44 protein-coding genes (1 of these 44 cut by a window edge) are annotated in these 45,386 nt (G+C 70.6%); 16 read left to right on the top strand and 28 right to left on the bottom strand.

Annotation, left to right across the window (positions count from 1 at the left end; all coding sequences use genetic code 11):
- Positions 1 to 57 precede the first annotated feature (57 nt).
- The 3 genes from ACFO3Q_RS14085 to ACFO3Q_RS14075 all read right to left on the bottom strand — a co-directional run bounded on the left by ACFO3Q_RS14085 (position 58) and on the right by ACFO3Q_RS14075 (position 1,962).
- Positions 58 to 1,011 (bottom strand): restriction endonuclease, encoded by a 954-nt coding sequence (locus ACFO3Q_RS14085; protein ID WP_377005372.1) that lies wholly within the window; start codon positions 1,009 to 1,011, stop codon positions 58 to 60.
- Positions 1,012 to 1,097: 86 nt separating this feature from the next.
- Positions 1,098 to 1,607, bottom strand: coding sequence for a phasin family protein (locus ACFO3Q_RS14080; protein WP_377005371.1), 510 nt, complete (start codon positions 1,605 to 1,607; stop codon positions 1,098 to 1,100).
- 73 nt (positions 1,608 to 1,680) lie between these two features.
- Positions 1,681 to 1,962, bottom strand: a complete 282-nt coding sequence (locus ACFO3Q_RS14075; RefSeq protein ID WP_377005370.1) for a polyhydroxyalkanoic acid system family protein — start codon at positions 1,960 to 1,962, stop codon at positions 1,681 to 1,683.
- Between the two features lie 191 nt (positions 1,963 to 2,153).
- On the opposite strand from ACFO3Q_RS14075, the gene ACFO3Q_RS14070 reads away from it, so the two are divergent.
- On the top strand, positions 2,154 to 2,975 hold the full coding sequence (locus ACFO3Q_RS14070) for an FHA domain-containing protein (protein ID WP_377005369.1): 822 nt from the start codon (positions 2,154 to 2,156) through the stop codon (positions 2,973 to 2,975).
- Here ACFO3Q_RS14070 and ACFO3Q_RS14065 read toward each other — a convergent pair.
- The 5 genes from ACFO3Q_RS14065 to acnA all read right to left on the bottom strand — a co-directional run bounded on the left by ACFO3Q_RS14065 (position 2,935) and on the right by acnA (position 9,820).
- On the bottom strand, positions 2,935 to 3,612 hold the full coding sequence (locus ACFO3Q_RS14065) for a protein-methionine-sulfoxide reductase heme-binding subunit MsrQ (RefSeq protein WP_377005368.1): 678 nt from the start codon (positions 3,610 to 3,612) through the stop codon (positions 2,935 to 2,937). The two genes, ACFO3Q_RS14070 and ACFO3Q_RS14065, sit on opposite strands and share 41 nt — an antisense overlap.
- A gap of 52 nt (positions 3,613 to 3,664) precedes the next feature.
- The gene (msrP, locus tag ACFO3Q_RS14060; protein ID WP_377005367.1) at positions 3,665 to 4,627 is read right to left on the bottom strand and encodes a protein-methionine-sulfoxide reductase catalytic subunit MsrP; all 963 of its coding nucleotides are present in this window, start codon (positions 4,625 to 4,627) and stop codon (positions 3,665 to 3,667) included.
- 100 nt (positions 4,628 to 4,727) lie between these two features.
- Entirely contained in the window at positions 4,728 to 5,939 is a 1,212-nt protein-coding gene (locus ACFO3Q_RS14055; RefSeq protein WP_377005365.1) for a DUF4785 domain-containing protein, read from the bottom strand.
- Between the two features lie 10 nt (positions 5,940 to 5,949).
- The gene (locus ACFO3Q_RS14050) at positions 5,950 to 6,804 is read right to left on the bottom strand and encodes a hypothetical protein (RefSeq protein ID WP_377005364.1); all 855 of its coding nucleotides are present in this window, start codon (positions 6,802 to 6,804) and stop codon (positions 5,950 to 5,952) included.
- 283 nt (positions 6,805 to 7,087) lie between these two features.
- A complete protein-coding gene (gene acnA, locus ACFO3Q_RS14045; RefSeq protein WP_377005363.1) occupies positions 7,088 to 9,820 on the bottom strand; it encodes an aconitate hydratase AcnA in 2,733 nt (910 codons plus the stop codon).
- Between the two features lie 185 nt (positions 9,821 to 10,005).
- On the opposite strand from acnA, the gene ACFO3Q_RS14040 reads away from it, so the two are divergent.
- From ACFO3Q_RS14040 to acnB, 3 genes are read left to right on the top strand one after another with little or no spacing between them, the layout of a single operon-like run.
- Entirely contained in the window at positions 10,006 to 10,239 is a 234-nt protein-coding gene (locus tag ACFO3Q_RS14040) for an AbrB/MazE/SpoVT family DNA-binding domain-containing protein (protein WP_377005361.1), read from the top strand.
- Between the two features lie 6 nt (positions 10,240 to 10,245).
- Positions 10,246 to 10,647, top strand: a complete 402-nt coding sequence (locus ACFO3Q_RS14035; RefSeq protein WP_377005360.1) for a type II toxin-antitoxin system VapC family toxin — start codon at positions 10,246 to 10,248, stop codon at positions 10,645 to 10,647.
- Between the two features lie 43 nt (positions 10,648 to 10,690).
- A complete protein-coding gene (gene acnB, locus ACFO3Q_RS14030) occupies positions 10,691 to 13,282 on the top strand; it encodes a bifunctional aconitate hydratase 2/2-methylisocitrate dehydratase (protein ID WP_377005359.1) in 2,592 nt (863 codons plus the stop codon).
- Positions 13,283 to 13,533: 251 nt separating this feature from the next.
- Here acnB and hflD read toward each other — a convergent pair whose 3' ends face one another.
- Genes hflD through ACFO3Q_RS14015 form a run of 3 tightly spaced genes read right to left on the bottom strand, consistent with a single transcriptional unit; the run spans position 13,534 to position 15,739 of the window.
- Positions 13,534 to 14,151, bottom strand: coding sequence for a high frequency lysogenization protein HflD (gene hflD, locus ACFO3Q_RS14025; RefSeq protein WP_377005358.1), 618 nt, complete (start codon positions 14,149 to 14,151; stop codon positions 13,534 to 13,536).
- Entirely contained in the window at positions 14,148 to 15,257 is a 1,110-nt protein-coding gene (mnmA, locus tag ACFO3Q_RS14020) for a tRNA 2-thiouridine(34) synthase MnmA (protein ID WP_377005357.1), read from the bottom strand. The genes hflD and mnmA overlap by 4 nt, the downstream gene beginning before the upstream one ends.
- Positions 15,258 to 15,274: 17 nt before the next feature.
- Complete coding sequence (locus ACFO3Q_RS14015; RefSeq protein ID WP_377005356.1) at positions 15,275 to 15,739, bottom strand: NUDIX hydrolase; 465 nt, start codon at positions 15,737 to 15,739, stop codon at positions 15,275 to 15,277.
- A gap of 107 nt (positions 15,740 to 15,846) precedes the next feature.
- Here ACFO3Q_RS14015 and clpS point away from each other — a divergent pair, with 107 nt between their 5' ends.
- Both clpS and clpA read left to right on the top strand, forming a co-directional pair.
- Positions 15,847 to 16,185, top strand: coding sequence for an ATP-dependent Clp protease adapter ClpS (gene clpS, locus ACFO3Q_RS14010; RefSeq protein WP_377005354.1), 339 nt, complete (start codon positions 15,847 to 15,849; stop codon positions 16,183 to 16,185).
- Between the two features lie 42 nt (positions 16,186 to 16,227).
- Positions 16,228 to 18,516, top strand: a complete 2,289-nt coding sequence (clpA, locus tag ACFO3Q_RS14005; RefSeq protein ID WP_377005353.1) for an ATP-dependent Clp protease ATP-binding subunit ClpA — start codon at positions 16,228 to 16,230, stop codon at positions 18,514 to 18,516.
- Positions 18,517 to 18,613: 97 nt separating this feature from the next.
- Here clpA and infA read toward each other — a convergent pair whose 3' ends face one another.
- The 4 genes from infA to trxB all read right to left on the bottom strand — a co-directional run bounded on the left by infA (position 18,614) and on the right by trxB (position 21,781).
- Positions 18,614 to 18,832: a translation initiation factor IF-1 gene (gene infA / locus ACFO3Q_RS14000; RefSeq protein ID WP_377005352.1), complete on the bottom strand. Its 219-nt coding sequence runs from the start codon at positions 18,830 to 18,832 to the stop codon at positions 18,614 to 18,616.
- Positions 18,833 to 18,932: 100 nt separating this feature from the next.
- Positions 18,933 to 19,661 (bottom strand): leucyl/phenylalanyl-tRNA--protein transferase, encoded by a 729-nt coding sequence (gene aat / locus ACFO3Q_RS13995; protein ID WP_377005351.1) that lies wholly within the window; start codon positions 19,659 to 19,661, stop codon positions 18,933 to 18,935.
- Positions 19,636 to 20,784, bottom strand: coding sequence for a GNAT family N-acetyltransferase (locus tag ACFO3Q_RS13990; protein WP_377005350.1), 1,149 nt, complete (start codon positions 20,782 to 20,784; stop codon positions 19,636 to 19,638). Before ACFO3Q_RS13990 ends, aat begins: the two co-directional genes overlap by 26 nt.
- Before the next feature lie 40 nt (positions 20,785 to 20,824).
- Positions 20,825 to 21,781 (bottom strand): thioredoxin-disulfide reductase, encoded by a 957-nt coding sequence (gene trxB, locus ACFO3Q_RS13985; RefSeq protein WP_377005349.1) that lies wholly within the window; start codon positions 21,779 to 21,781, stop codon positions 20,825 to 20,827.
- A gap of 203 nt (positions 21,782 to 21,984) precedes the next feature.
- Here trxB and ACFO3Q_RS13980 point away from each other — a divergent pair, with 203 nt between their 5' ends.
- The 4 genes from ACFO3Q_RS13980 to ACFO3Q_RS13965 all read left to right on the top strand — a co-directional run bounded on the left by ACFO3Q_RS13980 (position 21,985) and on the right by ACFO3Q_RS13965 (position 27,779).
- The gene (locus ACFO3Q_RS13980) at positions 21,985 to 23,052 is read left to right on the top strand and encodes an alanine dehydrogenase (protein WP_377005348.1); all 1,068 of its coding nucleotides are present in this window, start codon (positions 21,985 to 21,987) and stop codon (positions 23,050 to 23,052) included.
- Positions 23,053 to 23,107: 55 nt separating this feature from the next.
- The gene (locus ACFO3Q_RS13975; protein WP_377005347.1) at positions 23,108 to 25,435 is read left to right on the top strand and encodes a DNA translocase FtsK; all 2,328 of its coding nucleotides are present in this window, start codon (positions 23,108 to 23,110) and stop codon (positions 25,433 to 25,435) included.
- Positions 25,436 to 25,523: 88 nt separating this feature from the next.
- A complete protein-coding gene (gene lolA, locus ACFO3Q_RS13970) occupies positions 25,524 to 26,186 on the top strand; it encodes an outer membrane lipoprotein periplasmic chaperone LolA (RefSeq protein WP_377005346.1) in 663 nt (220 codons plus the stop codon).
- 318 nt (positions 26,187 to 26,504) lie between these two features.
- Complete coding sequence (locus ACFO3Q_RS13965) at positions 26,505 to 27,779, top strand: replication-associated recombination protein A (RefSeq protein WP_377005375.1); 1,275 nt, start codon at positions 26,505 to 26,507, stop codon at positions 27,777 to 27,779.
- 16 nt (positions 27,780 to 27,795) lie between these two features.
- On the opposite strand, the gene ACFO3Q_RS13960 is transcribed toward ACFO3Q_RS13965, so the two are convergent.
- Positions 27,796 to 28,620, bottom strand: a complete 825-nt coding sequence (locus ACFO3Q_RS13960) for a glycosyltransferase family protein (protein WP_377005345.1) — start codon at positions 28,618 to 28,620, stop codon at positions 27,796 to 27,798.
- A 221-nt stretch (positions 28,621 to 28,841) separates the two neighbouring features.
- Here ACFO3Q_RS13960 and ACFO3Q_RS13955 point away from each other — a divergent pair, with 221 nt between their 5' ends.
- Entirely contained in the window at positions 28,842 to 30,074 is a 1,233-nt protein-coding gene (locus ACFO3Q_RS13955; RefSeq protein WP_377005344.1) for an NAD(P)/FAD-dependent oxidoreductase, read from the top strand.
- A gap of 519 nt (positions 30,075 to 30,593) precedes the next feature.
- On the top strand, positions 30,594 to 30,962 hold the full coding sequence (locus ACFO3Q_RS13950) for a DUF3703 domain-containing protein (protein ID WP_377005343.1): 369 nt from the start codon (positions 30,594 to 30,596) through the stop codon (positions 30,960 to 30,962).
- A 297-nt stretch (positions 30,963 to 31,259) separates the two neighbouring features.
- On the opposite strand, the gene ACFO3Q_RS13945 is transcribed toward ACFO3Q_RS13950, so the two are convergent.
- Both ACFO3Q_RS13945 and ACFO3Q_RS13940 read right to left on the bottom strand, forming a co-directional pair.
- Complete coding sequence (locus ACFO3Q_RS13945; RefSeq protein WP_377005342.1) at positions 31,260 to 31,535, bottom strand: hypothetical protein; 276 nt, start codon at positions 31,533 to 31,535, stop codon at positions 31,260 to 31,262.
- A gap of 435 nt (positions 31,536 to 31,970) precedes the next feature.
- Complete coding sequence (locus ACFO3Q_RS13940) at positions 31,971 to 32,255, bottom strand: hypothetical protein (RefSeq protein WP_377005341.1); 285 nt, start codon at positions 32,253 to 32,255, stop codon at positions 31,971 to 31,973.
- A gap of 269 nt (positions 32,256 to 32,524) precedes the next feature.
- Here ACFO3Q_RS13940 and ACFO3Q_RS13935 point away from each other — a divergent pair, with 269 nt between their 5' ends.
- Positions 32,525 to 33,601, top strand: coding sequence for an IS5 family transposase (locus ACFO3Q_RS13935; protein WP_377005340.1), 1,077 nt, complete (start codon positions 32,525 to 32,527; stop codon positions 33,599 to 33,601).
- A 123-nt stretch (positions 33,602 to 33,724) separates the two neighbouring features.
- Here the strand turns inward: ACFO3Q_RS13935 and ACFO3Q_RS13930 are convergent, their stop codons facing one another.
- The 8 genes from ACFO3Q_RS13930 to ACFO3Q_RS13895 all read right to left on the bottom strand — a co-directional run bounded on the left by ACFO3Q_RS13930 (position 33,725) and on the right by ACFO3Q_RS13895 (position 38,639).
- Entirely contained in the window at positions 33,725 to 34,855 is a 1,131-nt protein-coding gene (locus ACFO3Q_RS13930; protein ID WP_377005339.1) for a zonular occludens toxin domain-containing protein, read from the bottom strand.
- On the bottom strand, positions 34,852 to 35,142 hold the full coding sequence (locus tag ACFO3Q_RS13925) for a DUF2523 family protein (RefSeq protein ID WP_377005338.1): 291 nt from the start codon (positions 35,140 to 35,142) through the stop codon (positions 34,852 to 34,854). The genes ACFO3Q_RS13930 and ACFO3Q_RS13925 overlap by 4 nt, the downstream gene beginning before the upstream one ends.
- A gap of 1 nt (position 35,143) precedes the next feature.
- Entirely contained in the window at positions 35,144 to 36,196 is a 1,053-nt protein-coding gene (locus tag ACFO3Q_RS13920; protein WP_377005337.1) for a hypothetical protein, read from the bottom strand.
- A 247-nt stretch (positions 36,197 to 36,443) separates the two neighbouring features.
- Positions 36,444 to 36,695, bottom strand: coding sequence for a hypothetical protein (locus ACFO3Q_RS13915; protein WP_377005336.1), 252 nt, complete (start codon positions 36,693 to 36,695; stop codon positions 36,444 to 36,446).
- A gap of 33 nt (positions 36,696 to 36,728) precedes the next feature.
- The gene (locus ACFO3Q_RS13910) at positions 36,729 to 36,932 is read right to left on the bottom strand and encodes a hypothetical protein (RefSeq protein WP_377005335.1); all 204 of its coding nucleotides are present in this window, start codon (positions 36,930 to 36,932) and stop codon (positions 36,729 to 36,731) included.
- A 3-nt stretch (positions 36,933 to 36,935) separates the two neighbouring features.
- Positions 36,936 to 37,205 (bottom strand): single-stranded DNA-binding protein, encoded by a 270-nt coding sequence (locus ACFO3Q_RS13905; protein WP_377005334.1) that lies wholly within the window; start codon positions 37,203 to 37,205, stop codon positions 36,936 to 36,938.
- A 31-nt stretch (positions 37,206 to 37,236) separates the two neighbouring features.
- Positions 37,237 to 38,193, bottom strand: a complete 957-nt coding sequence (locus ACFO3Q_RS13900) for a replication initiation factor domain-containing protein (protein WP_377005333.1) — start codon at positions 38,191 to 38,193, stop codon at positions 37,237 to 37,239.
- 293 nt (positions 38,194 to 38,486) lie between these two features.
- The gene (locus ACFO3Q_RS13895; RefSeq protein WP_377005332.1) at positions 38,487 to 38,639 is read right to left on the bottom strand and encodes a hypothetical protein; all 153 of its coding nucleotides are present in this window, start codon (positions 38,637 to 38,639) and stop codon (positions 38,487 to 38,489) included.
- Positions 38,640 to 38,781: 142 nt separating this feature from the next.
- Here ACFO3Q_RS13895 and ACFO3Q_RS13890 point away from each other — a divergent pair, with 142 nt between their 5' ends.
- From ACFO3Q_RS13890 to ACFO3Q_RS13880, 3 genes are all read left to right on the top strand, one after another.
- Positions 38,782 to 39,597, top strand: coding sequence for a DUF3693 domain-containing protein (locus ACFO3Q_RS13890; protein ID WP_377005331.1), 816 nt, complete (start codon positions 38,782 to 38,784; stop codon positions 39,595 to 39,597).
- Between the two features lie 108 nt (positions 39,598 to 39,705).
- Positions 39,706 to 40,956: a hypothetical protein gene (locus ACFO3Q_RS13885; protein ID WP_377005330.1), complete on the top strand. Its 1,251-nt coding sequence runs from the start codon at positions 39,706 to 39,708 to the stop codon at positions 40,954 to 40,956.
- A gap of 306 nt (positions 40,957 to 41,262) precedes the next feature.
- Complete coding sequence (locus ACFO3Q_RS13880) at positions 41,263 to 43,425, top strand: TonB-dependent receptor (protein ID WP_377005329.1); 2,163 nt, start codon at positions 41,263 to 41,265, stop codon at positions 43,423 to 43,425.
- Here the strand turns inward: ACFO3Q_RS13880 and ACFO3Q_RS13875 are convergent.
- Positions 43,422 to 44,324 carry an NAD(P)-dependent oxidoreductase gene (locus tag ACFO3Q_RS13875; RefSeq protein WP_377005328.1) on the bottom strand — a complete coding sequence of 301 codons (903 nt, stop codon included), beginning with the start codon at positions 44,322 to 44,324 and terminating at the stop codon, positions 43,422 to 43,424. The genes ACFO3Q_RS13880 and ACFO3Q_RS13875 overlap by 4 nt on opposite strands.
- A gap of 213 nt (positions 44,325 to 44,537) precedes the next feature.
- Positions 44,538 to 45,386 carry the 3' portion of a LysR family transcriptional regulator gene (locus ACFO3Q_RS13870; protein ID WP_377005327.1) on the bottom strand. Its footprint extends 141 nt past the window's final position, so the window shows 849 of its 990 coding nt (coding positions 142–990); its start codon lies beyond the right edge, outside the window; the stop codon is at positions 44,538 to 44,540.

Below are 45,386 nucleotides of genomic sequence, written 5' to 3'. Positions count from 1 at the left end.
TCGCGCTGGCTTGTTCTTCGACATCCCATGAACATACCGGATGAATGTCGATTCAGCCTAGTGGCAGCGCCTCCAGCGCACCGGGTCGCTGCTGCCGGGCGTGGGCTGCAACTGGATGCGGGTGAGGTCGAGCCCGGGATGGTCATCGAGTACGCCGCAGACCGCGGCGAGCACCGCCGCCTCGTCGGCCGACGCCAGGTCCAGGACGAGGGTGGAGGGGGTGGCCCAGACCGCGCCGGACACGCCGGGCATCGCGGCGATGGCGCGCGCGGCGGCGGCACGGCTCGCCTGCAGTTCGCTCTCGTCCGGCTCCGCCGTCGCGGTGCTGGGCGCGACCAGGGCGGCGGTGGAGGCAGGGGCGGGCGCCGCGCCGGCGACACGGGCCGCCGGTGCCACGGGCTCCGGCATGAGGCCCGCGCGGGCCAGAACGAACACCAGCACGCCCAGGGTCAGCGCCCCTGCGGTGGCGATACCGAGACGTCGACGGCTCTCGCGCCGAGCCTGCCGGGCCACCGCGTCCCGCGTCGCCTCCGGGAGGAAGTCCCGGATCTCGCTCCACAGGGCCGCGCCGTCGAGAAGTTCGATGCCGTGCGCGGCCGCGCGGGTGCGGGCGCCGGCGTCGGTCGTGCCGAGGGTCGCCAGGGTGCCGCCGGCGGCGCCGTGCATCTCCAGCGTCCGCGCGAAGTCGTCCACGGCCGATGCGCCGAGCCGGTAGGCGGTGCCGTGCTTGCAGCCGACGAGATGACGCCGGCCTTGCCGGTACAACATGAAGTCGAAGCCCTCCCGCCGCTCGCCGACCTCGGCCTCCGGGTCTTCGGCATACCCGCGGCGGCGCAGTGCCTCGAGCAGGTAGCCGGCGATCTCGCGCCACTTCAGTGCGGCCATCGCGGCGATGCCGAGCTGGATCTCGCGACGCTGCCGGCCCACGATGGCGACGAGCCAGAAGGCGAGGCCGCCGAGCGCCAGGGCCACGGCGGCGGCCAGGAGCAATGGCGTCGAGATCGGCTGCATGAAGACGCTCTCCCACAGGTGCGGCACAGGCGCCGCGGAACCGCGCATGGTGGCGCGGCGGGCACCGGAGTACCCGCGCTTTCGTCTCAGACCGCGGGCTTGCGCCGGCTGCGGACGGTCTTCTTGGCTGCGGGAGCGGCGGGAGCGACCCGCGGCTTCTTCACGGCGGGCGCAGAGCGCGCGCGTGCGTGCAGCTCGGCGCGCAGGCTCTCGATCTCGGCGCGCAGCGCGTCGATCTCGGCCCGCGAAGGCACGCCGATACGACGGATGGCGGCGGAGACGCGCGGCTCGATGGCCGCTTCCAGCCGGTCCCATACGCCCGCGGCGGTCTCGCGCGCCTGGTCCACCTGTGCATCGACGTTCTCGCGCACCTGGTGGATGCCCGCGCCGGCGGCGGTGCGGGCCTTGCGCTCGAGTTCGGCGCCCTCGCGGGCGAGCGTCTCGAACAGGCGGGTGCCCTCCTGCTGGGCGCGTCCCAGCGCGCCCATGCCGGCCAGCCAGATCTGCTGCGCCGACTCGACGAAGGAGGGGCTCGCGTCGCTGCCGGCGGAAGCGGTGCGGCGACGACCACGGGAGGGAGGCACGCGTTGGCTCATGCTGGGACTCCTCGGTTGGGTTTCGACCGGACTGTAGCAGCGACGCGGGCGAGGATCGGGCGAAGACGAGGACTCAGGCGCGGCCGAGACGCTCGTCGAGCACGCGTTCGATCTCCTGCTCGATCGTGCCCTTGAGCATGCCGAGCATCATCCCGAGCTGGGCCGTGACCCGTACGTCGCTGTCGCCCACGACGATCCGGCCGTCGACGCCCGAGCGCGAGAACCCCAGCACGTCGCCGTCCCACGCCGTGTCCACGCCGAACTTCTCGGCCATCCGTGCGGCGATCTGCTCGACGGCACTGCGCGCCTGGGCGCGGCCGAGGCTGTGGTTGCGCTGGATATCGATCTTGGACATGCGGGCTCCTTGGGCCTGTAAGGGTGGGGGAGGGTGCCACCATGAAGGCGGGGAAGCATAGGCAGGCGTGCGTGGTGCCGGCGGGAAGGCGGCCCGCCCTGCGGCCCCTTCCACCGCCCGATGCCGCGCCGGAGGCTCTAGAATGGCCCTCCCGCCGTGCTTCGATGCCGGTGCGTCTCCCCGGATTCCGAATGCGGCTGACCTTTCCCCATGGCGAGCACCCGGACGTCCCGCTGTCCCAGGAACGCCTGACCATCGGCAGCGGCGAGGGCAACGCGGTCGTGCTCCCGGCACCCGGCATCGCCGCGCGCCACGCCTTCGTCGCGACCGATCTCGGCGGCACCTGGCTGTGCCTGCAGACGGATGCCGCGCCGGCCCACGTCAACGCGCGGCCGGTGCGCCGTCTCGCGTTGCTGCGTCCCGGCGACGTGGTGACGCTGGGCGAGGTCCGCATCGTCCTGAGCGCACCGGTGACGCCCGTGGACGACCCGCAGACGCTTTCGCCTCCGGCGGCGGCCGACGCCGGCGCCGGGCTCCGCGTGGTCCTGCGCGGCGTGGCCGGTCCGCATTTCGGGCGCGCCTACGCGCTCGACGTGCCGCGGACGATCGGACGCGGTGCCGGCGCCGACATCCGTCTGCCGGACCCGGCGGTGGCCGAACGCCACGTCGAAGTCGCGCTGCAGGGCGACCGCGTGGTGCTGCGCTGCCTCGGTCCGGACGGCTGCAACGTCAACGGCGAGCCGGTGCGCGCCTGCGAGCTGCGGCCGGGCGACCAGGTGGTGATCGAACAGCATCGGTTCGTACTGGAAGCCCCGCGGCGCGACCTCGCCGCCGCGGAGGCGGCCGCCGACGCGCTCGCCGCGTTCGACGACATGGCCGCCGAGCCGGAGGAGGACGTGGCCGCGCCACGCGAGCAGGGCGGCACCATGGTGTGGTGGCTGCTGCTGGCCGCGGCCGGCCTCGCGGCGGCCATCACCGCGCTGCTGGTGTACGCGCCGCGGATGAGCGGCTGACCGCGCTCCGTTGCCGCAGGCGGTGCACGATGCGGGCGCCGAGCAGCACGGCGAGCAGCGCGGCGTACAGGGCCGGTTCGCGCAGGTCGGCCTTGACCAGCCACACGAAGTGGAGCACCGCCAGGACGGCGGCGACGTAGACCAGTCGGTGCAGTTGCGCCCAGCGCCGCCCCAGTCGGCGGATCGCCGCGGTCGTCGAGGTGGCCGCCAGCGCGGCCAGGATGAGCCAGGCCAGGACGCCGACGGTGATGTAGGTGCGCTTGACCAGGTCCTCCAGGATCTGTCCCCACAGCCCGCCGAGGTCGAGGAAGAGGTAGGTGGCGAAGTGGAGGCTGGCGTAGACGAAGGCGTACAGCCCCAGCAGCCGGCGGAAGCGCACCCAGCCGTTCCAGCCGGTCAGCCGCCGCAGCGGCGTGATCGCGAGCGCGACCAGCAGCATGCGCAGCGCCCAGATGCCGGTGTAGTGGGTGATGGTGGCCACCGGATCCGCGCCCAGCGTGTCGGCGCCGCCCAGGGCCTGCAGGATCCACAGGCCGAGGACCAGCGCCGGGAGCAGGGCCAGTGCATGCGCCAGCCCCTTGCCGACGATCCAGCCCCAGGCGACCGGACGTCGGGAGGCGGCCAGGGAGCGCGTCATGTGCGCCGCCGTGCGTGGGGGGCGGTTCCGCTCCGGCGGGGGGCGAGGCACGCTAGAACCACCGTCCCAGGTCCATGCCCGCGTACAGCCCCGCCACCTGCTCGGCGTAGCCGTTGAAGGGACGCGTCGGGATGCGGCCAGCGAAGACGCGGCTGCCGCCGCCGGCGATGCGCCGCTCGGTGCGCTGGCTCCAGCGCGGGTGGTCCACCTCGGGGTTCACGTTGGCGTAGAAACCGTACTCCCGCGGCGCCGACTTCATCCAGCTCGTCTCCGGCATCCGCTCGACGAAATCGATGCGGACGATGGACTTGATGCTCTTGAAGCCGTACTTCCAGGGCACGACGAGGCGCAACGGCGCGCCGTTCTGGTTGGGCAGGGTCCGCCCGTACATGCCCACCGCCACGAAGGCCAGGGGATGCATGGCTTCGTCGATGCGCAGCCCCTCCACGTAGGGCCAGTCGAGCACGGGCCAGCCGAGGCCCGGCATCTGGCTGCGGTCGGCCAGGGTCACGAAGCGCACGTACTTCGCGTTCGATGTCGGCGCGAACGGGCGCAGGAGGTCCGCCAGCGGCATGCCGAGCCAGGGGATCACCATCGACCAGGCTTCGACGCAGCGCAGCCGGTAGATGCGCTCCTGCGGCGGCTGGCCCTTCAGCAGGTCCTCGAGCGCAAAGCGGCCGGTCCGCTCCGCGGCGCCCGTGACCTCCACCGACCACGGCACCGGGCGCAGGGTGTGGGCGCGCCGCGACGGATCGGCCTTGCCGGTGCCGAACTCGTAGAAGTTGTTGTAGGTGGTGGCGTTCTCGAAGCGGGTCTGCGCCTCGGTGGTCGTGAAGCCGTCGGGGCTGTCGGTCCGGGCGGCGGATGCCGGCGGCGGGTCGTCCGCGTCGGCGCATCCGGCCAGCCCCGCGAGGGGCGCCCCGGCCGCGGCCGCCAGCAGCCGCCGCCGGCCGCGGTAGACGTGCTCCGGCGTGATCTCGGAGGGCGCGATGTCCGCGGGACGGCGTTTCGGCATGGCGGCTCTCCCGGTGCGTGCGGCCGGACGCCCGGCGCGGGACGTCGCTCTCCTCAGAGAGGCCGGCGCGGCGAAAAGTTCATGCCGCGCCGGCCGTCGCTCAACGGGAGAGACGCAGCCCCAGCGCGCGGCGTTCGAGGCGCCCGTTGCGGCCCTGGTCGGACAGTTCCAGGTCCCGCAGTTCGTAGGGCGCCGAAAGCCCCGCCAGCAGGGCCGGTTCGAAGTGCAGCTCCAGCGCGCCCGTCCCGGCCTCCAGACGGGCGGCGCTGTGGCCCACGGCCGCGGGGACGAGCTCGCCCGTCGCGCTCGTGCCGTACAGGACGCCGCGCACTTCGTACCGTCCCTCGACCGCCGCCTCCACCGGCACCGCGAAGCGCAGGCCGTCCGGCGCAGGCTCGACCGCCGCGGCGCGTCCCAGGCGTGCGGTCGGCGCCGCGACGGCGAGCGCGAGTTTCGCGTCCCGCAGCAGGGGCTGCGCAGCCGCACGACCGACCGCGAAGGCATGCAGCTCCCAGAGCCCGGGCACCGCGGACGCATCGGGCGGCAGCGCCACCTCCGCCCGCCAGGCGTCGCCCTCGCGGCGGAACTCGGCGGGCACCGTGCGGCCGTCGGGGGCGGTGAGGAGGGCGCCGATGCGTTGCAGGCTGACGCCGGACGCCGGGGTCCGCAGCCGCGCCTCCAGTCTGACGCGGTCGCCGGTCAGGTGGGCGGTCTCCGGGGTCGCGAGGTGCAGCGCGTAGGGACTCTCGGGCTCGAACACGTGCACCAGGTAGCGGCCGCGGGCCTCGGCCATGCGCAGGTCGAAGGCGCCGGCACCGAGGTCCGGGCGCAGTTGCAGGGCGAGGGTACGGTCGGGGAAGGGCGCGCCGGCGGCTTCGAGCTGCGCCGCATCGGCGCGCGCCGTGCTGGCGGCCTGCGCGCTCAGGGTGCGCCCTCCGTGGAGGACCTGGAGCGTCGAGAACGCAGGCGTCGCGGCACCCGGCTCCGCGGAGATGCGCACGACGGCGGCGGGACCGGTCGTGTGGACGCGATAGCCGCGGGCGAGGGCGGCGCCGTCGACCGTGGCCCAGAACTCCCGGCTTTCGGCCTCGTAGGGCGCGGGCCGCGCCAGGGGCGTCGAGGCATCGATGGGCCATGCGAACTGCACGGGCTCGGTCTCCACCGACGGCGGCGTCGGCACGGCGCGCCCGGCGAGATGCCGGGGCGCTACGTCGCCCGAGGCGGGCGGCGCCAGCGCGACGCGCATCTGCGCCATCGACGGGAAGGACAGGGCGGCGGCCAGGCCGGCCGCGAGCGGAATCAGGCGGGTCATGGCGTCACCTCTACAGGTCGTTGCGGAGCAGGGTGTCGAGGCCGAAGCAGGCCCTGCGGCTCTGGTTGTGGTTGAGGACGCGTCCGCCGCTGGTCGCGGCGACGTCCCGGAACCACACCTGCCCGGCCGCCTCCTGGCTGGCGCAGCTCAGGAAGCCGTCGGCGCAGGACGGCAGCCACGCCTTGGTGATCTCCAGCCCGACCGTCTGCGCGTAGCCCCCGCAGTAGGCGTTGTCGCTCCAGATCGCGGCGCGCACGTCGGTGCCGACGACGCTCCAGAAGCCCCTGGGCAGCGCCGGCCGGCCGCTGGTGCCGTAGAGCCAGTCGCGGTTGTAGCTCGCCATCCAGCTCACCTGTTGCTGGCGGACCGCGTCGTTCTGGTAGCCGAGCAGCCAGCCCAGCGCGGACTCGAAGGCGTTGCCCGCGATGACGGCGTCGGCGAGCGGCGTTCCGGCGGAGGAGGGCGCCAGCGCATTGACCCAGCGCGTGGCGGCGATGATCCGCGGATAGCGGGCGTCGCGCGTGGGGTTCGACATGATCCAGCGCATGACGTTGCCGCCGTTCGAGTGCGTGATCACCACCAGGTCGGTGATGCCGCGGCTGGCGATGAAGGCGTCGAGCTGGGCCGCGAGGCAGCCTGCCGCGCGGTCGTCCCACATGTACTGGGTGAAATCGCAGTTGACGACGACGTGGTTCGCCGGATTCGGCAGCCCCTGCCGGACGGAGTCGATGAAATCCCCGCCCCAGTAGTCGTTGCGGGCGTCGGTGTGCCTGCTGGTGCCGTGGACGAAGGCGACGCCGGTGGCGGCCTCCGTGGCGGCGGACGAAAGCAGCAGCGCCAGGGCTGCCGCGGCCATGCGGATCATGCGTGGACCCTCCCGGTGGTGCCGCATGCGCCGTGCGAGGGGTGGACGGGCATGCGGCGGATGCGCCGCATCCGGCGGCGCGTCGCCGTGGACCTCCACCCGCCCTGGCCGGCGCGAATGGTCCCGCGGTCCCCGGACCACCCACCCTACGCAGGGATCATGACGAAGCTATGCACGGCGCAGCACGCCGCATCCGCGGCCGTGACGGCGCCGGGAGAGGCCATGGGAGAGAGCAGGGTCCGCCGGCGACCGCGGCCGCCGGCGGGAACGCCTTCGGCGGGAATCAGGCGGCCCTGGACTTGGCGGCCAGCTGCCGGAGGACGTAGTGCAGGATGCCGCCGTGGCGGAAGTACTCGACTTCCTTCGGCGTGAACAGCAGCACGCGCACGTGGAAGCGGGTCTCCTCGCCGTCGGGGCTGCGGGCGATCACCTCGGCCTCCTTCGCCGCGCCGTCCTCCAGGCCCACGATGTCGAAGGTCTCCGAACCGTCCAGCCCCAGCACCTGCGCGTTCTGGCCGTCCATGAACTGCAGCGGCAGCACCCCCATGCCCACGAGGTTGGAGCGGTGGATGCGCTCGAAGCTCTCCGCGATCACCGCCTTGACCCCGAGCAGCATCGTGCCCTTGGCCGCCCAGTCGCGCGACGAGCCGGTGCCGTACTCCTTGCCCGCCAGCACCACCAGCGGGGTGCCCTCGGCCTTGTACTTCATGGCGGCGTCGTAGATCGACATCTTCTGGCCGTCGCCGCCGTCCTTCGGGAAGTACAGCGTGTTGCCGCCTTCCTCGCCGCCGAACATCAGGTTCTTGATGCGGATGTTGGCGAAGGTGCCGCGGACCATGACGTCGTCGTTGCCGCGGCGCGAACCGTAGGAGTTGAAGTCCGCCGGCTGCACGCCCCGCTCCTGCAGGAAGCGGCCCGCGGGGGAGTCCTTCTTGATGCTGCCCGCGGGCGAGATGTGGTCGGTGGTGATCGAGTCGCCGAACAGGCCCAGCACGCGCGCGCCGTGCACGTCGTCGATGCTGCCGACCTGCATCGACATGCCCTCGAAGTACGGCGGGTTCTTGATGTAGGTCGAGCTGTCGTCCCAGGCGAAGGCAGCGCCCTCGGGCGAGTCGATCTGCGCCCAGCGGTTGTCGCCCTTGAACACGTCGGCGTAGTTCTTGGCGAACATCTCCGGGCCGACGGTCGCGGCGATGGTGTCGCCGATCTCCTTGTTGCTCGGCCAGATGTCGCGCAGGTAGACCGGCTGGCCGTCGCTGCCGGTGCCCAGCGGCTCGGTCGTCAGGTCGATGTCGGCCGTGCCGGCGATGGCGTAGGCGACCACCAGCGGCGGCGAGGCGAGGTAGTTCATCTTCACCTCGGCGTGCACCCGGCCCTCGAAGTTGCGGTTGCCCGACAGCACCGACGTCACCACGAGGTCGTCCTTCGCGATCGCGGCCGAGACGTCCTCGGGCAGCGGGCCGGAATTGCCGATGCAGGTCGTGCAGCCGTAGCCGACCACGTAGAAGCCGAGCTGCTCCAGGTCGTCCATGACGCCCGCCTTCCTGAGGTAGTCGGTGACCACCAGCGAGCCCGGGCCGAGGGAGGTCTTGACCCAGGGCTTGACCTTGAGGCCCTTCTTCACCGCGTTGCGGGCCAGCAGGCCCGCTCCCAGCATCACCGCGGGGTTCGAGGTGTTGGTGCAGGAGGTGATCGCCGCGATCACCACCGAGCCGTCGCGCAGGCCCTCGGCGGCGCCCGTGGGCGAGGCGTCGGTCATCCCGGACGGCGGCGCCTCGTTCGCGGTGCCCCCGGACTGCCGCTTCGCGCGGCTCTCGACGAAGGGCGCCAGGTTCTCCCGGAAGTTCCGCTGCACGTCCTCGAGCAGCACGCGGTCCTGCGGGCGCTTGGGGCCGGCCAGCGACGGCTTCACGTCGCCCATGTCGAGGTGCAGCACCGAGCTGTACTCCGGTTCGGCGGCGCCCGGCTCGTGCCACAGCTCCTGGGCCTTGGCGTAGGCCTCGACCAGGGCGATCTGCTCCTCGCTGCGGCCGGAGAGGCGCAGGTAGTTCAGCGCTTCGGCGTCGATGGGGAAGATGCCGCAGGTCGCGCCGTACTCGGGCGCCATGTTGCCGATGGTCGCGCGGTCGGCCAGCGGCAGGTGCTGCAGGCCGTCGCCGAAGAACTCGACGAACTTCCCGACCACGCCGTGCTTGCGCAGCATCTGGGTGACGGTGAGCACCAGGTCGGTCGCGGTGGCGCCCTCGGGCAGCTTGCCCGTCAGCTTGAAGCCGACCACCTGCGGAATCAGCATCGACGACGGCTGGCCGAGCATGGCCGCCTCGGCCTCGATGCCGCCCACGCCCCAGCCCAGCACGCCGATGCCGTTGATCATCGTGGTGTGCGAATCGGTCCCGAACACGGTGTCCGGGAAGGCGAGGGTCTCGCCGTCCTTCTCCACCGCCATCACCACGCGGGCGAGGTGCTCGAGGTTCACCTGGTGGACGATGCCCGTGTTGGGCGGCACCACCTTGAAGTTGCGGAAGGCCTTCTGCCCCCAGCGCAGGAAGCTGTAGCGCTCCTTGTTGCGCTGGAACTCGATCTTGCCGTTGAGGTCCAGCGCATCCGGCTTGCCGAACACGTCGACCTGCACCGAGTGGTCGATGACCAGTTCGGAGGGGATCAGCGGGTTGATGTCGTCCGGATCGCCGCCCAGCGCCCCGACGGCATCGCGCATGGCGGCGAGGTCGACCACGCACGGGACGCCGGTGAAGTCCTGCAGCACCACGCGGGCCGGCATGAAGGCGATCTCGGTGTCCGGCTCCTTGCGGGCGTCCCACCGGGCCACCGCCTCGATGTGCTCCTTGCCGACCGTCTGCCCGCCGTCCTCGCAGCGCAGCAGGTTCTCCAGCAGGATCTTCATGGAATACGGCAGGCGCTTGATGTCGAAGCGCTGGCCGAGCTTCGGCAGGCTGAAGTAGGTATAGCGCTTGCCGCCGACGTCGAGGGCGGTGCGGGTGGCGAAGGAATCGCTCATCGATGAGGCTCCTGTGGCTGATGGGGTGCCGCGGCTGTCGTGCAGTCTGCACGCGTGGATGTGTGAACCCCGTGCTCAAACATCATGCCGCGCGTCCGTGACACGGCGTGCCGCGCAGGAAGTATGCGCGTTTGAGTATGGATGATGAAGTATGTAAGATCCGCGCATACCGAAAGGGTCGTTCCATGGAAGTCACCGTCGCCGAACGTGGTCAGATCACACTGCCCAAGGCGGTGCGCGACGCCCTCGGCCTGACCAAGGGCAGCACGCTCAAGGTCGAGCTCGAGGGCGGGCGCATCGTTCTGCGCAAGAACGTCGACGACGCGATCTCGCGCGCCCGCGGCCGCTTCAGGCTCGACGGCTTCGCGTCCACCGACGAGGCGATGCGCAGCCTGCGCGAGCGCGAGCCGCGCGAGTAGCAGCCCGTGATCGCCATCGACTCGCCCGTCCTCGTCGACCTGCTGGCGGACGGCCCGCAGGCCGATGCCGCCGAAGCCTGCCTGCGCCAGTGCCTGGGCGCGGGCACGGTGGTCATCTGCGACGTGGCCCTCGCCGAGGTCTGCGCGGCGCTGCGCGACGGGGCCGAGGCGCTGGGGGTGCTGGAGGAGATGAGCATCCGCTTCAGCGCGCTGGAGGCGAAGTCGGCGCTCCGGGCCGGCGAGATGCAGCGCCGCTACCGGCAGCGCGGCACGGCGGGCTACCGCGCCGCGCCGGACTTCCTGATCGGCGCCCACGCGCTCCTGCAGTGCGACGGCCTCATCACCCGCGACGACGCGTTCTTCCGGGACTACTTCAAGGGACTGAAGCTGATCGTCCCGCGAGCCTGACGTTCCACCCGCAACCCGTTCCATCCATCCTTCGGAGTCATCCATGCTGGAAGCCTATCGCCACCACGTTGCCGAGCGCGCCGCGCTGGGCATCCCGCCGCTGCCGCTCACGGCGGTCCAGACCGCCGATCTCGTCGAGCTGCTCAAGGCGCCGCCGGCGGGCGAGGAGGCGTTCCTGGTCGACCTCATCACCAACCGCGTGCCGGCGGGCGTGGACGATGCGGCCAAGGTCAAGGCGTCCTACCTCGCCGCGGTGGCCTTCGGCACCGAGCAGTGCCCGCTGATCGACCGCGCGCGCGCCACCGAGCTGCTCGGCACCATGCTGGGCGGCTACAACATCCAGCCGCTGATCGACCTTCTCGACGATCCGCAGGTCGGCACCATCGCCGCGCAGGGCCTCAAGACCACCCTGCTGATGTTCGACGCCTTCCACGACGTCAAGGCCAAGGCCGACGCCGGCAATGCGAACGCCCAGGCCGTGCTGAAGAGCTGGGCCGAGGCCGAGTGGTTCACCAGCCGGCCCGAGGTTCCCGAGAGCCTGACCGTCACCGTGTTCAAGGTGCCGGGCGAGACCAACACCGACGACCTGTCGCCGGCGCCCGACGCCACGACGCGCCCGGACATCCCCATGCACGCCCTGGCGATGCTCAAGAACCGGCGCGAGGGCGCGGCGTTCGAGCCCGAGGAGGACGGCAAGCGCGGACCGATCGCCTTCATCGAGTCGCTCAAGGCCAAGGGCCACCCGGTGGCCTACGTCGGCGACGTGGTCGGCACCGGCTCCAGCCGCAAGTCCGCGACCAACTCCGTCCTGTGGTGGACCGGCGAGGACATCCCGTTCATCCCGAACAAGCGCTTCGGCGGCGTCTGCCTGGGCGGCAAGATCGCGCCGATCTTCTACAACACGATGGAGGACGCCGGCGCCCTGCCGATCGAGCTCGACGTGTCGAAGATGGAGATGGGCGACGTCATCGAGCTGCGTCCCTACGAGGGCCGCGCGCTCAGGAACGGCGAGGTGATCGCCGAGTTCCGCGTGAAGTCCGAGGTGCTGTTCGACGAGGTGCGCGCCGGCGGCCGCATCCCGCTCATCATCGGCCGCGGGCTGACCGCCAAGGCGCGCGAGGCGCTCGGCCTGCCGCCGTCGACCCTGTTCCGCCAGCCGCAGCAGCCGGCCGACAGCGGCAAGGGCTTCTCGCTCGCCCAGAAGATGGTCGGCCGCGCCTGCGGCCTGCCGGAAGGGCAGGGCATCCGCCCGGGCACCTACTGCGAGCCGACCATGACCTCCGTGGGCTCGCAGGACACCACCGGCCCGATGACGCGCGACGAGCTGAAGGACCTGGCCTGCCTCGGCTTCTCCGCCGACCTGGTGATGCAGTCGTTCTGCCACACGGCAGCCTATCCGAAGCCGGTGGACGTGAAGACCCACCACACCCTGCCGGAGTTCATCTCCACCCGCGGCGGCATCTCGCTGCGCCCCGGCGACGGCGTGATCCACTCCTGGCTCAACCGCATGCTGCTGCCCGACACCGTGGGCACCGGCGGCGACTCGCACACCCGCTTCCCGATCGGCATCTCGTTCCCGGCCGGCTCCGGCCTGGTCGCCTTCGCGGCCGCGACCGGCGTGATGCCGCTCGACATGCCGGAGAGCGTGCTGGTCCGCTTCAAGGGCCAGATGCAGCCGGGCGTGACCCTGCGCGACCTGGTCAACGCGATCCCGCTGTACGCGATCAAGCAGGGCCTGCTCACCGTCGCCAAGCAGGGCAAGAAGAACGTCTTCTCCGGCCGCATCCTCGAGATCGAGGGCCTGCCCGACCTCAAGGTGGAACAGGCCTTCGAGCTGTCCGACGCCTCGGCCGAGCGCTCCGCCGCCGGCTGCACCGTGCGCCTCGACAAGGCGCCGATCATCGAGTACCTCAACAGCAACATCAGCCTGCTGACCTGGATGATCGCGCAGGGCTACCAGGACGCGCGCAGCCTGCAGCGCCGCATTGACGCCATGAAGGCCTGGCTGGCCGACCCGAAGCTGCTCGAACCCGACGCCGACGCCGAGTACGCGGCGGTGATCGAGATCGACCTGGCCGAGATCGTCGAGCCCATCGTGGCCTGCCCGAACGACCCGGACGACGTGAAGACGCTCTCCGACGTCGCCGGCGCGAAGATCGACGAGGTCTTCATCGGCTCGTGCATGACCAACATCGGCCACTTCCGCGCCGCGTCCAAGCTGCTCGAGGGCAAGCGCGACATCCCGACCAAGCTCTGGGTCGCGCCGCCGACCAAGATGGACGCCGCCGAGCTCACCAAGGAAGGCCACTACGGCACCTTCGGCACCGCCGGCGCGCGCATGGAGATGCCGGGCTGCTCGCTGTGCATGGGCAACCAGGCGCAGGTGAAGGAGGGCGCGACGGTGTTCTCGACCTCGACCCGCAACTTCCCGAACCGCCTCGGTCGCAACTCCAACGTCTACCTGGGGTCGGCCGAGCTCGCGGCGATCTGCTCGCGCCTGGGCCGCATCCCGACGCGCGAGGAGTACATGGCGGACATCGGCGTCATCAACACCCACGGCACCGAGATCTACCGCTACATGAACTTCGACCAGATCGCTGACTACCAGGTCGAGACGGCCGCCGCCGAGGCCTGAGCCCGGCACCGCCGCACGAAAAAGCCCGGCCTCGGCCGGGCTTTTTCATGGTTCAGCACCGTCGGCGCCGACATCGCGCACGGGCATGAAGACACGTGGGAGCGGCTTCAGCCGCGACCCGCGACGGCAGGGTCGGTGCCTGGATGGTCGGGGCCGAAGCCCCTCCTTGTATCTCGAGAGCGTTCGCCAGAGGTGGACAACCCCCGACCGATCATCGGGGGAGAGCCGGGAGCCCCCGCAGGGAGGATCCCCTACGGCGACTGCCTGAGCCAGTCGCGCGCCGCCTGGGCGATGGCGCGCCGCGAGAACAGCACGTCCCAGTAGGTGCCGCCGAGCTGGCGCCACAGCACCGCCGACCGCAGCGCCGCCAGCAGCACCGCGCGGATCTCCGCGACGACCTCCGGCTGGGCGAGATAGGTCGGGTTGCCCTGCACCAGCACGCGGGGGCGCAGGGTGCTGATGTTGGCGGAGTACAGCTCGCCCAGCCGGGCGAGCACGGTCGGGTGCACCGGCCCCCAGTGCTCGCGCTGGCGGTCGATCTCGCGGATGCCGCGGGCGATGGTGTCCATCATCCTCGGCTGGGCGCTGAAGCGCCGCTCCACCTGCAGCACGGTGAACGCCAGGCGCGCCGGCGCCGGATCGGCGCCGCCCTCGATCTGCTGGACGAGCCCGCGCAGGCCGCGGCCCACGCCGCCCGCGCCGCCGTAGACCGCCTCGGGCGTCTCGGCCTCCAGCCGGAACACGCTCTCGATGCTCGCGGTCAGGAAACCGTTCTCCGTCTCGCCCGTGGTGGCCACCTGGCGGACCATGGAGGTCGCCTGCAGCAGGCCCGCCAGCGCCAGCGTGCGGTCGCGCATCGCGGCGCTCATGCGGCCCGCTCCGCGGCGACGGCCGGCGCGTCGGTGCGCAGGATCGTCGCCCCGCCAAGGCACTCGTCGTCGCGGTAGAACACCACCGCCTGCCCGGGCGTCACCGCCCGCTGGGGACGGGCGAAACGCACCGCGAGGCCGCCGTCGTCGCCGACCTCCACCTCGCAGTCCTGGTCGGGCTGGCGGTAGCGGGTCTTGGCCGTGCAGGCGAAGCTGCGGGCCGGGGGCGAACCGGCGGTCCAGTGCGCCGCATCCGCCTCGAGCGCCTGCGAGTGCAGGTAGGGGCTGTCGCTGCCTTGATCCACGTAGAGCACGTTGTTCCTCACGTCCTTGCCGACCACGTACCAGGGAGCGCTGCCGCGGCCACGGATGCCGCCGAGCGCCAGCCCTTCGCGCTGGCCGAGCGTGTAGTACCACGCCCCGGCGTGCTCACCCAGACGGGTGCCGTCGACGGCGCGGATGTCGCCGGCCTGCGCCGGAAGATAGCGGGCGAGGAAGTCGCGGAAATCGCGCTCGCCGATGAAGCAGATGCCCGTGGAGTCCTTCTTGGCATGCACGGGCAGGGCGGCCTCGCGCGCCAGCGCGCGCACCTGGGCCTTGGGAAGGTGACCGATCGGGAACAGGGTGGCGGCCAGCGCCTCCTGTCCGATCTGGTGCAGGAAGTAGCTCTGGTCCTTGTCGGCATCCGCGCCCCGCAGCAGGGCCCAGCGGCCGCCGCGCCGCTCCACCCGGGCGTAGTGCCCCGTCGCGATGCGCTCGGCGCCCAGCGCCCGGGCCTCGTCGAGGAAGGTCCTGAACTTGATCTCGCGGTTGCACAGCACGTCGGGGTTCGGGGTCCGGCCCACCCGGTACTCCTCGACGAAATGGGCGAACACGCCGTCCCAGTACTGGCGCGCGAAATTGCGGACGTGGAACGGGATGCCCAGCCGGCCGCAGACCGCCACCGCGTCGCGGCGGTCGTCCTCGGCGCGGCAGTCGCCGCTGCCGTCGTCCTCCCAGTTCTGCATGAACAGCCCCTCGACCGCAGGGCCGCGGCCGCTGCGCGCGTCCTGCGCCAGCAGCAGGGCGCTGACCGCGGAGTCGACGCCCCCGGACACACCGAGCATGACCGTGCCGCCGGCGCTCACAGCCGCTGCACCGCGGAGAGGGGAAAACGCTGCCCGGCCAGCCAGTCGGCCACGACTCGCCAGACCAGGGGGCTGCGGTGGCGCGCGGCCTCCGCCGCCAGCGCCTGGGGACTCAGCCACAGGGCGCGCTCGACGGGCGCGTCGAGGCGGCGCTCGGGATCGTGGCGCAGCGGGCGGGCCGCGAAGGCCATCCGCAGGAATTCGCGGCCGTCGTCCGGCACCGCCCACTGGTAGGCGCCGACGAAGGCCACGGGCTCGATCTCCCAGCCGGTCTCTTCCAGGGTCTCGCGGCAGACCGCCTGCAGCAGGCTCTCTCCGGCCTCCAGGTGGCCCGCGGGCTGGTTCAGGACCAGCGCGTCGCCGACGCGCTCCTCGACCACCAGCAGCCGACCGTCGCGCACCACGATGGCCGCCACCGTGGTGTCGGGATGCCAGCGGGCGGCGGGGGAGGGCGGGATCACGGGATGAAGCGTTGCGCGGCGGGGGACTCGCAATTGTGCGGACTGACCGCATCCGGAGTCCAATCGCGCACGACGGTCCGCAACGCCCGGCACCTTATACTGGCGCCATGCCGAACCATCGCCCAGACCATCCCGATCACGAGCATGAACACGACCACGGCCTGGCCGTCGACGTGGCCCGGCCGGAGACCGAGCGGCCTCCGCTGTTCCGGGTGATCCTGCTCAACGACGACTACACCCCGATGGACTTCGTGGTGGAGGTCCTGCTGCGGTTCTTCTCCATGAACCGCGAGAAGGCCACGCAGGTGATGCTCCATGTCCACACCCGGGGCAAGGGCGTATGCGGTGTCTACACGCGCGAGGTTGCAGAAACCAAGGTATCGCAGGTGAACGAATACGCCCGGCAACACCAGCATCCGCTGTTGTGCACCATGGAAAAGGCGTAGAAATCACCCCATCTGTGGTGCCATCGCCCCGGAGGCACAGCAATGTTCAGCAAGGATCTCGAGTTCACCATCGGCCAGTGCTACAAGCAGGCGCGCGAGGCCCGTCATGAGTTCATGACGGTCGAGCACCTGCTCCTGGCATTGATCGAGAATCCCTCGGCCGCCGCCGTCCTCAAGGCCTGCGGCGCCGACCCGGTCCGCCTGGCGGCGGACCTGACCCAGGTCATCGGGGACACGGTGCCCGTCCTGCCGGGCGACGACGATCGCGACACCCAGCCGACGCTGGGCTTCCAGCGCGTGCTCCAGCGCGCGGTCTACCACGTGCAGTCGTCCGGCCGGAAGGAAGTCACCGGCGCCAACGTCCTGGTCGCCATCTTCGGCGAGAAGGACTCGCACGCGGTCTACTTCCTCAACCAGCAGGACGTCACCCGGCTCGACGCGGTGAACTACCTCTCGCACGGCGTGGCCAAGCTCGAGAGCGAATCGGCGCGGCCCGAGGACGCCTCCCAGGAAGGCGGCCGCGAGGCCGAGCGCGGGGAGGACGGCAAGGCCGGCAACCCGCTGCAGGAGTACGCCAGCAACCTCAACGAGGCCGCGCGCGAGGGTCGCATCGACCCGCTGATCGGCCGCGACGAGGAGATCGAGCGCACCATCCAGGTGCTGTGCCGCCGCCGCAAGAACAATCCGCTCTACGTCGGCGAGGCCGGCGTGGGCAAGACCGCCCTGGCCGAGGGCCTGGCCAAGCGCATCGTCGAGGGCGACGTGCCCGACGTGCTGCTGGAGACCACGATCTACTCGCTGGACCTGGGCGCGCTCGTGGCCGGCACCAAGTACCGCGGCGACTTCGAGAAGCGCCTGAAGGGCGTGCTCAACCAGCTCAAGAAGGAGCCGAACGCCGTCCTGTTCATCGACGAGATCCACACCATCATCGGTGCGGGCTCCGCGTCGGGCGGCACCATGGACGCCTCCAACCTGATCAAGCCCGTCCTGCAGAACGGCGAGCTGCGCTGCATCGGCTCGACCACCTTCCAGGAGTACCGCGGCATCTTCGAGAAGGACCGCGCGCTCGCGCGCCGCTTCCAGAAGATCGACGTGGTCGAGCCCTCGATCGCCGACGCCTTCGCCATCCTCAAGGGGCTGAAGACCAAGTTCGAGGCGCACCACGCGGTCGAGTACGCGACCGACGCCCTGCAGGCCGCGGTGGACCTGTCGGTCAAGCACATCGGCGACCGCCTGCTGCCCGACAAGGCCATCGACGTGATCGACGAGGCCGGCGCCCGCCAGCGCCTGCTGCCGGACGAGCAGCGCAAGCAGGTCATCGACGTCGAGGAGATCGAGCTGATCGTCGCCAAGATGGCGCGGATCCCGACCAAGCAGGTCTCGGCGTCCGACAAGGACGTGCTGCAGAACCTCGAGCGCAACCTCAAGATGGTCATCTTCGGCCAGGATCCGGCGATCGAGACGCTGGCCTCGGCGATCAAGATGGCGCGCTCCGGCCTGGGCAACCCGGACAAGCCGATCGGCAGCTTCCTGTTCGCCGGCCCGACCGGCGTGGGCAAGACCGAGGTGACCAAGCAGCTGGCCATGCAGCTCGGCATCGAGTTCGTGCGCTTCGACATGTCGGAGTACATGGAGCCGCATTCGGTCAGCCGCCTGATCGGCGCACCTCCCGGCTACGTCGGCTTCGACCAGGGCGGCCTGCTGACCGAGAAGATCGTCAAGACGCCGCACTGCGTGCTGCTGCTCGACGAGGTCGAGAAGGCGCACCCGGACATCTTCAACATCCTGCTGCAGGTCATGGACCGCGGCGTGCTGACCGACACCAACGGGCGCGAGGCGAACTTCAAGAACGTCATCCTCGTGCTCACGACGAACGCGGGCGCCAGCCAGGCCTCGCGGCGGTCGATCGGCTTCACCCGCCAGGATCACTCGACCGACGCGATGGAGGTCCTGCGCCGGAGCTTCACGCCGGAGTTCCGCAACCGCCTGGACGCCATCATCCAGTTCAAGCCGCTGGGGATGGAGCACATCCTCCGGGTCGTGGACAAGTTCATCATCGAGCTGGACTCGCAGCTCGGCGAAAAGCGCGTCGCCCTCACGGTCTCCCCGGACGCGCGGACCTGGCTCGCCGAGAACGGCTTCGACGAGCAGATGGGCGCACGCCCGATGGCGCGGGTCATCCAGGAGCGCATCAAGCGCCCGCTGGCGGACGAGCTGCTGTTCGGCAAGCTGGTGTCGGGCGGCCGGGTCAGCGTCGACGTCGTCGACGGCGAACTCCGGGTCGAGGCCTTCGCCGAACCCGAGCGCCTGCTGCCGGCCACGGTGGACTGAGGCCGACGGACGGACGGGCACACGAAAACGGCGGCCATGGGCCGCCGTTTTCTCGTGCGTTCGTTCCGGATCCCGCGCCGCGAGGCGCCGGAGCGCGTCACTTCATGCGGTAGGTGATGCGGCCCTTGGTGAGGTCGTAGGGCGTCATCTCCACCTTGACCTTGTCGCCGGTCAGGATGCGGATGTAGTTCTTGCGCATGCGCCCGGAGATGTGCGCGGTGATCACGTGCCCGTTCTCGAGCTTTACCCGGAACATGGTGTTCGGCAGGGTCTCCTGGACCACGCCTTCCAGTTCGATGGAATCGTCTTTCGACATGCCGCCTCGGTGTCGTCGGCAGCGCGGAAGGCGCCGCACGTGAGAAAGTCGCGCATTATGCCATGGATGCCGGCGGAGAAAAAGAAGCAATCCGCAACGGCTAGGCGCGGCGCCCCAGCGCGGAGGCAGGGAAGGGCGCCACCCGCCAGGCGCCGGCCTCGGCCGGCAGCGCGACGAGCCGCGCCACCTCGGCGAGGAAGGCCGGCCGCGCCATGGACTGCGCTCCCAGCGAACGCAGGTGCGGGTTCTCCACCTGGGCGTCGATCAGCGGCCAGCCCCAGCCGCGCATCAGCTGCGCCAGGGCGTACAGGGCGGCCTTGGAGCCGCCGGACACGCCGCTGAACATGCTCTCGCCGAAGAACATGCGCCCGATGGCCACGCCGTAGATGCCGCCGACGAGGCGGTCCGCGGCGAAGACCTCCACCGAATGTGCGTGCCCGAGGCGGTGCAGCCGGCCGTAGGCGTCCGCCATCTCCGGCGTGATCCACGTCCCGCTCTGGCCGGCGCGGGGCGCCTGCGCGCAGGCGACGACAACGGCGTCGAAGGCGGTATCGGCACGGATCTCCCAGTCGCAGCCGCGGAGGCTGCGGGCGAAGCGCGAGGGCGGACGGAGCGCGTTCGTCCGGAACACCGTGCGGGGGTCCGGGCTCCACCAGAGGATGGGCTCGCCCGGCGAGTACCAGGGGAAGATGCCGTGCCGGTAGGCATCGAGCAGCCGGCCGGGGTGCAGGTCGCCGCCGACCGCCAGCAGGCCGTCGGGCTCGCGCAGCGCGTGGCGAGGATCGGGGAAGCCGCCCTCCGGGTCAGCAGGCAGGATCGGCAGCCGCATCGTCGGTCCGGAAGGGCGAATGCCGCGCCGCGAGGTCGCGATAGCCGGCGATGGACGCCAGCTCCGCCTCGCACCAGGCGCCGATGGCCGTCTCGAACTCGGGGTCGAAGATCCGGTGGCGGCTGTGGGTGAGCACGGGCAGGAAGCCGCGCGCCAGCTTGTGCTCGCCCTGCGCGCCGGGTTCGAAGCGCGCGAGCCCGGCGCGCAGGCAGTAGTCGATGCCCTGGTAGTAGCAGGTCTCGAAGTGCAGTCCCGGGCTGGTCTCCTCGGCGCCCCAGTAGCGGCCGTAGAGCGTGTCGCGGCCGCGCAGGCACAGCGCGCCCGCCACGATCCCGTCCCCGCGCTCCGCCAGGACCAGCACCAGCGCCTCCGGCATCGCCTGAGCCAGGTGCTCGAAGAAGGCGAGGGTGAGGGCCGGGGAGTTGCCGTATTCGGCGAAGGTGCGCAGGTAGAGCGCGTGCATCCGCGCCAGGTCGCCCTCGCGCAGGCCGTGCCCGTCCACCACGCGGAAGCGATAGCCCGCCGCGGCGACGCGCCCGCGCTCCTGGCGGATGTTCTTGCGCTTCTTGTGGCTCAGCGCGCCGAGGAAGTCGTCGAAGTCCCGCCAGCCGCCGGCGTTGCGCCACTGGAACTGCACGTCGCTGCGCGCCAGCCAGGGCGCCCCGAGCGTCGCCGCCTCGTTCTCGGGCAGGAAGTTCAGGTGGAGCGACGAGAGCCCCAGCGCCCGCGCGTGCGCCGCCATGCCCTCGACCAGTGCCTGCCGTGCCTCCGGCGTGGCGGCCAGCAGGCGCGGCCCGGTCGCCGGCGTGTAGGGCACGCCGACCAGCCACTTCGGGTAGTAGTCGAGGCCGGCCCGTTCGTAGGCGTTGGCCCAGGCGAAGTCGAACACGAACTCGCCGTGGGAGTTGGCCTTGAGATAGGCCGGCGCCGCGGCGACGAGGTCCTCTCCGTCCCAGAGCGTGGCGTGGTGCGCACGCCAGCCCCAGCTCGGGCGCAGGCAGCCGGTCTCCTCGAGTCCGGCGAGGAAGGCATGGCGCACGAAGGGGTTGCCCCCGTCGTGCAGGGCGTCCCAGGCCGCCGCCGGAACGGCGTCGAGGGCGCGGACGACCCGGAACGTGGTCATGGCCGGAACCGGGGCCGCGCACCGGGCGCGGCCCGCCGCCTCAGGTGTCCAGGGTGTCCAGGAAGCGCTCCGCGTCCAGCGCCGCCATGCAGCCGAAGCCCGCCGAGGTGATGGCCTGGCGGTACACCTGGTCGGCCACGTCGCCGGCGGCGAACACGCCGGGGACGCTGGTCGCCGTCGCTTCGCCGGCGAGGCCGGTGCGGATGGTGATGTAGCCGTTGTTCATCGCGAGCTGGCCGTCGAACAGGCTGGTGTTCGGCGTGTGCCCGATCGCCACGAAGAAGCCCTGAACGGCGATCTCGCGGGTGCTGTCGTCGGCGGTGCTGCGCAGGCGCATGCCGGTGACGCCGGCGTCGTTGCCCAGCACCTCGTCCACGGTGTGGTTCCAGACGAGCTCGACCTTCCCGGCCTGGGCCTTGGCGAACAGCTTGTCCTGCATGATCTTCTCGGCACGCAGGCTGTCGCGGCGGTGCACGAGGTACACCTTGCGGCAGATGTTGGAGAGGTAGAGCGCCTCCTCCACGGCGGTGTTGCCGCCGCCGATCACCGCCACGTCCTGGTCGCGGAAGAAGAACCCGTCGCAGGTCGCGCAGGCCGAGACGCCGCGGCCCTTGTAGGCCTCTTCCGAGGGCAGGCCCAGGTACTTCGCCGAGGCGCCGGTGGCGATGATCAGGGCATCGGCGGTGTACTCGCCGCTGTCGCCCTTGAGCACGAAGGGCCGCCGCGAGAGGTCGGCGGTGTGGACGTGGTCGAAGATCACCTCGGTGTCGAAGCGCTCAGCGTGCGCCTGCATGCGCATCATGAGTTCGGGCCCCTGCACGCCCTGCGCGTCGCCCGGCCAGTTGTCCACGTCCGTGGTCGTCATCAGCTGGCCGCCCTGCTGGAGCCCGGTCACCACGACCGGCTTGAGGTTGGCGCGGGCCGCGTAGACGGCGGCGGTCCAGCCGGCGGGGCCGGAACCGAGGATGAGGACACGGCAGTGCTTGGGGGCGCTCATGTATATAATCGACCAGGCAGTTTCGGGAGTGGGTTCGGCCGCGTCGCGGTGCCTCGCAGAGGGGCGCTCCGCAGCGCGAAGGTCGTTCAGCATGGGGGGCGGCGCCGGTCGAATCAAGGCGCGAACGCTCCGTCCCGCACCGCCAGCCAGCGCCGCCATCGCGGCGTTTTTTCGTATCCGAACCAAGCATTCTGGAGCAGTCCATGCGCATCGGTATCCCGCGCGAAACCAAGACCCTCGAAGGCCGCGTCGCCCTCGTTCCCGCCGCCTGCGGCGATCTCGTCCGTCGTGGCCACGAGGTCTGGATCGAGACGCAGGCCGGCATCAAGAGCGGCTTCTCCGACGAGCAGTACGCGGCGGTCGGCGTCAGGATCGCTCCCGACGCGGCGGCCCTGTACGAAAAGGGCGAGATGATCGTCAAGGTCAAGGAGCCGATCGCCGGCGACCTGCAGCACCTGCGCAAGGACCACCTGCTGTTCTGCTACCTGCACCTGGCCGCGGAGCCCGCGCTGACCCGCAGCCTGCTCGACATCGGCCTGACCGGCGTCGCCTTCGAGACGGTCGAGCTGGACAACGGCGACCTGCCGCTGCTGGCGCCGATGTCGATCATCGCCGGCCGCATCGGCGTCCAGGTCGGCACCCATCTCCTGCACCAGCCCATGGGCGGCAAGGGCAAGCTGCTCGGCGGCCTGCCGTCGACCGAGCGCGGCAAGGTGGTGGTGTTCGGCGCGGGCATGGCCGGCGGCAACTCCGCCCAGCTCGCCGCATCGGGCGGCGCGAACGTGGTGGTGTTCGAGAAGCGCCAGGACCGCATGGCGCAGATGATGGCGCTGGGCGCCAACGTCACTGCGCTGTACCCCTACGAGGACGTGGTGGCCCGCGAGCTCGCGACGGCCGACATCGTCGTCGGCGCCGTGCTGGTGACCGGCGCGCGCGCGCCGCACGTCGTCACCCGGCAGATGGTCGCGGACATGCAGCCCGGCTCCATCCTCGTCGACATCTCGGTCGACCAGGGCGGCTGCTTCGAGACCACCCGCCCCACGACCTGGAAGGAACCGACCTACGTGGAGGAGGGCGTGACCCACTTCGCCGTCACCAACATGCCGGGCGCGGTCCCGCAGACCAGCTCGCAGGCCATCTGCGCCGCGATCCTGCCCTGGGTGGACAAGCTCGCCACCGGCGACTGGCGCGGCAACCAGGCCCTGGTGCGGGGCGTGAACGTCGAGGGCGGCAAGCTGGTGCATCCGGCCCTGCAGGGCATGGATGTCTGAGGCTATTCCCAGTAGCATCAAGCACTAAGGAAGCGATCCTAAGGCCTGTCATTACGTGGCGAGAGCAAGCGCACAGCGATCGAACCCAGGCGACGCCCGTCGCCAGAAGCTGATCCGTGAACTGGTGCTGGTCGCACTGGCGCCCATCCTCCTGTACCTGCTGGCCAGCCTGGTCACGCATTCCGTCAACGACCCGGGCTGGTCGCGGGCGGGAAGCGTGACCGGGCAGATCGACAACTTCGGCGGCGTGGCAGGCGCCTACATCGCCGACATCGCTTTCTATTTCTGTGGTTACGTCGCATACCTCCTGCCGTTTCTCATGGGCGGGCTGGCCTGGATCGCGCTGTTCGGCGTGAAGCCGGCCCCGGAGGGCCATGCCGACCTCGGCCCGGCCCTGCGGCTGGTCGGCATCGTGGCGCTGCTGGTCTCGGCCTGCGGGCTTGCGCACCTGCGCATCGGCGGCGCGGAGGCCCTGCCGGCCGGCAGCGGCGGCATCCTCGGCCATGCGGTCGGGCGCGGCATCGGCCGCCTGTTCGGCACGATGGGGGCCAACCTGTTCCTGTTCGCGCTGTTCATGGTCTCGGTGACCCTGGCGACCGGCCTCTCCTGGCTGTCGCTGATGGACCGCATCGGCAAGGGCGTGCTCTCGCTGGGCGCGCTGTTCAACCGCGAGGTCAAGGAGGTCGGGGAGCGCCAGCGCGCACGCGCGTTGCGCGAGGAGCGCGAGGAGGTGCGCAAGGCCGAGAGCCGCAAGCGCGCCGAGCGCGAGCCCATCCGCATCGAGCCGCCGCCCGCGCCTGTGGTCGAGAAGAGCGAGCGCGCCAAGCGCGAGCAGCAGATGCCGCTGTTCAACGCCTCGGGGGAGGGCGGGCTGCCCGCCTTGTCCCTGCTGGACGACCCCAAGCCCCAGCCGCCCGGCTACAGCGCCGAGACGCTGGAGACGCTTTCGCGGCAGATCGAGTTCAAGCTCAAGGACTTCCGCATCGAAGTTCAGGTGGTGGGTGCGTACCCGGGCCCGGTCATCACCCGCTTCGAGATGGAGCCCGCCCCGGGGGTCAAGGGCGCGCAGATCAACTCCCTGGACAAGGACATCGCCCGCGGCCTGTCGGTGAAGTCGGTGCGCGTGGTGGACGTGATCCCCGGCAAGTCGGTGATCGGCCTGGAGATCCCGAACACCAAGCGGGAGATGATCTACCTCTCCGAGCTGCTCCGCTCCAAGGAGTACGACCGCTCGCCGAGCGTGCTCACCATCGCGCTGGGCAAGGACATCGGCGGCCGCCCCACGGTGGCGGACCTGGCCAAGATGCCGCACCTCCTGGTCGCCGGCACCACCGGCTCGGGCAAGTCGGTCGGCGTGAACGCCATGGTGCTGAGCCTGCTGTACAAGGCGACGCCTCAGGACGTGCGCATGCTCATGATCGACCCGAAGATGCTCGAGCTCTCGGTCTACCAGGGCATCCCGCACCTGCTGGCGCCGGTCGTCACCGACATGAAGGAGGCCGCCAACGGCCTGCGCTGGTGCGTGGCCGAGATGGAGCGCCGCTACAAGCTCATGAGCGCCGTGGGCGTCCGCAACCTGGCCGGCTTCAACAAGAAGGTGAAGGAAGCCCAGGACGCCGGCCAGCCGCTCATGGATCCGCTGTTCAAGCCGAACCCGGAGCTGGACGAGGCGCCGCGGCCGCTGGAGACGCTGCCCTTCATCGTCGTCTTCATCGACGAGTTCGCCGACATGATGATGATCGTCGGCAAGAAGGTGGAGGAGCTGATCGCCCGCCTGGCGCAGAAGGCCCGCGCCGCCGGCATCCACCTGATCCTGGCGACGCAGCGCCCGTCGGTGGACGTCATCACCGGCCTCATCAAGGCCAACATCCCGACCCGCATCGCCTTCCAGGTCAGCTCCAAGATCGACTCGCGCACCATCCTCGACCAGTCCGGCGCCGAGACCCTGCTGGGCCACGGCGACATGCTCTACCTGCCGCCCGGCACGGCCATGCCCGAGCGCGTGCACGGCGCCTTCGTCAGCGACGAGGAGGTGCATCGGGTGGTCGAGTTTCTCAAGCAGTCGGGCGGCGGCCCCGACTACATCGAGGGCGTGCTCGAGGAGGTGCAGAGCATGGGCGACGGCACCGTCATCGGCCCGACCGGCCTGCCCGAAGCGGGCGGCGGGGGTGGCGGCGACGAGTCCGACCCGCTCTACGACGAGGCGGTGAAGATCGTCACCGAAACGCGCCGCGCCTCCATTTCCGGCGTGCAGCGCCGCCTCAAGATCGGCTACAACCGCGCGGCGCGCCTGATCGAGGCGATGGAGCAGGCCGGCGTGGTCAGCCCGCCCGAGCACAACGGCGACCGCAGCGTCCTCGCGCCGCCGCCGCCCAAGCACTAGGCCGGGCTGAACGCGCCGCGGCGACCTCGTCCGCACGTTCAGCTTGCGCATCCGACACTGCGCCGCATCCGTCCAGGACGCCATCACGATGAGCCCGATCCGCACCGCTGCCGCTTCCCTCGTTCTGCTGGCCGGCTTCGCCGGCGCCGCCGTCGCCCAGGAGGCGCGCGCGCGGCTCGACGCCTTCACCCGTGGCATCACCGGGCTGGAGGGACAGTTCACCCAGCGCGTGTTCGATCCCGACGGCCGCCTCACCGAGGAGTCGCGCGGCAAGGTGGCGCTCAAGGTGCCGCGCCAGTTCCGCTGGGAGTACGCGCAGCCGTTTCCGCAGCTGATCGTCGCCGACGGCGACCAGGTGTGGATCTACGACCCCGACCTGGAGCAGGTCACCGTGCGCCGCCAGAGCTACGAGGAGCAGCAGAGCCCGCTGGCCGCGCTGATCGATCCGGGCGAGCTGGACCGGCAGTTCCGCGTGAGCGAGGCCCCGGAGGCCGACGCGCTGAGCTGGCTGGTCCTCGAGCCGAAGCAGGCCGACAGCGCGCAGTTCCGCGAGGCGCGCCTGGGCTTCGACGCGAGCGGGCTGGCGCGGATGTCCGTCGAGGACACCCTGGGCCAGAAGACCGAGATCGCCTTCCAGGGCTGGCGGCGCGATCCCGCGTTCGCCGCGGACGCCTTCCGTTTCGACCCGCCCCCCGGCGTGGAAGTGGTGGGCGAGCAGGTGGAGTCGGCCGAAGTGACGCCGCTGCGCTGAAAAGGCCGGAGCGCGCCGGGCGCGGCGTCGACCCGCGGTCGGCGTCGTGGTGGCGATGTCCGGTCGCGGCTGAAGCCGCTCCCACAGTGCATCGCCCTTGTCACGATCCATGGCCACGCCCGCACCGCCGGGCTGGCCGCAACCTCCTGCCGCGGGGGCGCGTGATGCAGGAGCGGCTTCGGCCGCGCCCCAGGGACACGGGGCAGGGCAGCGCGCCGGCGTAGAATCCGTCCAGTGAAGAAGACCGCGCCCGACGCTCCCCAGCTTCCGTTCGCGCCCGACGCCGGCCAGCTCGCCCTGAAGCCGCTTGCCGAGCGCATGCGCCCGCGCTCGCTCGACGAGATGGTCGGCCAGCAGCGCCTGCTCGCGCCGGGCAGCGCCCTGCGTCGCGCCGTCGCCAGCGGTCGCCTGCACTCGATGATCCTGTGGGGTCCCCCGGGCTGCGGCAAGACCACGCTGGCGTTGCTGGTCGCCGAGTACGCCGAGGCGGAGTTCCGTGCGATCTCGGCCGTGCTCTCGGGCCTGCCCGACGTGCGCAAGGTGCTGGCGGAGGCCGACGCGCGCTTCCAGGCCGGGCACCGCACCGTGCTGTTCGTGGACGAGGTGCACCGCTTCAACAAGGTGCAGCAGGACGCCTTCCTCCCGCACATCGAGAAGGGCTCGATCCTCTTCGTCGGCGCCACGACCGAGAACCCGTCCTTCGAACTCAACTCCGCGCTGCTGTCGCGCTGCCGCGTCCATGTGCTGGAGGCCGTGGACGCCGACGACATCGTCGCCGCCCTGAAGGCGGCGCTGGCCGATACCGAACGCGGGCTCGGCGGCCGCGGCCTCGCCGTCGACGACGACCTGCTGGGGATGATCGCCCGTGCCGCCGACGGCGACGTGCGGCGTGCGCTCACCCTGCTCGAGATCGCGGCCGAACTCGCCGAAGGGGAGGGTGGGACGGTGACGCCGGCGACGCTCGAGCAGGTGCTGGCCGACCGTACGCGGCGCTTCGACAAGGGCGGGGAGCAGTTCTACGACCAGATCTCGGCGCTGCACAAATCCGTGCGCAGTTCGAACCCCGACGCCGCCCTGTACTGGCTGGCGCGCATGCTCGACGGCGGCTGCGACCCGGCCTACCTGGCGCGGCGGCTGACGCGCATGGCGGTCGAGGACGTCGGCCTGGCGGATCCGCGCGCGCTGCAGATGGCCATCGAGGCCTGGGAGACCTTCGACCGCCTCGGTAGCCCCGAAGGCGATCTCGCGCTGGCGCAGCTCACCATCTACCTCGCGAGCACGGCCAAGTCGAACGCCGGCTACATGGCCTGGAACAAGGCGCGCGCGGACGTGCGCGAGCACGGCACGCAGCCGGTACCCATGCACCTGCGCAACGCGCCCACCCGGCTCATGAAGGAGCTCGGCTACGGCGAGCGCTACCAGTACGACCACGATGCCGAGGGCGGGGTGGCGCTGGACCAGACGGGCTTTCCCGACGCCATGGGCGAACGCGAGTACTACCGGCCGGTGGAGCGGGGCATGGAGATCCGGCTCAAGGAGAAGCTCGACGCGCTCCGCGCCGCGCGCGAGGAAGCCCGCCGCGGCCGCGGCTAGCCGCGTTCCCGGCGCGTCACGTCCAGACGCCGAAGCGTTCCCGCATGTAGGCGATGCAGCGCTGGTTCGCGCCGTCGCGATCGACGCCTTCGATGACCGCGTCGTAGAGCGAATCGACGTCGTCGGCACGGGACGGCGCCGGAAGCTCCATTCCGGCCGGCAGCCAGATCGGAACGCCGCGGGCCGCCAGCATCCCGGACAGCCAGTAGTCGTCCACCGCCCACAGCACCTCGGGGATGTCGAAGGCTGTCGCGTCGAAGAAGTGCGGGCGCACCACCGCGCCGCCCAGGCCCTGCAGCACGTCCACGTAGCCCGCTTCCGCGACCGGCCTGCGCATCGCCCGGGGGACGTCCTGGCCGAGCAGGCGCGTGCGGACGCGCTGGCGCAGTTTGCGCATCAGGTAGTCGGCGTCGAATCCCCGCGCACGCCGCGCCTGCGGCCGACGCAGGGCGGTACGGGCGCCGACCGGTCCGATGGACTTGCCGACCAGGGCGACGGCCTCGTCGGGACGGGCCGCCTGCTCGTCGAAGAGCCTCGCCGCCCAGCCAGGCGCGAAGAGCTTGTCGTCGTCGCAGAAGAGGATCCGGGCGTCGGTTCCGCGGAACTCGCGCACGGCGAAGAGCACCTTCGAGGCGGGCCCGAGATCGTCGTCGATGCGGACGACGTCGACGCCCGCAGGCACCGCCGGCGCACGGCCGTCGTAGTCCGGAAAGCGGCGATAGCGGCGCGGCACGTAGAGACGGACGGCATCCACCCGGGGCCGCTGGCGGAGCAGGCTGTCCAGCGTCGCGTCCAGCAGGCCGAAGCGCGGCGGGATGGTCGAGAGCGAGATGATGCGCACTGCGCGCAGCCTCCGGATCGCATCCCGCGGCCGGCCCGCGGGAAGAAGATGAAGAAGGAAGCGCGACGGCCGTTGCGGCCGCGTGATGCGGGGCAGGGCGGGGCGACGGACGGGCAGCTGCCGACGGCCCGTTCGCACCGCCACACCGACACTCCAGGATCGCGTAGCATGCCGCGCCCCGCACGCTGGGCGTGCACGAGAGACAGACGAGGAAGACGAAGGTGAGCACGACGACGGAACCCACGGTGGTCATCGTGGGCGCAGGACAGGCCGGAGCGGAATGCGCGATCGCGTTGCGCCAGCAGGGCTTCGATGGCCGCATCGTGCTGCTGGGCGACGAGGGCCATCTGCCGTACCGCCGTCCGCCGCTGTCCAAGGCCTTCCTCTCGGGCAAGAGCAGCCAGGACGCCCTGTACATCAAGTCCGAGTCGGCCTGGGACGACCTCGCCATCGACTGCCGGCCCGACATCGGCGTCGAGGCCATCGACCGCGGGAGCCGCACGCTGCACCTGTTCGACGGCACCCGCATCGCCTACGACAAGCTCGTGCTGGCGACCGGCGGCCGCACCCGCACGCTGTCGGTGCCGGGCGCGGAGCACCCGAACGTGTTCTGCATCCGCACCATCGACGATGTCCTCGCACTGCAGGAGGAATTCGTGCCCGGGCGCCGGCTGGTGATCGTCGGTGGCGGCTACATCGGGCTCGAAGTCGCGGCCGTGGCCGTCGAGAAGGGTCTGGCCACGACCGTCGTCGAGGCCGAGGCGCGCGTGCTGCCGCGCGTCGGCTGCGACCTGCTGTGCGACTTCTTCGCCGAGGCGCACCGGCGGCGCGGCGTCGAACTCCGCCTCGGCACCGGCGTGCACGCCTTTGAAGGCGAAGAGCGGGCGGAGGCCGTCGTGCTCGCCGACGGCACGCGTCTGCCGGCCGACCTGGTCGTCGTCGGCATCGGCATCGTCCCGAACACCGAACTCGCCGCCGCCGCCGGCCTGGACGTGTCCGACGGCATCGTGGTCGACGCCCAGACGCGCACGTCCGATCCCGACATCCACGCCATCGGCGACTGCAGCTACCACGCGAACGCCTTCTACGGCCGCAGCATGCGGCTGGAGTCCGTGCCCAACGCCATGGAGCAGGGACGTGTGGCCGCCGCCGTGCTCGCCGGCAAGCCCGCCGAACACCGCGCCGTGCCGTGGTTCTGGTCCGATCAGTACGACCTCAAGCTGCAGATGGTCGGCCTGGCCCGGGACGCCGAGCGCCAGGTGCTCCGCGGCAGCCCGGAGGACGGGGCCTTCATGGTGTTCCACATGGCCGGCGACCGCGCGATCGCGGCCGATGCGGTCAACCGGCCGCAGGAGTTCGCGCTGGCCCGGCGTCTCGTCGGCGAGCGGATTCCCGTGCAGGACGCGCAGCTTGCCGATACCGCGGTGGCGCTGAAGGACCTTCTGGCCCGCTGAGCCCGACGCCGCCGCTCCCGTTCCGCTGCCGCGCCTGCCCGCGCACCGCAGCGGCACCGGCCCAGGCGTCGCCATCCGTCGGCGCCGACGCCGGCGGATCCACCTGCGCGAACGCCCAGACGACCGCCAGCACGCCCAGTACGAGCGCCAGGCAGGCGAAGCCGATCAGCAGAAGGAGCAAGGCGTGCATCCGCGTCCCCAAGCGCAGGTGAGGCCGGATCGGAACATACCCGCGTCGGACCGCGTCCGCCAGCGCGCGGATGTGTAGACCGGCGGGGAGGGACCGGCCCCGGACCTCTACTTGAAGTCACAGGGCAACTTCCCCGCGCAAGGCACTGTTTCTTGGCCGAGGGAGGCGACTGTGCCATGACTCGGTGCCAGAAGGACGGCTTCCGGCATCATGATCCTGCTCTTCCCGGGACGAGCCCCGGGCGCGTCCCATGTACTCGGCCGCGGCTGCTGAACCCCGGAAGGATCGAGGGATCCGACCGAAATCATCCATTCGGTGCCCTTACAGCCATGACCTCCTTCTCCAAGCGTATCCGTCCCTACGTCGATGCAGAGCTCGCTGCAGCATCTGATGCCGAGCGCACAGGCAACTCCAGCGCTGCGTTCGCGCACCTCGAGCGCGCACATGTCCTGGGCCAGGCGTCGACGCTGCACCATGTGCGCGTCCACTGGCGCATGCTCATCTGGGGATGCCGTCGTCGATCCGTCCGTGAGTGCCTCGGCCAGGTCCTCCGGCTGGCTGGAGCGGCCACCAAAACGGCGATCGGACTCGTGCCCGCGGGGAACACGGGCGGATCCAACGTCCATCCGTTCAAGCGGATGTCGATCCCCCCGGATCTGCGCCTCTTGATCGAGGAGGCGCGCTCGCCCCAGCCATGAGAGTTCACAGCCGGCGTTCGGCGCCTCCTGCGGCCGGCTCACCGAATTTTACATAATATGTATTATGCGAAGTTCATGACGTGGCTGCGCAGCTTGTTCCGCGAAACCGACCGAGCCTTGATCTGCGCCGCGCCAGCCTACGCCGCATGATGATCGGACGCGAGGCGCCGCCGTGCTGGGACCACAGCGCGCGGCGCCAGAACCCATGCGCGCAACACTACCGGGACTGGTGGATCCACGGCCACGGCCGGCTCGGCGGCATGTGGTACGGCTGGCGGCTGGCCGGACGCTGGCTCGTCAGCCCGGACGGCGTGAGGACTTCCGCCGAGGGTCTGCGCGCATGGTTGGCGTCCCGTCATGCACTGGGTCAGGCCCCTCGATGTCGATGGCGCTGACCGACCGAGATCGCACGACCGAGCGGCGCCCCGGTCGTGAGCGCTCGACGAACGACGAGAGCCCAACGGCGGCCACCCCGGCGAACCCGAGAACGACCGCGAGCACGTTGCCCTGAAGGGCGGCGTAGCCGGTGCCGATCATCAGGCCGACACCGAACAAGAACGGTCCCTGCTTCATGATGCCCTACTCCACATGCTGGCCCCCTGCCAGCAACGACAGTCTAGCGAAGAGCATGTGGGGGCCGACGGCCCCCACGCCCCCACTCCCAACGGCAGAACAGCGGAACGGCATGAGTCGCCCTGGCGACTCACCAAGCTCGCCAGCGTGAGGGGCAACGCGGCCGGTCATTTGCTCCGGGAGACGGGACGTCTCCCTCCACAAACGCCGGCGATCAACGGGCAGCCGGCCGAGGGGAAAAGCGGGGGTCTCCGGGTGGCGGCTGGGGAGCCAAGGAGCGTTGGGGCTCAATGAGCGCAGGCCGGGAGGCGTGCTCCGGCCGAGGCTCCAGATCAAGAGCGTCTCCGCCAGTGGTCCGGAGACAGGGCTGGAAGCGTGCAGCGGCCGCTGGCGGCGGCCGGGGTGCGGTGCGAAGGCTGGGGAATTACGTGAGGCTCACTCTGAACGAGTGATCGAGCCAATGCGGTCCGCGAGGGCTGCGATGCGCTCAGCCATGCCCTTGCGCTTCGCGGACAACAGCACAGCCTCAACGTCGCAAAGAAGCCGGAAATCCTCGGCAGTGACCGTGATCCGGCGCGAGCCATAGCCGGCACGCTGGCGGTCGCGGTACGCCGCAGCACGCTCGGTCGCCGTCATCGCCCTGCCATGCTTGGGCGGACGGCCACGCTTGCGCTGCAGCGGCATTTCGAGCGTTCCGGGGTCGAGGGTGTCGCGTGCCATGTCGTGTCCTCCTGCAGGAAACCATTATATCGTGAGTCTCACACATTTAATGCGCCGTTCGTCGGCTCAACATTTCGTGAGACTTACGTTAGAAGGACGGTTCCCGAGCACGACTGACCTGCCCGGGAGCCATGGTGACCGGCACGCCACGGTAGTGATCCCCTACCCTTGGCGGCCCTGCACGGCCCGCTGACGGCGAGGCAATGCTGTAGGGCACTTCTCGAAACCTCCCTCCCCCTTGCAGCCCGTGAGCCGGCATGATGGCGCCCATGAGCACCCCGCGCATCAAGCCCTCGTCCTTCTGGCGCTCTCAGCCTGGCGCTGACCTGTTCGTGCAAGACCAACGCCAAGCCAAGCTCGGCGGCTTCATCGCCAACCTGGCAGCAATGGACGAACTGATCGACTTCGCGGCCATTGCCGCCCGGGTCGACACCGCCTGCCCTCGCGCTGACCGTAGCAAAGGCGGGCGCCCGCCGTACCCCACCGAGGTGATGGTGCGGCTGCTGTTCATCCAGTCGCTGTACAACCTCAGCGACGAGGACTGCGAGTACCAGGTGCTGGACCGCATGAGCTTCCAGCACTTCTGCCGCCTGGACGGAGCACTGCACATCCCCGATGCGCGCACGCTGTGGAGTTTCAAGCAGCGCTTGGCCCAAGGCGGTCTGGGCGGCCGCGCCATCTTCGAGGCGGTGAGCCTGCAGTTGCAGCAGCACGGCTACATCCCGCGCGGCGGGCAGATCGTGGATGCCAGCATCGTGCAGGCACCGGTGACCCAGGCGAACAAGGACGAGCGCGAAGCGCTCAACGAAGGCCGCAGGCCCGAGGGCTGGAGTGCCAAGCGGCTGCAGCACACCGACCGCGACGCGCGCTGGACCAAGAAGCACGGCAAGAGCTTCTACGGCTACAAGGTGCACGCCAACGCGGACGCGCGCTACAAGCTGATCCGCCAGGCGAAGGTCACGCCGGCCAACGCCGACGACGGCCAGACGCTCAAGGAGGTGCTGGACCGCGCCAACACCGGCGCGCGGCTGCTGGCCGACCGAGGCTACGACGCGCAGACCAACCGGGAGTTGCTGCAGGCCCACGGGCTGCGGGACGGCATCGCGCGGCGTGCGAAGCCCGGGCAGGAGCGGCGCGTGCGACTGGACGCGCGCAACAAGGCGATCAACCGCGTCCGCGCCAGAGGCGAACATGTGTTCGCCGGCCTCGAGCAGTTGGGCGGCAAGTGCGTGCGGGCGATGACGCTGGCGAGAAACGAACTGGCGATCCTGCTGAAGTGCGCGGCGTACAACGCCAAGCGGCTGGTCTGGCTGGTGCGCCATGACCCGTGCGGGTGTGCGCGATGAAGGCAGAGGTGCGCCCGCTGCAGCCTGCAAACGCAGTTTTGCAGGGCCTCGGGCGCCCGCCAAGGCTGCGATGACGGGGCCTGAGCGGCACCGAGAACCCCGAACTGAACGACGCGAGCGCCCTCATGCCGGTTCAGCCTTCGGAAATGGGGTTATGCGAAGTGCCCTGTAGGGCTCCGAGTACCCCGCATCGGCGCGCTGCGCCGTGTGGGACTGCTGCGGCGGCTTGAACGGGTTGTAGGTGCCTTCGCGAGCGATGACGCGGCACGTCGCGTCCTCAACGTGGTAGCGGGTGCCCTGCTCCGTGATGCAGCGGCAGGTCTCGGCCGTACTCATGCAGAAGACCTGCGGCATCGAGACAACCGGGAAGTTGTCGTACGCCGGAGCGCTCCACGGATGACCGGGAACACGGGGCGTGAGCCACTCGGCATAGTCCGACTGCCGCAGCGACGGCGGCGGGCCGCCGGTCAACGCCCCCGCGAGCACCCCTCCTTGCGTCGGGTCACTCGCGCGGTCGCTGCCCGCCGTCGACGTGTCCTGGCCACGGTATCGGTCAATCCGCGCGTCCCACCGATGCTGCATGTAGTACACGAGGCCGCCCAGCACAGCCAGCGCGAGCATCAACCACCACGCCCACATCGGGAGGCGGTGACGCTTGGTGTCCACCGTCGTGGACTTGTAGAGCTTGAACACCGACGCCGGCCGCTTCCACGGCTTGGAATCGTCGCAGCGCGCCTTGTCCGGATTGGTCTCGATGCGCGGCCAGCGCCGCAGCCGACACATCCCCTTGAACTTCTCCACGACGTGCGTGTGCTCATGCACCAGCGGCTTCAAGAACGAATGCAGCTGGCCGTGGCCCTGCGAGATCAGGACGAAATCGAAACCGCGATGCCGGTGGCGCGCCATGAATTCGATATGGGGCGGAATCGCCTTGCCGGCGTTCGTCGCCGGAAAATCCGCGTAGCACTCGTCAAGCAGAATCACCGCACCGTCCGGGATGTACGGCTCTGTGCCCTCGTAGTCGGGTGGCACCGCCACACCGGCCGGCGTCAGACGATTCTCGGGCCACGCGCCTGCAGGAGCGTGATACCAGCGGGTCACGTCCTCAATAGGACGAAAACCCGTCGCAGCGTAGTCCAGACCCGGCACGCCAGCGGCATAAATCGTGCGGCCGGCCTTCTGCAAGTCGAGGCAGTAGGTAATCGCGAAGGCGGTCTTGCCGGCACCGGGCTGACCGGTAATCAGGTAGATCATGCGTCCGGCCCCAGCTTGGACAGCACAACGCGCTTCGCGGCCGCAGCCGTCATCGCGCTGAACACCATCGTGATGCAGACATCGACACCGAGAGCGCCCAGCTGATTCAGCGTCCACGCCGACATGCCAGACGTGTAGCTGCGCACGAGATTCATGAACGCCGGCATCGCGAACGTGTGCACGGCGAGCCCAACGCCGAACGCCAACAGGACCTGCCCGACAAGCGACGGCAGATACTTCGTGAGAAACGCCAGCAGCGCCGGCCAGATCGCAGCGAGGATTGGCATATCAACGCCTCAGGATATAGATCGACGGGAGAAGGCCGAAAAACAGAATCACGATGGGACGCAATAGAGCGATGTAGTCGCACCAAAGCGACCCGGCAGCGGAGAAATCCAGCGAGCCCAACCGCTGCAACGCGACGGACGGCGGAGCGATGCACGAATTACCCACGAAGCCGGACGTGTCGAGCAGCTCGGGACCAATGGTTACCTCAGACGTGCCGACACCCGCCCCGCTCGCTTCCATCGCCGTTGCATGCTCTACGGCGTTCGCGTTCGCAGAATCCGCCGCCTCAGCACGGCACCGCGCCAACTTGGCTTCGCGCACCGACGCGCACAGGATGGGGTCGCCATTGCACACGTCGTCGAGACCGCAACCGGTGCCGCTGAACTCGCCCTGCTCGCCGCCGCCGAGGCCTTCGAGCGCGTCCCGGATGCCGTCGAGCTTGCCGCCGAGCACATTGGTCTGGCCCGCGATGGCACTTGTAATTTGTGAGCCTTGCGAATTGATCGCGGCTACGGTCTGCTGACCCCGCGTGTTGATGCTGTTGTCGATCTTGTCCAGGCGAGAATGCACGCCCGACAGATCGACATCATTGCCGCCACCGGGCTCACCGGGCTCACCCGGTTCTCCGGGCTCTCCGGGCTCTCCGGGCTCTCCGGGCTCACCCGGCTCTCCGGGCTCGGGCTCTTCTGGCGGGTCTGGGTCGGACGGCGAAACGGGCGGCGGCGCATCGTCGGTCGTGCACGTCGCGCCAGTCGGCAGCGCGTTGAAGCCGCCTGTACCGCCATCGACCCACACATCCATCATGCAACCGTTGTCGCACACGAGCCCCGTGCCGTTTGAGGTCGGCGCGGAGATATCGAAACGCTCGGGGCGCATCGAGCACACGCCGGTCTTGGGATAAATGTGGAACGGGTCGCGGCCATCGAAAAAACCACACGAGACAACCGCGCCGTAATTGGGCGAGTAGACACGACAAAAATAGCGATCATGGCTGCCATCGTGCGTCTCCCTAGTGCAGTGCTGCGATGTCGCACTAGGGATGCTGGCCGCCATCGCAACGCAACCCGCGTAAGCTGACCCCTCGTCGGGGTAGTACGCAGCGCGAGCGGTGCCCCAACCGATAAGGCCGAGCATTACGACGACACACACGCGAACTAGCACGCGCACCACGACGCGCTCACCGATCCGCGCAATCAGTCGTCGAGAGCGAGCCAGCATGCGCCGAGCACTCCAAGCAGAAACCAGTAGCCGAGGTAGTCCATAGAGACGAAGGGGAGGGTTGCCCCTCCCCTCCCCTTCTTCAGCTCGCCGAGCGCTTGGCCGACTTGATGAGGAAGATGATGGCGACGACCGCCAGGACAGCACCGCCGATGATGAGCAGCTCCGACTTGGCGCCATCCGCCTCGCTGGTGAACGCCTCGCCGAGGCTCTGCGCGAACGCCGGCGACATCGAGGCGCCGAACACCGTGACGGCGGCGGCGCCCTTGTAGCCGAGGTTCCGGATCGAATCGCGCGCCTGCATCACGCGGGACTGGATGTTGTTGCGGTTCATGGGTATTCCTCCTTTTGGTTTGGTTGATGCCGGTCAGGACTGCCCTGCACGGCGCGCTTGCCGAATAATGAAACCGATGGCCCACAGCGAGATGATCCCCGCAGCGATCAACGACGCATCGACCATCGTCAGGGGCGGCAGCACCCCCTGATGCGGGCCCCAAAACGGGGCGGCGCAGGTGCCCGTGGCCGCATCAAAATCAGCCACCCGGCAGTACGGCACGAGCACCTGCGCCATAACTCAGGCCGCCGCCGCCTTACCGGTCGGTGCCGCGAGCGGCACCAGACGCACGCGATTCAGCCGCAGGTTTCCGTGCTGATCGGTGCCGAACCCCGACCCATCCAGAGTGTACCGGCCCGGTGCGTGGGCCGCATCGGCCGGCACGTTGACCTTGAACGGCAGCGGATAATCCGCACCCGGCATGAAAAGCGCCGCCTGCTGATCGCCGTACTGACGGCCCTTGTATTCACGAATGCCCGAAAGGGTATTGCTCTTGATCTCGATAAACATGGTCAGTCCTCACTTGTTGTGTTGGGTGGCATCACGCCGGACAAAGAGCGCCCACCTGATCGCGGCTGCGAGCATCGCTTAGCCCTTCTCTGATGTACGACCGCAACGCCTCGGCCGTTGGTGCTTTCGCCTTGAACCGCACGGGCGTTGATCGTCGTGCGATGTGCTCGGTTACGTAATGCATTGCCTGATCCAGCCCGAGCGACTGAATCAGCAGATCGAGCGAGCCGCCGACCTGACGGCCCATCCACTGCACCCACGCCTTCGCGTTGCACTCCACGGTCGCGGCGATGGTCCGGATGCGCTCGCAGGAATCCCCCGGCACCCGCTCGCACACGTTGTACGCGGCGCGCAGATAGCCCAGCGGCGCCGTTAGCACGCCATACGGAATCTCACGCTTCTTGTTCCAGAAGCGGACCTCGACCCGCACCCACGGGGATGTCGGGTCGCCCTGCTGCTTGCCCTTCTCGTAGATATTGAGGAGCTTGTCCCCACGCGTGCCCGCGTACAGCGAGTCGCCGACGCCGGTATCTAGGTGCTGCATCCACCAGTTTTTGGGCGGCGCGCCAGCGCCCCGGGCCCTTACCCGCTCGCCCGCCTGCACGCGGGCGATTTCGTGAGCCACGCTGAAATGCTCGCCGGTGTAGTCGTCGTACGCGAGGTCGCACCGCGTGATCTTCGCGCTGTACACGGCGAGGCTCGACGCGACGCGATGCCAGTCCCGGACGAGCGCACAGCCCGCGCCCATCATCGAAACGTGGATCGTGTCCCGCTGACCGCCAATGCCGACCCAGCCCACGGGCTCGCCAGCGTCGTTGAGGATGCGTGCGCTTTCGTCGTAACCGAGGAAGCCCCGGTTCTCGAATTCCCCAGCATGGAGAGACCCGCCGAAGATCGAGCGCACGATGCGCTGCGGCAGACCTTCGCGGCCGAACTCCTCAACAAGCTCCTCGGCACCGGGCAGCGTGACGGCAAGCGCGTCGATCAACACGCCGTCCTGGCGGACGCCGGACGGGAGAGATTCATGCTTCTCTTTCCGCTTCCGCGAGCCCCGAACGTTGCACCTCCGGTTAGGGCCCGTGTTACTAGACGGGCCGGCCGCCGTCGCAGAATTGGACCCCCTCGGGGCGTGGTCCATTTCCTCGGCGCCATAGGGCGCCATCAACTCGGCGGCATCGGCCAACCACTCGGCGGTCGCCCCACAGCCGCCGCAGTCGCCGCTGGCGTCCAGCCGAGCGCGGCACTCAGGGCAACGATCCGGGGACATGGATTCCGTGAGGCTCACAGCACGCGCCCCACGCTCAGGGCGTCACGGAACGCGCTGACCACCAGCAGCGTGCCGACGCCAGCAGAAACGGCGAAGTGCACCCACTCCCCCTCCATGCCGAACGCCACTGCGCACGCCCACAAGAACGAACCGACGAAAGCCTTCATGCGATCCCCCGATCTAATCCCTGCCCCGAGGGCCGCCCCAGCCACTCAGGGGAGGGGTGGCCGGGGCGGCCGGCCTTCAAGAATTCTTGAAGGCTGGGCCTTGTATAGTCAGGGAAGATTGAACAGTCAAGGATTCTTGAAGATGACCGCCCAGCGGGAGCTACTTGACAAAGTGAAGAAAGCTCGCTCCTTCAACAACGACGCGGATATCGCGCGGCTGTTGAAGGTCAAGCCGTCACTCATTAGCGGCTGGAAAAGCGGCACTGTGCCGATGCCAGATGAACGAATTGCGCAGCTTTGCGATGCATCTGGCGAGGACGGCCCGACGTGGATGCTGCGCATCCATGTCGAGAAAGCGACCGACAAGACAGAACGGAAGCTGTGGGCCGCAGCATTGGAAAGGTTGAGCCCGGTCGCCGCGGCGGTCGGGCTGGCTTTCGTGCTGGGCGGCTACGCCCCACCGGGCCGCGCGGAGGGGCTTGACAAGCCAACCTTAACGTGCTCCTCGAATATATATTATGCGAAGTATCGCTTTGTTGGCTGCGCGCGTGATGCGAAGCACGGGAGACGTCTGCGAGCATGCCCCAGATCCGACGGTCCTGCGCGTTTGATGAAGGACTGCACCGGTGATGAAAGCCTGCGCCCGCTACTGCATCCGCACGCGCACCCTGACGTCCTCGCCGCTGGTCGCGCGCCAGCTGCGGGCCCATTCGAGGGCGCCGGTGCGGGCTTCGGGTTCGCTGTCGTAGAGGGTCCGGCCGCGGTGGTCGCCCATCCAGACCTCCCACATGCGGCTGCCGGGTATCCGGCGCACTTCGAACGTGGTGATCGCGCGCGGCGCTGCGCTGGCTCCGGGCCGGTGCTGTCGCTGTTCATCCATGAGGCGTCTCCGTCGGCCTCCGCCCCGTGGCGCGGCCCAATGCGCAGCTATCGCGCGGCTGCCGTCGGCACGGAGTGAAGATCGCCCGCGACGGCCGCGGGTGCTGCGACAGCCGGTCGCATGCATGCGTTGCGCGCACGCGGGCATCCTGATGATCACCGTCCCTCCCACTGCCCTCGCCCGCCCATGCCCCGATTGCTCACGACCCTGTTGGGCCTCGCCGCCCTGGCCGGCCCGCCGGTCTCCGCGGGCGGACCCGGCGCGCCGGGCACGCTGCAGGTCGAGTCCTGGGCATTGCCGGCGACGATGGGCGGGCAGCCGGACCTGGTCCGCGACGCCGAGGGCGGGCTGCTGCTGAGCTGGCTTGAACGGACCGGCGACGGCCATCGCCTCCGGCTCGCGCGGACGCCCGACGGACGACGCTGGAACGCGCCGCTGACCATCGCAGAGGGCGCGGACTGGTTCGTCAACTGGGCGGACACGCCGCACGTGCACGCGCTGCCGGACGGTTCGCTGTGGGCGCACTGGCTGCGCAGCACGGGGCCGGGGCGGATGGACTACGGCATCGACGTGGTCCGCTCCGGCGACCGGGGCGCGACCTGGTCGGCACCGCGGATGGTCAACCTGGAACACGTCCGCGGCGACCACGGCTTCGTGACCTTCTGGTCGCAGCGCGACGACCGCCTCGGCATGGCCTGGCTCGACAGCCGGCAGAAGAGCAGCCACCCCGCGCACGCCGGCAAGCACCACGCCCACGGGCACGGAGGCGGGGCGATGATGCTGCGCGCCGCCGTACTCGGTGCCGATGGCGCAACCCGTGCGGAATGGCCGCTCGATGCCTCGACCTGCGACTGCTGCACCACCGACTCCGCCCTCACCGCCTCCGGCGTCGTCGTCGTGTATCGCGGACGCGACGACGAAGAGGTGCGGGACATCCGCCTGACGCGCTTCGACGGAGAGACGTGGACCGCCCCGGCCCTGGTGCATCCGGACGGCTGGCGGATCGCGGGCTGCCCGGTCAACGGGCCCGCTGTGGCCACAGATGGCGATACTGTCTGGGTCGCCTGGTACACGGAGGCGGCGGGAACGCCGGAGATCCGCATCGCCCGCTCCGACGACGCCGGCGCCAGCTTCGGAACGCCGGTCTCCGTCGCCGAGGGCACCGAGGTGCTCGGCCGGGTGGCCCTGGAAGCGGCCGACGATGCCCTCTGGCTCGCCTGGCTGGTCGAACGCCCCGACGGCCAGACGCTGCGCCTCGCGCGCTTCGGCTCCGAACTCGACGAGCACGAGCGGGTCGACGTCGCCAGGCTGGCTGCGCGCGGTCGCGCGAGCGGCCTGCCCCGCCTCGCCGTCCATGCGGGCGCTGCGCATCTCGTCTGGACGGATGTGGAGGACGGCAGCCCGGTCCTGCGCGGCGCGCGCGCCGGGCGGCGCTGAACCCGTTGCCGCCTGCCGCTGCCCGGCGATTCACCACGCTGTTGGACGACCTCGGCCACGGCAGCTCGATCAAGGGCTCGATGGGCCTGCGGGGGGAGTTCTGACGGCGCATGCGCGCCGGTGCGCCCCGCCGTCCCGGAGCCGGGCGCCCCCGTCGCCCCCGCGCGTCTCGCGGCCATCGGGGAAACATGCCTGCCGCCTCGACGCCGGTCCGGCAGTTGCCCGGGCCGGTGCGACAGCAGGTCGCATTGGCCTGTCCCCGCGCCACCCGCATCCTGCGGGCCCTCCCGGCTCCTCCGCGCCCGCATGACCCGCCTCGCCCGCCCGTCCTTCCGCCCGCTCGCCCTTGCCTGCGCGGCGGCCCTGCCCGCGTTCGCCTCGGCCCAGGAGGACGCGCGGCGACTGGACCGCATCGAGGTCGTCGGACAGGCGGAGGCCGGCCTGGACGGCAGCGCCGCGGCGGCGAGCAGGCTCGACGTCCGCCTGCGCGAACTGCCGGCCACGGTGACCGTCGTGGACCGCGCCACGCTGGACGCGCGGGGCGTGCGGAACACGCAGGAGGCCCTGTTCGCCGTGCCGGGCCTGTCGGTCGCCTCGCCGCCGGGCAACGGCAACGCGGTGACCTATCGCGGCTTCTCCGGCAGCCAGATCGCGCAGTTGTTCAACGGGATCGGCGTGCAGTACGACGCCATCGCTGCGCGTCCTGTCGACGGGTGGATCTACGAGCGCGTCGAGGCGGTCGGCGGGCCGGCCACCTTCCTCCACGGCGCAGGTGCGGTCGGCGGTGCCATCGACTACGTCACCCGGCTGGCGGACCCGTCGCGGGACCGGGTGCAGGCGCTCGCCGGTATGGGCAGCTTCGGGAGCCGGACGCTTGCGGGCGGCGTGAACCGCAGGCTCGCCGGCGGCGACCACGCGGTCCGCCTCGACCTCGGCCACAGCACGACCGACGGCTGGATCGACCGCGCCGAGCGCGAGGCGTGGGTGGCCGCGTTCTCCTGGTACGGGCGGCTCACGCCGACGCTCACGCACACCCTGGCGCTCGAGCACCAGCAGGAGGACGCGCACCGGCCCTACTGGGGCTCGCCGGTCGCCCAGCCCGCGACGGGTCGCCTGCGCCTGCTGCCGGGGACGGCCCGCCGCAACTACAACGTCGGCGACGGCTACTACGGCCAGGACGTGGTCTGGGCACGCTCGCTGACCGAGTGGACGCCGACCGCGACGACCTCGCTGCGCAACACCGTCTACCACTACGACGCGCTGCGGGACTACCGCAACATGGAGACCTACCGGCCCACCGCCGACCACACCGGCATCGAGCGTTCGGGCGCCCTGCTCCAGCGCCACGACCAGGCCGTGTACGGCAACCGCCTGGAGTGGCGGCACGAGGGCCGCCTCGGCGCGCTCCCCTCGCAGTGGAGCGCCGGGTTCGATGCCAGCTTCAACCGCCAGACGCGCTTCCCGCGCTCGCTCTCCGGCACCCTCGACGTGGTGGCGCCGGACGCGACGACGCCGGGGCGCTTCTTCGACCTGCCCGGGATGCGCCCGGGCTTCGATCCCGACCGCACCAACCGCCTGCACACGCAGGCGCTGTTCGTCGAGAACCTGACGCGCTTCGGCGAGCGCTGGTCGCTCCTGACCGGCCTGCGCCACGACCGCATCGGGCTGGACGTGGTCAACCACCGCACCCCGAGCGCGACCAACCCCGCGCGCTTCGACCGCAGCTACCGCCCGACCACCGGACGCGCCGGCCTCACCTTTGCGGCGACGCCTAACGCCAACCTCTACGCGCAGTTCGCGACCTCGGCGGACCCGCCGGCCGGCATCCTCAGCACCGCCAGCTTCGCCAACCTGCAGGACTTCGACCTCAGCCGCGGCCGCCAGGTGGAGGCCGGCGCGAAGTTCGATCTGCTCGACGGCGCCGGCTGGGCGACGCTCGCCGCCTACCGCATCGTGCGCACCAACCTCGCCATCGCCGATCCCGAGGACCCGGGCCGGACCCTGCCGGTGGGGCAGCAGTCCTCGCGCGGCGTGGAGGCCGCCTTCGGCCTGCAGGCGACGGACGCACTGCGCATCGACGGCAACCTGGCCTGGGTGGACGCGCAGCTCGACGTCTTCGTGCAGCAGGTCGGCGACGTGGCCGTCTCCCACGCCGGCAACCGCCCGACCAACACACCGGCGCGCGTGGGCAACCTGTGGCTGAGCTATGCGCTGTCGCCGCGATGGACGCTCGGCGCCGACGGCCGCGCCGTGTCCCGCCGCTACGCCGATGCCGCCAACACCATGGACGTGGCCGGCTATGCGGTCTGGGGCGCCTTCCTGCGCTGGCAGCCGCAGCCGGGGCTGTCCTTGACGCTGCGTGGCCGCAACCTGGGCGACCGCGTCCACGCGACGCACGTCACCGGCACGCCCATGCTCTACCTGGGCGAGCCGCGCAGCGTCGAGCTCGCACTTCGCCTCGATCTCTAGACCGGGCGGCGCTCCTGCGGCGCCGCGCCCTCCAGCGCCTCCACCACCGCCGCCATGTCGTCGCCCCCGTAGCCGAGCCGCTCGGCGCGCGAGAACAGGAGCAGGCAGGCCTCCAGCAGGGGCAGGCGCAGGTCGCGCCGCACCGCGGCCTCGGCGATGAGCCGGTTGTTCTTGAGCACGTCGGCGACGGCCGCATGGGCGTCGTAGTCGCGGGCGACCAGCTTGGCGACCTTGCCGCGCGACACTTCGCTCGCCATGGGGCCGTCGTCCAGGATCCGCCCCAGCAGCGCCGGATCCAGGCCATGACCGCGGGCGAACCGGAAGGCCTCCGCAAGACCGGTCACGCTGGTGATCAGGTAAGTGTTGACCGCGAGCTTCATCGTCAGCGCGGCGGGCACCGGCCCGCAGTGGTAGGTCTCGCGGCACATCGCGCGCAGCAGCGGCCCGACCCGCGCCACGGCCTCCGGGGCACCGGCCGTCATGGCCAGCAGTCGGCCCTCCTCCGCGGGACGTCGCGAGCCTGAGACCGGCGCCTCGACGTAGCCTCCTCCGGCTGCCTCCACGTCCCTGGCGAGGGCGGCGGACTGGTCCGGGGCGAAGGTGCCCATGTTGAGCAGCAGCCGGCCCCGCACCCGCGCATCGAAGGCCGCCGACCCACGACCGACGACGGCATCCACGGCATCGGCGTCGGAGAGCATCAGGATCACCGTCCCGCAGCGTGCGAAGACATCGGCGACGGTGTCGGCCACGTTGGCGCCAGCCTCCGCCAGGGCCTCCGCACGGGCGCGGGTCCGGTTCCAGACGAGCAGATCGTGGCCGGCGCGGAGGAGATTGCCCGCCATCGGAGCGCCCATGCGGCCGAGCCCGATGAAGCCGACCGGGCGAGCAGTGCCGCTCATCGCCCGCCTCCGGGGCCGATGGCGCTGGCTGTCGTGCAGCACGCCTCCGCCGGGCGCGACCGGAGCATGGCGACCAACACCTCCCCCGGCCCGCCGCCGCATCCCATCGCCAAGGCCGGCGCAAGGCGCGCGCGCCGCCCCGGCCTGCTGCCGGTCGTCACCAGTACCCGCTCCATTCCCGCTCCTGCGTCCGCCGTCACGTCCGGCGACGCATTAACCGCCGGGCAGCGCCTCCTGCGCCAATGATTCCGGCGCATGCGCCCATTCCCCGCGGGAATGGACCAAGGCGTCCAGCGCGGCACGGGTGGCCTCGGCCTCGTCGCGCAGCCAGGCCGCGACCTCCAGCGCATCCGGGGAGGCGGGATCGGCGATCAGCAGGCGGTACGCATGCCGCGTCGGCGAACGCACCGGGCGCTCGAGCAGGACCAGGCGTCCCGCGTCGACGAGCGGGTGGATCAGCGCGAGCCGGCCGACCGCGATGCCCTGGCCGGCGACGCAGGCGTGGACGAGCTGGTCCGCATTGCTGCACGTCAGCCGCCTCCGATGGCGCCGGGCGAGCCCCCGCCACGCGCCTGCCCAGTGGTCCCAGCCGAGCCAACCGGGACAGCCGTCGAGTTCCAGCAGGCGCATGCCGGCCGGGTCCACGCCGGGTGCGACCACCGGCGCCACCCACTCCTCGAACAGCAGTTCGCCGTCCGTGGCCGGAGGGCCGAAGCGGATCGCCAGGTCCACGCCCTCGCTGCGCAGCGAGGACAGCACGCGGCCGCTGGCGGAGATGCGCAGGTCGACGCCGGGCACCGCCGCCCCGGCGCGCGGCAGACGAGGCATCAGCCATAGGCCCGCGACCCCGACCGCGGCACTCACCACGACCTCGGCCCGCCGCCGCTCGGGCAGGACCGCGCCCAGCGCACGCTGGAGCCCCAGGAAACAGGGGTCGAGCCTGTCGAACAGACGCCGCCCGACGACCGTGAGCTGCATCCCGCTGTGCTCGCGGCGGAACAGGACCACACCCAGCCGCGATTCCAGGGCCTTGAGCTGGCGGCTGACCGCGGACTGGGTCAG

The sequence above is a fragment of the Coralloluteibacterium thermophilum genome (assembly GCF_042654365.1).
Classification (GTDB): domain Bacteria; phylum Pseudomonadota; class Gammaproteobacteria; order Xanthomonadales; family Xanthomonadaceae; genus Coralloluteibacterium; species Coralloluteibacterium thermophilum.
This window is presented reverse-complemented; position numbering and strand designations above follow the sequence as displayed.

Coding starts and splice junctions, on each gene's coding strand:
- ACFO3Q_RS14050 (WP_377005364.1), bottom strand. CDS start 6,804: ATGATCCGCATGGCCGCGGCAGCCCTGGCGCTGCTGCTTTCGTCCGCC.
- ACFO3Q_RS13915 (WP_377005336.1), bottom strand. CDS start 36,695: ATGAACCGCAACAACATCCAGTCCCGCGTGATGCAGGCGCGCGATTCG.
- ACFO3Q_RS13935 (WP_377005340.1), top strand. CDS start 32,525: ATGAGCACCCCGCGCATCAAGCCCTCGTCCTTCTGGCGCTCTCAGCCT.
- ACFO3Q_RS13920 (WP_377005337.1), bottom strand. CDS start 36,196: ATGGCGGCCAGCATCCCTAGTGCGACATCGCAGCACTGCACTAGGGAG.
- ACFO3Q_RS13875 (WP_377005328.1), bottom strand. CDS start 44,324: ATGAGCGGCACTGCTCGCCCGGTCGGCTTCATCGGGCTCGGCCGCATG.
- ACFO3Q_RS14040 (WP_377005361.1), top strand. CDS start 10,006: ATGGAAGTCACCGTCGCCGAACGTGGTCAGATCACACTGCCCAAGGCG.
- ACFO3Q_RS14075 (WP_377005370.1), bottom strand. CDS start 1,962: ATGTCCAAGATCGATATCCAGCGCAACCACAGCCTCGGCCGCGCCCAG.
- ACFO3Q_RS13910 (WP_377005335.1), bottom strand. CDS start 36,932: ATGGCGCAGGTGCTCGTGCCGTACTGCCGGGTGGCTGATTTTGATGCG.
- ACFO3Q_RS13905 (WP_377005334.1), bottom strand. CDS start 37,205: ATGTTTATCGAGATCAAGAGCAATACCCTTTCGGGCATTCGTGAATAC.
- ACFO3Q_RS13895 (WP_377005332.1), bottom strand. CDS start 38,639: ATGAAGGCTTTCGTCGGTTCGTTCTTGTGGGCGTGCGCAGTGGCGTTC.
- ACFO3Q_RS13925 (WP_377005338.1), bottom strand. CDS start 35,142: ATGCCAATCCTCGCTGCGATCTGGCCGGCGCTGCTGGCGTTTCTCACG.
- clpA (WP_377005353.1), top strand. CDS start 16,228: ATGTTCAGCAAGGATCTCGAGTTCACCATCGGCCAGTGCTACAAGCAG.
- clpS (WP_377005354.1), top strand. CDS start 15,847: ATGCCGAACCATCGCCCAGACCATCCCGATCACGAGCATGAACACGAC.
- trxB (WP_377005349.1), bottom strand. CDS start 21,781: ATGAGCGCCCCCAAGCACTGCCGTGTCCTCATCCTCGGTTCCGGCCCC.
- aat (WP_377005351.1), bottom strand. CDS start 19,661: ATGCGGCTGCCGATCCTGCCTGCTGACCCGGAGGGCGGCTTCCCCGAT.
- hflD (WP_377005358.1), bottom strand. CDS start 14,151: ATGAGCGCCGCGATGCGCGACCGCACGCTGGCGCTGGCGGGCCTGCTG.
- lolA (WP_377005346.1), top strand. CDS start 25,524: ATGAGCCCGATCCGCACCGCTGCCGCTTCCCTCGTTCTGCTGGCCGGC.
- ACFO3Q_RS13930 (WP_377005339.1), bottom strand. CDS start 34,855: ATGATCTACCTGATTACCGGTCAGCCCGGTGCCGGCAAGACCGCCTTC.
- ACFO3Q_RS13890 (WP_377005331.1), top strand. CDS start 38,782: ATGACCGCCCAGCGGGAGCTACTTGACAAAGTGAAGAAAGCTCGCTCC.
- acnB (WP_377005359.1), top strand. CDS start 10,691: ATGCTGGAAGCCTATCGCCACCACGTTGCCGAGCGCGCCGCGCTGGGC.
- ACFO3Q_RS14070 (WP_377005369.1), top strand. CDS start 2,154: ATGCGGCTGACCTTTCCCCATGGCGAGCACCCGGACGTCCCGCTGTCC.
- ACFO3Q_RS13965 (WP_377005375.1), top strand. CDS start 26,505: ATGCGCCCGCGCTCGCTCGACGAGATGGTCGGCCAGCAGCGCCTGCTC.
- msrP (WP_377005367.1), bottom strand. CDS start 4,627: ATGCCGAAACGCCGTCCCGCGGACATCGCGCCCTCCGAGATCACGCCG.
- mnmA (WP_377005357.1), bottom strand. CDS start 15,257: ATGCTCGGTGTGTCCGGGGGCGTCGACTCCGCGGTCAGCGCCCTGCTG.
- ACFO3Q_RS13990 (WP_377005350.1), bottom strand. CDS start 20,784: ATGACCACGTTCCGGGTCGTCCGCGCCCTCGACGCCGTTCCGGCGGCG.
- ACFO3Q_RS14065 (WP_377005368.1), bottom strand. CDS start 3,612: ATGACGCGCTCCCTGGCCGCCTCCCGACGTCCGGTCGCCTGGGGCTGG.
- ACFO3Q_RS13945 (WP_377005342.1), bottom strand. CDS start 31,535: ATGAAGCAGGGACCGTTCTTGTTCGGTGTCGGCCTGATGATCGGCACC.
- ACFO3Q_RS13940 (WP_377005341.1), bottom strand. CDS start 32,255: ATGGCACGCGACACCCTCGACCCCGGAACGCTCGAAATGCCGCTGCAG.
- ACFO3Q_RS14085 (WP_377005372.1), bottom strand. CDS start 1,011: ATGCAGCCGATCTCGACGCCATTGCTCCTGGCCGCCGCCGTGGCCCTG.
- ACFO3Q_RS13950 (WP_377005343.1), top strand. CDS start 30,594: ATGACCTCCTTCTCCAAGCGTATCCGTCCCTACGTCGATGCAGAGCTC.
- ACFO3Q_RS13980 (WP_377005348.1), top strand. CDS start 21,985: ATGCGCATCGGTATCCCGCGCGAAACCAAGACCCTCGAAGGCCGCGTC.
- infA (WP_377005352.1), bottom strand. CDS start 18,832: ATGTCGAAAGACGATTCCATCGAACTGGAAGGCGTGGTCCAGGAGACC.
- ACFO3Q_RS14055 (WP_377005365.1), bottom strand. CDS start 5,939: ATGACCCGCCTGATTCCGCTCGCGGCCGGCCTGGCCGCCGCCCTGTCC.
- ACFO3Q_RS13885 (WP_377005330.1), top strand. CDS start 39,706: ATGCCCCGATTGCTCACGACCCTGTTGGGCCTCGCCGCCCTGGCCGGC.
- acnA (WP_377005363.1), bottom strand. CDS start 9,820: ATGAGCGATTCCTTCGCCACCCGCACCGCCCTCGACGTCGGCGGCAAG.
- ACFO3Q_RS14080 (WP_377005371.1), bottom strand. CDS start 1,607: ATGAGCCAACGCGTGCCTCCCTCCCGTGGTCGTCGCCGCACCGCTTCC.
- ACFO3Q_RS13880 (WP_377005329.1), top strand. CDS start 41,263: ATGACCCGCCTCGCCCGCCCGTCCTTCCGCCCGCTCGCCCTTGCCTGC.